This window comes from Paenibacillus sp. J31R122 (genome assembly GCF_056269185.1).
In genome coordinates, this window is the sequence record NZ_JBWDNM010000001.1 from 173,015 (window position 1) to 230,685 (window position 57,671).

Consider the following 57,671-nt stretch of genomic DNA (forward strand, 5'->3'; position numbering starts at 1 on the left):
TTGCTCTTTTTGCTTAGCTTGGTATTAATCGCGACTCGCTTCAAAGATGCCATTCAAATTATTACAGCTTTTACAGTTTCTCATAGCATAACCCTACTTCTTGTAGCCACGGGAAGGCTCCACGTCAACTCGTCTTGGGTCGAAGCCGCGATTGCCCTGACAATTTGTTATATGGCAGTGGAAAATATGTTTGTTCAAAAGGCCAAATGGCGCTGGATATTGACATTTGTATTTGGCCTTATTCACGGCATGGGCTTCGCTGGGGCTTTAGCTGAAACGGGTCTTCCAAAGCACAATTTGCTTAGTGCTCTCCTGACGTTTAATTTAGGTGTGGAAGTGGGACAGCTAATGGTCCTATGTCTGTTGCTGCCTTTCCTCATTTGGCTGAGAAAATTCAAGTTTTATCGTAAAATAATACTCTCAACGTCGTGCTTAATTTTTGTGGTGGCATTTATTTGGTTTATTCAAAGATTGTAATGAGATTTTTTATATTACTGATATGAAACGGATAATGGTCTTCAAAATTCTTTAATATAAGAGCCGTTGAATATACCAGTGACATTATATACCATGAACTGGACTGAAGATATTAGGAGCAAGGGCAGCAGACATCCCTGCTTGCGAATGAAATGACGAGGGGGGGCTCATCAGAACGGAGGCTCGCAGAGACGATCGTCCATTCGTTTCTTGATTCATCATTTGATGGTACAAATTAAACTGGAGGTTATGAGTATGTTTTTTCTTAAATGGTTAAGAAAGTCATTTCTATCGCTAAGTTTAATCGTTGCAATCCTGCTAGGCAGCGTTGGTCTTGGCACTGTGCTTTTTCAAGAACCAAGCTTGGCTGCGGGGTCGGACCCTGAGAGCGGTCCTCTTCTCAGATTCATGTCCATATCTGACATTCATGTCAATACAACAAATCAATCCAAGGCGTTGGATGACGCTGTTGCTAACAATGTCGAAGCAATAGCTGTAGTCGGAGATCTAACCAATCACCAAACAGATGGCGAATATGACGCTGTCATGAATATGATGAACTCGAAACCTCATCCTCCAGTCTATTATACAATGGGCAATCACGAGTATGATTACGAAAATGATTTCGAGATATCCAAGAAGAGATTTTTAGAGAAGACAGGAGCGCCGAGTCTAAACTACGATGAATGGATTAATGGTTATCATTTCATCTTTTTAAGTGCTGAGATTAAACCGGCAGGTTATACGGACGAGACGATTAGCTGGTTGGAAAACACGCTTGCTGAAAATGCCGACCCAAGCAAGCCGATATTTCTGTTCATGCACCAGCCATTAGATTCAACTGTATCACTGACATATCCAACTAATAATTATTGGGGACTTAACCCACAGTCCATGTATAAAGTAAAAGACATTTTGGCGCAATATCCCCAAAGTGTGTTTGTAACAGGACATATTCATGACGATATTAAGATCGAGGGTAATTTATATAGCGAGGAATTCTCGGCCGTAAGAGATGGCGCTATTGTGAGCAATCAGGGTGTAATCTTTGATGTGTATAGCGACAGGGTAGAAATGATGGGAAGAGACATCAATTCTAAAACAACGATTTGGAATGGAACGATACAATTACAACCGAATACAACCGGCGTATACGAAGCCGAAGATGGTTCATTCTCTTATGCAACCAAAGCCGATGATGCAAATGGGTCTGGAGGCAAGGTTGTCAATATGAAGGATGGACGTGCCTATCTGGAGATGCTCAGAGTTGACGGAGGCGCATCAGGCGGCGAAAAAGTATTGAAAGTAAATTATGCTGCTGCTGCTAACGCTTCGATGGGAGTATATGTAAATGGAACCAAGGTACAGACGATTAGCGCTCCGGCTACCGGAGGAACGAGTACCTATAAGGATTTGGATGTAGCTATTGAACTCAAGCCAGGTGCATATAACAAGATCGCCTTAAAAAGAGAAAACAACGCAGTAGAAGTGAACCTGGATAAATTACAAATTCTCGAACCAGTCAATTACAGCACGATGTGGGGATTCAACAACAATGGCGACGACAGTATCCCGAATGGGTTCAATGCAACCTTGCATGGAAGTGCTGCCTTTGACACGGCCAATAAAATGGAAGGCTCAGCTTCACTCAGCCTCGACGGTGCTGACGGTAATTATGCAAGTGCTGACCTTGTATCAACCCAAACTGACGATGTAACCCTCACAGCATGGGTGAAGTGGGATGGCGCAACTTCAGGATCGCAGCAGATCTTGTCCAATGGCGACGGTCTTTCCAACGGCTATTCCATCATACTGGATCATGCCGGGGGCGATAAGGTGTCCATAGCGGTCAACGGCCAGACGATTCTAGGATCGCAGACTGCATTGACGCCGGGACAATGGACCAATATTACGGCGGTAAGACGAAGCGGCACCTGGGAACTTACGATTAATGGCATCAACGCACCGATAACGAATAATACATCAGCGCCTGCTACTCCTACAACGGGGACGTTCATTGGTGCAGACAGCAGCGGCAAGCAGGGCTTTAACGGTCTTATCGATTCGGTTAGGTTCTACAATCAAGCTTTGTCTAACGAACAGATCAAGGCGATTGCCAATGAAACCTCCGCCCCTAAGTTGGAAAGCATCGAAATTACAAAGCTGCCAGACAAGCGGAGATATGTGGTAGATGATCGAATTGATGTCAGCGGTATGACCGTTGTTGGTACCTACAGCGATGGTTCTACAAAGAATGAGGCCATAAATGGAAACAACATCAGCGGTTTTAATTCTAGTAAAGTGGAAACAGGTCAGACGTTAACGGTTAATGTAGGCGGGAAGACGGCTACCTATACTGTAGATATCTATACTTTAAAGGTAGGTACAGTTTCCGTGCCTGGAGTGATTCAAGCTGTAAACTATACAGCGAAGCATGACTTTGTATACATGGGAGCAACTTCTACAGGTATTCTACCTCCAGACACATGGCTTGACTACTCAGTGGATGTAGAGAAAACAGGAACTTACCTAGCAAATTACTTTTACGGTAGATACGACGGTGGTTCCGCGGCAGTTGATTTTATTGTTGATGGTGAATTGCAGAAAACAACAACATTGCCGAGTACCGGTGTGTGGGGAGGTAGTAGGATAGTTTCAGATACCGTAACATTAACCGAAGGCTCCCATACGATAAGGCTGAAAGCTTCAAATAGAATGGTCATTCAATCGCTCGAGTTGCTAGACGCAAGTCAAGGTTACAGAAATATAGCACCTTCCGCAACAGCAACTGCATCCACCGAATATAACGCAAGTTATGCCTCTAAATTTGCAATTGACGGGGTAACTAACGTTAATGGCAGCGGTGAATGGGCATCGTCTGAAGTGAATCCATGGATACAGCTGACATGGGATAACAGTCAAACGATTGATAAAGTAATCTTGTTCGACCGAATGAATGCTAGCGCTAACGTAAATGCCGGTACTTTAACTTTCAGCGATGGCAGCAGTATCGATGTAACGGGAATTGAGGAGCTCGGTTATGGCAAGGAGGTCACGTTCCCGGAAAAAATAGTGACCTGGGTTAAGTTCCAGGCAACTGGAGGCACGGGAGCTAATAACGGGTTGTCCGAAATTCAAGTATACTTCAGCGGGAATGGAACGCCTGTAACATCGATCAATGTAAGTGGCGCAGATGGTGTGAATAAGATCACTAGCCAGAGCGGGACACTTCAAATGCAGGCTGAAGTTCTACCAGTGGATGCAACATTCAGAAGTGTGACATGGGGTGTCTTCGAGGCCGATGGAGTCACGGCCACGAATAAAGCGACGATTAATGCCAGCGGATTGCTGACGGCAAAGAACAATGGAACCGTGAAGGTGATTGCGACATCCATCGCCGACGACAGCATACAAGGTGCCGCTACAATTACAATTCAGGGCCAAAGCATAGCATCTCTTGCAACAGTAGAAGCATCCAGCGAATTTAATGCTGATTATGCCGCAAAATTTGCAATTGATGGGACGATCGGCGCTGCTGGTCGCGAATGGGCTGCAAAGAATGAACGAAATCCATGGATTAAGCTGACATTGGACACCGTTTATACGATTAATAAAGTAGTCCTTTACGACAGACCACATACTGGCGAAAACGTGAATGCCGGCACGTTATCTTTCAGCGATGGCAGCAGTATTAGTGTAACGGATATGAATACGGCCGGTGCTGCCAAGGAGGTCACATTCCCGGATAAAACAGTCGGTTGGGTCAAGTTCACGGCAACTGGAGGCACGGGAGTTAATAATGGGTTGTCTGAAATTCAAATATATGGAGATCCGGCAATACCTGTTACATCGATCACTGTCAATAGTGCAGACGGTGCGAATGCGATCACTGATCCAAATGGCACACTGCAAATGCAGGCTGCTGTTCTGCCCGCGAATGCATCAAACAGCGAAGTAATATGGACCGTCTTCGAAGAAGATGGCGTTACGGCGACGAATAAAGCGGCAATCGATGCGAGCGGATTGCTTACGGCAACGAACAATGGAACCGTGAAGGTGGTAGTGACAGCCAAAGATGGCTCCGGCGTAAAAGGTTCCACAACGATTACAATTAGCGGCCAACCGATCGTGCTCGTTACATCAATCACGGTAAGTGGTGAAGGCGGTGCAAATACGATCAGCGCCTTGAACGAAACCCTGCAAATGCAGGCTGCTGTTCTGCCTGCGAGTGCAACCGACAGCCGTGTAACGTGGACCGTCTTTGAAGCGGATGGCGTGACGGCGACGAGTAAAGCGACCATAGATGCAGATGGTTTACTTGTGACGAAGGAATATGGAACCGTGAAGGTAGTAGCGACAGCTAAAGATGGAAGCGGCGTACAAGGTTCCGCAACGATTGCGATTAACGATCCAACGCAAACGCCAATAGCCTGGTGGAAGTTTGACGAAGGTACCGGTTCAATGGCTGGCGATGCATCGGGTAATAACAACAACGGAACGCTAATCAGCAATCCGACATGGACTACCGGCAAGTATGGCGGAGCCCTTCAATTTTCTGGAAACCGAGTTGAAGTGCCGGGTTCGAATCTTTCAACAAGTCTTTTGTATCAAGCAGGACGAACGACGTCGGGGATGACCGTATCAACTTGGTTTAAGACGAGTTCGAAATCTACGACTACTACTTCTATCTTGCGTTATAGCTCGCACCTGACGGCATTTCAGTATTATGGCGGCGGCAATGCTCGCGTAGCCTATTGGCCAAGTGCGGGGTGCGGTAGTTACTGTGGTTATACGTACGCGATCAATTCATACGCCGATGATAATTGGCACCATTATGCAGCATCTTACGATACAACGACTGGATTAAAAGTCTATATCGATGGTGTATACGTGCCGGGTGCAGCAAATCCGAATAACACAGGAATTTTGGGCATCCCGACAGAGGTCTTCATGATGGGAGCAGCGCCAGGCAATGGTGAACCCTATACAGGAGCGCTGGACGACGTTCGCGTATATGGTGTCTCGCTAAACCAAGACCAAGTAAAGCAAATCATAGGTCTGGTTACATCCATTTCTGTAAGTGGCGCAAACGGTGCGAATGAAATCTCAACCAAGAATGGTACACTGCAAATGCAGGCTGACGTTCTGCCGAAGACCGCAAACAACACCGTAACTTGGAGCATCTTCGATGCCGATGGAATCTCGGCAACGGATAAAGCGACGATTGATGAGAATGGATTACTTACAGCGATAAAAGATGGATCAGTGATTGTAGTAGCGACAGCGACAGACGGCAGCGGCGTAAAAGGTGCTGCGACGATCACGATCAGCGGTCAAATGGAGCAGCAGCCTCAGGCTACTTTGACTGGTTCACAGCAGGTGAACGCTGGTGAAATCTTCAATCTTAAGATGGGATTGACCGGCGTAACAGAAAGTGTATACGAGCGAATGTATGCCCAAGATTTGACGCTGCATTATAATCCAGCGAATTTGCAATTTGATTCGGTTACATCGCTGAAAGATGGCTTCCAAGTCATTGACCAAAGGGAGATAGCGCCGGGTCAAATCCGGATAATTGCTGCCAGCGTGGAAGCAAACCAAGGGGTACCTGCCGAAGGCGACTTGATGACTTTCAAATTTACAGCCAAATCTGCAGCGGAGGCAACGACAATTACTGTCGACAATGTTGAAATTGCCAATGCTGAAGGGAATGAGCTGCAGGTCGGCGGAGCCTCCCATGAAGTACAAATTAGTATACCTGTGGATAAATCACTCTTGAATGCTTTAATCACAAGCGCTCAGACTAAGCACGATGAAGCAGAGGAAGGCAATGGGCACGGCCAGTACGTGAATGGCTCCAAAGCGCAATTGCAGTCGGCAATCACTGAGGCCAAAGCGACAGCAAACGATCCGAATGCCACTCAGGAGCAAGTGGATAGCGCGAAAGCTGCATTGGAAGCGGCAATACAAGTGTTTGACAGCAAGAAAATCAATGCCGATGTCAATGGGGATGGAAAAATTTCTATTGGAGACCTGGCTATTGTTGCAGGAGCATACGGCAAACAACAAGATCAAGCGGGCTGGAATGCGAAAGCGGATGTAAATAAAGACGGCAAGGTGGATATTGTAGACCTTGCAATCACAGCTAAAGCAATCTTGCAGTAAACAAACCCGCAATTATGCTTGCCTTAGCGAAATTTAGGTTGTGCTGGTAATTGAAATGGGAGGGGAGACCTATGTTCTCCCCTCCTCACTTATGACGAGTACAGAAAGGGCGAATTGTCCAATGATAAAAAAACTACTTGCATTTAGTCTGGCGTTGCTTTTGACAGTACTCGTACTTCCCCAAGCCGTTACTCAGGCAAGCTCGGGCCCTAGCTTTTCGCTGTCCATCTCGGATAAGAACATATCCGCAGGCGATGACTTCCAAGTGACGGTGAGCGGAAAGAAATTAAGCGACTTGTACGCATATGAAGTCAATTTAACCTATGATACCAGCCGGTTGGTGTTTGTGAAGGGCGTTACCAAAGGAAGCGGTTTTGCCGTGGCCCCTATTGTGAACGGAAATAAGATTCAAATCGCGCATACACAAATAGGCAATGCTGCAGGCCAGAACGGGGATGTAACATTGGCTACGCTGACATTTCATGCGGCTAGTCAGGGTAAGGTCGATATTGTACTGGACAGCGTGAAAATGGTAAATTCGCAGCTCGCGACTACTGAAGTTTCAAGCAAAAGCAAGGAATCGGTGAATATAAAAGCTACTGCGAAACCTGCGGACGATGTATTCAAGAGCGACATTGTTAATATAACAAAATTGGTTAATACGATCTCGTCCAAAGTAGCAGAAGCTAATAAATCTGGTGTAAAGGTTAAAATGTCTGACATTAAAGGCCATTGGGGCGAAAAAACCATCGGTACGTTCGTGAAACTGAACTTTATCGAAGGGTATGGGGATGGAACGTTCCATCCGATCGGCAGCATTACACGCGCCGAATTTGCAGCGATCATTTCACGTGTATTCGATATCAACGGAGGCGGCAATCAGTCGGCAGTTCTGAAAGATATTAACAGCCACTGGGCTAAAGAAGAGATTAAGAAGCTTGCTAGCGCAGGAGTGATTACCGGATATAATGACGGGACGTTCAAGCCTAACAAAACGATTAACCGTGAAGAAATGGTTATGATTCTATCCCGTATTGTGGACTTAAGTAAAGTGGACAAAGATGCTTCCAAAGGCAACTTTGCTGATATAGCAAGCGCAAGCTCTTATGCAGTGAATCAAATCAAGGATGCGGCAAAAGCGGGCATCATCAGCGGCAAGGGCAATGGCTTATTTGATCCGAAGGGCAACTCCACACGCGCAGAGGCGCTTACGATCGTGCTGAACGCATTGAACCTTAGCCCTGAAGTAAAAACACTCTTGGACAGCTTGAAATAATCCTTTTTTCATCATTAGGCAGATCTGTGAAATTCGCACAGGTCTGCTTTCTATCATAATTTTTTTATTCAGGCGACAACTGGGCGCTGCAAAACCTCTCGGGAATGGCCGGTTCGGTTAAAGGATGAATAGCGGGGCGACCATAAAGAAACAACGTGGAAAAAAAGGAGGACTAATCCTTTGAAATATTGCTTATACGATAGAAATCATGAACGGGTTGTTCTTATAGAAAACAATATACTTTCAGCTTTTAGTTTGAAGACTAAATGTGGACTGTCCAGTGATATTACTGTACTCCCAATCCTGTCAAAAGATGAGTATATCTCTTTTCCCGCTTCGCTTCGAGGAGAAGTTAACGGTACCTTTTATTTACTTTAAGAGGTTCCGGGTGTTTTGAAATCAAGGTTTGATCAAGTTATTGTTCGGGATTAGGTCATTGCCTCCAGTCTCCGGATCGATCCGAATGCAACGCAACAGCAGTTTTATAAGGCGAAGCGTTAAGAATTACCTGATTTATTATTAAGCTTAAGCAAAGATATTGCTTGAGCTTTTTTCTATTTTTCTCAGATTTGGAGCTTAGACCAACTGGAAGCGATGAGGTCAGGGGATCAGTTCGTATGACTCTACCAAATCAATAACTCAACCCACTTTAGAAAGTGTTTAATATGGGGGAAGCCGCGATATGAAGGGCGCCAATGCGCTGGGCATCACGAGTATTTTCCAAAGTTGGACGCCGCGCTACCCGCACACGCCTGCAGATGAGTCGGAGCGCCTAACCTATACCGTTCGCGAACCGCTTGAACTGGTGGAACTGATAGATCGGCTGAACGCCGAGCTTGCATAATACGAGCAACGATATTATCGGTTTTATAATTATATAATGAAGAGAAGCCCTTCAGGCAGCCTGAAGGGCTATTCTAATTTCTGCGGATAGCAAGCCAGTCATTTTTCCGATTTGGCAACGGGAAATCGTGAAGCTTTGTTTATGAGGCATTTGAAATCGAACAAGATGCTGATATAGGCGATAGAAGTAAGTTCAATATGCTGAAATAAATCGAGATACGCATACCGCACTGAAAAATGTGTGAAAGAAGTTCCCGAGCAGCGAGAAGTAGGCTATAATCATTTCACAGCTTGTCATTACGCGGAAGAATTAAAGCTGAAAGGCGTTCACAACGAGCCTCGCAAACGAGGCTTTACACTAACGGCTTATGGGGACGAGGTTTAGCATACTGTGAGAGGATGTTAAGGCAAAGATGGCAAAAATCGATGATGTGGCTCGTCTGGCGGGCGTCTCAAAAGGTACGGTTTCCAATGTGTTCAGCCAAAAAAGACGCACCAGCAAAACCGTAACTGAAAAGGTGCTGCGGGTATCCAGGGAATTAAATTACGTTCCAAACCATATTGCACGCAGTCTGGTCACCAAAAAAACGATGGCGATTGGGCTTACGATACCGTACGGAAATTTCTTCTTCAGCGTATTTCATAACCAATTTATCAATGGCGTAGTACTGGAAGCTTCCATATATGGCTATCGCGTCCTATTGGACATGATTCCAATTGAGGAGGTCAAAACGCCGTCGCTAGCAAGCTATCCGATCGACGGGGCTATCGTACTTGGACCGACGGAGCAGGATGAACGGATCAATCTGCTGCATCAAAATCGGGTGCCGTTCGTCACCGTCGGCAAAATTATTAATGATGGCTTGCATGACGCGACAACCGTAAACAACGATAACGACAAGATTATTATGGATATTTGCAGCTACCTGATCGGGTTTGGACATCGTAATATAATGTTCCTTAACGCCGGGAGGCATATGACGGTATCCATCGAGAGAAAAGAAGCGTTTGCACGAGCGATGCAGGAGCATCAGATTGAGTTACAGCCGCATATGGTACATTATAAGCCTGATATTCACTCCGATGAATATATGACTTATGGCTATGATGAGACCATCCGCGTTCTGGATGAACGCAAAAAAAGGGTAACCGCCATCATCGCCGATGACGATCGTACGGCATTTAGTGTAATGAATGCGATCAATGAGCTTGGCTTGCGCGTACCCGAAGATATTTCGCTATTCGTCATTTGCGGTGATTTATCAATGATGCATCAAGTAACGCCATCCCTTACGGGCATGGACCTGCAGCCTTCGGAGCTTGGGTCACAATCGGTCAAACAGCTCATGCATAAGCTCGGCGTGCTTGAAGGTGATTACCCGGACAACTTTATGGTAAGCAGTAAAATTATTGAACGAAGCTCTTGTTCGCCGGTCTTCAGTGGAAACGAGAGTGTTTCTAAGTAAATGAGGCGGGTTTATGTTGTGGTCTATGCCAGGAATCCATAAATCCTGATTACTTAAAAAAGCATACCACGCTTTTTAAGTAATCAGGATTTTTTTACTCTCAAAGGCGATTGGTCCTTCAAAACTGATTAAGATGTCTTAGCCTGTCTGCGGTATTCAGCTGGCGTAACGCCGGTGATCTCCTTGAAGACTCGTCCAAAGTGACTGGTATTAATATACCCGCTTTGAATAGCTATACTAGAGACACGTTCCTCACTTGTTTGAAGTAAATTCTTAGCGTGGTCTATACGCAGATTGGTCACGTAATCCCAGAAGGTTACATGCATTTGGTCCTTAAACAGATTGCAGAAATGAAATTTGTTTATATCCAAATGGTCAGCAATTTTCTGCAGATTAATGTCTGTCGTATAATAGCGTTTACAAAACTCTACTGCTTTATCAATTAAGACACCTTGGTGATCCGTTGTGTTTTTTGTAATGATAATATCTTGAATAGCAGTAGAATACTGTAGAGCATCCTCATAGGCTTCTGGCAATCGCTGAGGGGGGTATTTGCTTCGGCTGGAACCGACCTTAAAAGGTTTATGGATATAATTCAACAGGATTCGATTACAGTCTTGAATGAGATGAGTATCCGTGTCCTTAGAAGCATGTATCATAATGATTTCGTTAAACTTGCGGAAAAAACTGATTCCGTGATAACCGGAATAAAGCAAATGGTTATTCATTTCCTCTGTAATGCTAATTTTAATGACTTCCTCGATTTCCTCTGCTTTTAAATTTGGTCCGCCAAGCTGAAAGACACTGACCACACATTGTTCCCAACGACCTTCAGTCATTTCTAAAAATTCATTTATTCCATTCGAATCCAGTTTACCTACAAGCAGCTTTTTCAAAGCGTTCTCTTCAAACAGTGGTATGGCTTTGGATAGGATGTTCTTATACCCGTTCTCTGCCTCAATCTCTTTGGTGACGCGAAGTACCTCCTTGATGAGTTCGCTTTGGATATAGGGCTTAAGCAAATAGCCGGATGCACCGAGCTTAAGTGCTTGGCGCGCATATTCAAATTCACCGTAGGCGGTTAGCAGGATAACTTTGATTGGCAGCTCTGCGTCACGTACTTTATCCAAGAGCTCCAGGCCATCCAATTTCGGCATCCTTATGTCAGAGATAATGAAGTCGGGAACCCGATTTTGGAGGATCTCCCAAGCTTTCAGTCCATTTGTCGCTTCTCCCAATATTTCAATGTTGGGAAAATGGTTTTCTATAATTTTGCGAAGCGCTTGTGTCGTCAGTGGCTCGTCATCAATTAATAATGTCGTTAGCATCCTGTACATCTCCCAATGACTTAGTTTTAGGAATAATTAGGGTGATTGTTGTTCCTTGTCCCCATTCACTCTCGATCTTTAATGTGGATTGAGATGAGAACCTCAATGCCATTCGATTTGCAATACTCATTAATCCTATTCTGCTTGTACTAGCTGCTTTAGAGGAAAGTTCCTCATTGATTATGCTTAACCTTTGCTCTGTTATCCCAATTCCGTTATCTTTCACGATAATGCGGATATGATCTGTCTCATTCTGAATAAGGAGGTGGATAATCCATATCCCATCTTTGCTTTCCAAGCCATGATAGATGGAGTTTTCTACAATAGGCTGTAGAATAAATTTGTTAATAGGGAATTCCAGTACATCGTCATCGGCTTGGATAACGGATTGGAGACGTCCGTCATAGCGGATATTCTGTATGCGTAAATAATTTTCAACAGAACGTATTTCATCTTTAATTTGAACCATTTCGTTCATCTGGTATAACGAATAATGGAGCATTTCTCTAAGGGAATGCGTAACCAGCTCGATATCTTGATTCCTGCCAAGTATGGACAAAGACGAGATAGACTGCAGCGTATTGTAAAGGAAATGAGGGTTCATCTTGGCCTGTAAAGCGTTGTATTCGGCTTCCTTCTGGAGAAGCTGTTGTTTAATAGAATCAGCAATGAGCTCCTTCATCCTATCAAGCATATTGTTAACACCTTTATTAAGGACCATAATTTCCTCATATTCGGTATGACGATCAATCCGGATGTCTAACTTACCTATGCCGACTTCCTTCATAAAGGTAACCAATTTTAAGATGGGCTGCGTCGTACGAATGGTGATGACGGAAGCTAGGACAATCGTAATGACAATCATGATAGTCAGAAGAAACAAGGTTGTATTACGAATAACAGATAGTTTCTGGTTGAACTGGGTAAAAGGAAGCATACTTACGGTTTTCCAGCCTGTTACCGAGGAGGTTGAATAAGCGATAAGCATATTTGTTCCGTTCACCATCCGGGTCCAATATCCCGAAGTATCATGAAATAATCGTTCCATATCCGATTCGGTAAGGATTAGAGAAGGGTCTGATTGGTAAACCACCTGTTCTTCGTCATCTACAACAAAAGATTGTATGTCAAGCTGCGTTTGAATCGATTCAAAAATGTTCTTGAGTTTATTAATGTTGTAATCGAATACAGCAACACCATACAGATTAGGATCGGATGGATCATAAGCATTCTTAATGTTGGCCGCTATCGTAATTACGTTATTAAGATCGGACTCACTACTATAGTTATCATAGTAATCAGGTTTGTGTGCCCCGTAGAATTTGAATTGCAAGGCGTATTCGGTGTCTTTAAAATCCTGCCACACTTTCTTTAGAAAAGGGGACTCAAAATTAATAGACTGGGCGATGTTAATATATTCCATGCGATGATCGTAATTGTAAATAAAGTAACCGCGTATATCGGATTTCTCAGAGAAAATATTGTTCAACAAAATGGAAATTCGCGAGCGGTCTTGTTGAGATTCATACACTTCGCCATCTGTAATAGAGTCTTCAAGAATAGATATTAAGTTCTGATCGATGGCGAGAAAGCGGAGAGAGTCCTTGATTTCACCTAAGTATAGGTCTAGACTTGAATTAACTTGACTCGTAATCGATGTGGTGCTTTTTATCATCTCTTTTTTCGTAAAGCTAGAGAAGGTTTGATAGCTGGTGGCACCGAGCACGCTGAGTGAAACACATATTAATAAGGCGAAATAGAGGATGATAGTTGACTTGAATGATTTTAATTTCATGAACTCACCCTCTCGCAATCGATCCCTATGTGACTATTCTAAGCGCTTTAGAGATTTAGCACACTTGAATATGACTATCCCGGGACCAGCTCCGTCATTTTCATTCGGAAGCTGTTTTTTAATGTTTTTGTCTTTTGAGATATATCTCAAAAATTGATATTTTTGCTAGTTGTACTAGGCATAATGCTCATTTTAGCTCTGCTAAAGTTGAGTAGCCAAGCTTTACTTTCAAACAAGTATAGTGCTTAAAACATTGAAAAACAATATATCCAGTACGAATCTCAATATTAGAATACGAACAAAATATTAGAACATCTCATCGTGCAAGCTGGCGAAGTAAGCGTTTCCCAAGATTAGAACAGGATCAAAAGATTTGACTATTTGCAAATAATTGAACATCACTTAACATGTGGTAAGCGGTTACAACAAGAGAAAGGAGGATTGAAAATGAAAATTGGCAACAGTATTGCAAGGGAGCTGTGGACGAACAGAGCCTATTATCTAATGGCTCTCCCAGGTCTCTTGATCTTATTCGCTTTCTCTTACTTGCCTTACCCGGGGATCATTATTGCATTTAAAAACTTTAATCCGGTGAAGGGGATTTTCGGAAGTCCATGGAGCGGGTTTGAAAACTTTAAATTTTTTCTATCCAATGGTGACTTTCTGCGAATAACATTTAATACGTTCTGGATCAATTTCAATCAAATTTTATGGGGAACGATCCTCGCAGTAGTGTTCGCAGTTCTATTGAATGAAATAAAGAGTAATGGAATGAAGAAATGGTTCCAGAGTATTTTGTTTTTGCCTTATTTCTTCTCCTTCGTCATTGTTGGGAAATTAGTTCTTTTAATTTTCAATAGTGAGAATGGTCTTGCGAATGAATTGATTGAAATGTTCAATGGCGTGCCAATTGATTGGTATACCTCACCTCAATATTGGGTGAAAATCATTGCTTCGGCAAGTATTTGGAAAAATGTGGGGTATTCCGTTATTATATATCTCGCTGTTATTACATCCATTGATGAAGAGATGATGGAAGCGGCCTCTCTAGACGGTGCTTCTCGGGTACAAAAGATTCGGTACATTTTGCTGCCAAACTTGGTTCCTACTATTATCATTTTGACACTGCTGTCCATAGGGAGAATATTCTTCGGGGATTTTGCACTCATCTATGCAATTGTAGAGAACAATGGACTGTTATATCCAACGACGGATGTGATCGACACCTATATCTACCGAGCTTTAATCAATGGCGGACAGGAATACGGCATGATTACTGCAATTGGGATATGCCAATCCATCCTTGGCTTCCTTGTTGTCGTAGGCAGCAACTGGGCAGTCAAACGGTATGATAAAGACTATTCCTTATTTTAAACAGCAAGAGAGGTGACTGCATTGAAGAACAAGTTTGGTTGGCTGGATATTTTCATTTATTTGGTATTCATCATCTTTTCCCTGGTAACCCTGGTCCCATTCATCTTGGCGATAATGGTCTCCATTTCGGATGAAAGCTCCATTGTTTTGAATGGGTACAAGTTCATCCCTGATTTATTTTCATTAGATGCGTATAAGATCATCTTCCAAGACAACATTGTGACGAATGCCTATAAAATCACTATCATCGTAACCATTGCAGGTACATTCATTTCGTTAACTTTATCATCGCTACTCGGCTATATGATGTCTGTACAAAAAGTAAAATATCGTAACATCATTGCCCTGCTTATCTTTATACCCATTGTATTCAGTGCAGGACTGGTTCCTTGGTACATTGTAGTCACTAATTACCTCCATTTGAAAAATACGATTTGGGCCCTTATCCTGCCGATTGCGATAAATCCATTTAATATTTTTCTGCTTAGAAATTTTTACAAATCAATTTCACCTGCGCTTTCAGAATCAGCACAAATCGATGGAGCCGGGCCTTGGTTTATTTTCTATAAGATCATTACTCCGTTGTCTAAGCCGATATTAGCCACTATAGGTCTATTCTCTTCTTTAAGCTATTGGAATGACTTCACGATGTCCCTGTGGTTAATTGATGATCGGAAGTTGTTCTCCGTTCAATTCCTATTGTATCGGATTAATTCGATGATTGCTTATATGAGTCAGCATTCTAATGTGGCAACTGGTCAGGTACCATCAGAAACAATTGTTTTCGCGATGTTCTTAATTACGATTGGACCGATTATTCTCGTTTATCCGTATGTGCAGAAATATTTTGTCAAAGGTATTATGGTCGGCTCAATCAAGGGTTGATTCAAGAAGAGCGGACAACATACACAACATTATAAAAAAGGAGCGAATAATATGTTCAAAAGAAAGTTCTTTATGGGAAGCATAATTGCAACTGTTTTAGTATCAACGCTATTAGTAGGCTGCGGCACGTCAAATAATAAGAATGCGCCTTCTAATAAGGCTGAAACGCAGGGTGAAACCGCTACAACTGGTGAAGAAGTTACACTAAATATCTTATTCCCGGGAGATCCGCCTAAGGATCTGGACGCGGTTAATGCGGCTATTGCAGAGAAGCTTAAAGCAGACGGCTTAAATATGAAGTTGAACTATACTTTTGTACCGTGGGATACGTACAAGAACAAACAAAGTCTAGTTGTGGCGGCAGGAGAAAAATATGACTTAACTTGGACTCACATTTCCGATTTATCACAAGGTGTAAGTAAGAATGTGTTAATGCCTCTTGATGACTATCTCCAAAGCGACGGTCCCGAGTTACTAAAAGATATTTCGGACTTTGTATGGAAATCAGTTAAGGTTGACGGAAAAACCTATGCTATTCCACGTGTCGTTCCTGTTGCTCAAAGCAATGATACTTTCCAAATTCGCGGTGATCTGCGTAAAAAATATGGCTTACCGGAAATTAAAAGCTCGGCTGATTTCGAGAAGTATCTGGAAGCCGTTAAAACCAATGATCCGACGATCACTCCACTAGCTGGTGGGGCTGGAGGACTTGTCAGAGAAATAGCGCCAAGTTATTTTGCCAATGGAGATTTTACTGGAAGCTTCTTCTATATTGACGTGAATGAAACACCGCTTAAAGTAAAAAATCTATATGCTTCAGAAGCTTATGAGCAGTATGTAAATAAAACAAGAGAATGGTATAAAAAAGGGTATCTGCCGAGTGATCCAAATATGTTCAAAGACATAAACGGAGATTTTGCCAAAGGCAGAATGGCTGCGATGCCTTCTAATATCATTCGTCCCACTGAAATTATTGATGCCCTAAAAGCGAACATTCCGAACGCTGAGCTTGAATTTGTACAATTTGAATCGGATAAGCCCAAATATATCTTCACTAGTGCAGATAATCTGTTGTCGGTATTATCAACAAGCAAACATCCGAAAGAAGCAGTAGCGTTCGTCAATTGGTTACACAGCAGCCAGGAAAACTATGATTTATTCTCCTTGGGCGTTAAAGATGTAAACTACAAGGCCGAGGGTATTAGTGCTTCCTATGAGGGGATCTCACCCGATAAACAATATTTCCCGATTAGCTGGGCCTGGACAGATTTAAGGTATAACAAATTCAGTAAATACATTACTCCAGAGCAACTTGATGTTATTAAAACCTGGGATGATGGTGCCATACAAACACCGCTTATTGGTTTCTCAATTGACACTGAGCCAGTTAAAGCAGAATTGGCTAAAATCTCAGCAATTGCATCTGAGTATTCAACTCAAGGTCCGCTAATGAATGGGATCATTGATTTTTCATCAGTGAAAGATAAATTCCTAAGCCGCTTAAACGATGCGGGAATCGAAAAGGTTCTTGCAGAATACCAGAAGCAATTAGATACTTTCTTGGCGGAGCAGAAATAACTGTATGGGCAGCTTCAACTCGACTGTAATTAAATAAGCGATTAAGGCCAATCGATTCGAATCGGTTGGCCTTACTTACACCAAGATCAATGAATGTTAGAGGATTCCACCCCCAATGATTTATAAAGTACAGCTAAACGAAAGGTAGTGTGCAACAATGGCTACATATGTTTCAACAACGGCTTCAACAGATATTCCACGTCCTGAATATCCGCGCCCGGATTGGGAACGGAAGGAATGGCTGAATCTCAATGGCATCTGGTCGTTTCGATTTGACCCGAATAATGAGGGCTTGAAGGAATCATGGGAGACTACTGATGAGAATGCTTATAGTTCGAACATCATCGTTCCCTTCTCTTGGACTAGCCCGTTGTCGGGAATCGGCGTTGAAGACAAAGGCATCGCCTGGTACCGCCGTTCGCTGAGTTGGAATCCATCCAGTGACGATTCCGGAGTGTTCATATGCTTCGGCGCGGTCGACTATTCCACCGATGTCTGGATCAACGGAACCTATGTTGGCAACCACAAGGGCGGATATGGCGCATTTGAATTTGATGTGACCGATGTTTGGCAGACCGGTTCCGAAAATACAATCGTTGTGCGCGCAGAGGATTTGGATCAAGATTTCCAGACACGCGGCAAACAAGGCTATGGTGAAATCCGTGGCATCTGGCAGCCCGTATGGCTGGAGGCGAGGCCGCAAACCTATATTCGGAACGCCAAGTTCACAACGGCGATAAGTGGTCGAGTTGATGTGACGGCGATCATCTTCGCCCATCAGGCAGGGAAGGTAGAGCTCAGTTTTCAATTTGCGAAAGGCGCGGTCTCGCATAAGACGGAGATTACACTTAACGAAGGCCAGAACAAGATCGCAACGTCTTTCGAAGTAAACAATCCGATGCTCTGGAGCCCCGAAACGCCGCACCTATATGAAGGCGAGCTTCTTTTGGAAGGCGATTTCGGAGTGGATATGGTAGCCACCTATTTCGGTATCCGCGAAATCGGGACGGCACGCATTGATGACCGGGGTTACCGCTGGATTACGCTGAATGGCAAGCCGATTTACTTAAACGGTACACTGGATCAATCTTATCACCCTACTGGCTATTTCACTTATCCTTCGGACGATGAGATGCGTGACGAAATTTATCTCATGAAGCGTCTGGGCCTTAACTTCGTGCGGATTCATATCAAGCCGGAAGAGCCCCGTAAGCTGTATTGGGCAGACAAGCTTGGACTTTTGGTCATGGAAGATATGCCGTGCTTTTGGGGAAATCCGGATAAACGGGCGAGAGACTCTTATGAGAGTGAAGCGCTGGAGATCCTGGAACGGGACTATAATCATCCGTCCATTTTCTCATGGGTTATGTTTAACGAAACATGGGGTCTGAAAACGGACAGCAAGGCTACGTCTCTCACGAGTGATCAACAACATCCGAATAACTATCTTCCAGAAACTCAGGAATGGGTGCGGGGAATATACAAATGGGCCAAAGGAATTGATCCGACTCGAATAGTTGAAGACAATTCACCTTGCAACTGGGACCATGTGGAGTCAGACATTAATACATGGCATTTCTATATCAACGGATATGAACAGGTGCGCGACCATATTAATGAAGTGGTGGAGAAAACATACCCGGGATCATCGTTCAATTGCATCGGTCCCAATGTGCAGACGGATGCTCCCCTGATGAACAGCGAATGTGGAAATGTTTGGGGCATTACGGGGGGAGCGGGCGACAGCGACCTTGCCTGGCATTACCGGTACATGATTAACGAGTTCAGACTTCACGACAAGATTTGCGGCTTCGTATTCACCGAATTCCGCGATGTAACGAATGAGTTCAACGGCTACTACCGCTTGGATGGATCAGATAAACAATTTGGTTACGAGGCATTCGTGCCGGGCATGACGATTGCTGATCTGCACTCGTCGGACTTTATTGTTATTGTTGCTCCTCCAAGCCAGACGGTTAAAGCGGGCGAGACTGTAGCTGTGCCCCTGCTTCGTTCGAGCTTCTCAGACCGTTATCATGGCCAAAAGCTGCAGGTTGCCTGGGAATTGTGGTACGACAATCTCGGTATACGCAAAGTGTCTGATAATGGCAAAGTTTCCGTTGACTGGGGCTTATACGGCGTATCGCCTCTTGAGCCGTTGTCCGTCCGTATGCCGAATCAAGATGCCGTTGCCGTATTGGCCATCCGTTTGCTGGACGAATCCGGTGAGACGGTAACGCGCAATTTCATTACCTTCGATGTGCGCAGTGGCAAAGTGAACGGCGTATATGAGGAGCCGGGTGCATTTATTTCCGTCCCTGTGAATGAATTCGTTGAACAAACATTTGCCTATGAGTGGGAAGCGATCCAGGCGGCGAAGGTGAACGGTGCCAATGAAGGTGGTTTCCTATACGAAATTAAGCTGCCTGATCAGTCTGAGCAAGCATTTATCGGAGAACTGGAAATTTTGTTCGAGGCAAGCGCCAAGCGTGTACTGGCGCGCAACATCGAGGTAGCCAAGGATCTCGTCGCCGGCCTCAACATGATGCATGGCGACGATGCGATGGTTGAATACAATAGAAACACCTATTATATGACCGACGATGAGCGGCACGAGTCACGCGTAAGTGTGCTGGTGGACGGAGAGAAAATCGGCTCGATCGTTCTGCCGGACGATCCGGCCGATAGCAGAGGCGTATTGTCCTGGCACTATCAGCCGGTTCATGACAAATTGGATGAAGCGGGCTCATACGGTTATCTGTGCCGGATAAATGTGCCGGGCCGTGTTGCAGCCAAATTAAACCGGAGCCGCAGCATGAAGATTGAACTGCAAGCCGACCATGGGGGTCTCGCACTATACGGACGCAACGCAGGACGTTATCCGATCGAACTTATGGTGCGGTTTCGATAGAAAAAGCCCAATAAGGGATTAGTGAATACACATGACGATTTCATATTGAAAGGAATTAAACGATGAGCACAAAGAGAACCGCGCATATCATTTCACATACACACTGGGATCGTGAATGGTACTTGCCCTATGAAAAGCATCATGTTCGTCTCGTAGAGCTGGTGGATACGCTGCTGGATAAACTGGACCAAGATCAGAATTATCGCAGCTTCTTTTTAGATGGACAAACGATTATTCTGGAGGATTATCTTCAAGTCAGACCTGATCAAAAGGATAGATTGGCCAAATTTATTCAAGACGGCCGTATTTTGATCGGTCCTTGGTATATCCTACAGGATGCATTTTTGACCAGCGGCGAGGCCAACGTGAGGAATATGCAGATCGGACACCAAGATGCGAAGAAATATGGCCCTGTGGCGAAGATCGGCTATTTTCCCGATACGTTCGGTCTGGTGGGTCAAACGCCGCAATTAATGAAGCAGTCTGGGATTACGAATGCGTTGTTTGGCCGAGGCGTTAAGCCAACGGGCTTTAACAATACCGTATCTGACTCCGATTACGAATCTTCGTTTTCAGAGCTGATTTGGGAAGGACCTGATGGTTCCCAGGTACTCGGAATCCTTTTTGCGAACTGGTATAATAATGGATCTGAAATTCCTGTTGACCGCGAAGAAGCGAAGGCTTACTGGGAGAAGAAGCTGGCGGATACTGAGAAATATGCATCAATGGGCGAGCTGCTCTTTATGAATGGCTGCGACCATCAGCCGATTCAGTTGGATTTGCCCGAAGCGATTCAAGTCGCGCGCGAGCTTTATACGGATACAACCTTTATTCATTCAAATTTCATAGATTACTTGCAGGCTGTTCAGCACTCTTTGAATCATGAGCTATCTATTGTAAAAGGCGAGCTTCGCAGTCAGCGTACAGACGGCTGGAATACACTCGTGAACACCGCTTCCGCCAGGGTATATTTGAAGCAAATGAATCAGTTAGGACAAGCGATGCTGGAAAAGGTAGCCGAACCTCTGGCCGCTTTAGCATATATCCTTGAAGCACAAGAGAAATACCCGCATCATCTGTTCACGTATGCTTGGAAAACATTGATGCAAAACCATCCGCATGACAGCATTTGCGGCTGTTCTATAGATGATGTGCACCGTGAAATGGTGACGCGCTTCGATAAAAGCCGACATGTGGCTGAAGCGATCGTTGATGAGAGTAAACGAGCTATTGCTGAATTTGTAGATACGTCTAGATTTGCCAGATTGGGAGACAACGCCCTTCCCCTCATCGTTATGAATACATCCGGTTGGGAGCGAACCGGTGTCGTGAGTATCGAGCTAGATGTCTTACGTGTGTATTTGTATGACAAATATACGCATGAGGAAGCCAGTGATATCGTGAAGTCGGCGGATCTTTCAGGCATTATTCTCGTGGATGAGAATGGGAGTGCCATTCCATGTACGTCCCAAGATCTCGGACTTCAATTCGGTTACGATCTGCCGGAGGATAAATTCCGCCAGCCGTATCTGTGCCGCAAGGTGAAGCTTACCTTTGAAGCAGAGAATGTTCCTGCATTGGGGCTGAAGGCGTATGCTTGGGTTAATCGTGAAACGGAGATTCCGGCTTCCAGGGTCTTAGCGGGAGAACGCGTTTTGGAAAATGAATCGCTAAAGATTGAAATCGCCGATAACGGTTCATTCAGCTTAACAGACAAAGTGAACGGCCGTATTTATCGGGATCTAGGCATTTATGAAAATACAGGGGATATCGGTAACGAATATATATATAAACAGCCTGTCGGTGAAACACCGCGTACGACCTATGGGGTAGATGCACAAATTCGGGTGTTAGAGGACCATCCATACCAGGCATCCATTGAAATTGTAATCGATTGGGAAATTCCTGCGTCTGCTGACGAAGTGCTCGAAGAAGAGCAGCGCGCTTTGATTCATTTTCAAGACCGGAAAGCACAGCGTTCGGAGCGCATGGTACCGATCCAGATTCGTACGGTTGTAAGCCTGAGCAGCAAAGGCAAAGGGGTGGAGATCTCTGTTACTTTTAACAACCAAGCCAAAGACCATCGTTTGCGGATGTTGTTCCCAACCGATCTGAACACGAAAGTTCATCGCGTCGATTCCATGTTTGAAATCCCTCAGCGGGACATTTTGCCGGCATCCAAATGGGAAAACCCAAGCAATACACAGCATCAGCAGGCATTCGTTGACATTAGCGAGGCAGATGCAGGTCTTGTTGTGGCCAATTTAGGTTTAAATGAATACGAAGTGCTGCGCGATGGTCGCAATTCAATTGCAGTTACGCTGCTTCGAGCGGTTGGCGAGCTTGGCGACTGGGGCTTATTCCCGACGCCTGAAGCGCAATGTCAGGGTGAACATACCGTCCGTATGGTCATCATTCCACATAACGGTGACGGTGTACAGTCGGGCGCCTATGCGAAAGCCTACCAGTTCCAAATTCCGTGGACTTCATGCCAAACAGACATTCACCAAGGAAGTATTGCACCAACGTTTGCGCCATTCAAGTGGGAAGGCAATAAGATGGCTTTCTCCTCGATGAAAATAAATGAAGGAACGGATGATCTGTTACTTCGTTGGTACAACATGGACTTCCAAGAGGCTGAATTAAAGCTTAGCTCTAACCTTCCATACTATTATTTCTACAAAAGTTCAATCATGGAAGATAAGGGACAACCAATTGAATCTGGCACGGGAGGCCAAATGTCTCTAGCGATTGGTTCTTGTGAAATTGTGACAATCGGGATTAATCGTTAAATCTGCGCAACTTAAATCATACATCCGATTTACTAAAAGGCATACGCAGCGATATTACCGGCCTGTGAAACGTTCTTTGGGTTTTTATCTAAATGCTTATGATTTTACTGGAGTAATTGATTCGGTTAATAAGGCTTCAGATAAAAGGGAAGGCGCAGCTGAGCAAGGTCTGCAATTCTGCAACCAGCTTTTCGCGATGACCGGTAGCAGTAAAGCACAATGGGCGGCCTGACGCCTCGGTATGATGGAAGTACGTAACGGGTCATAGCTCTAAAAATTCCATCATCCAGGAGGACGCTCTACTATAAAGTTTTAAAGGCAAGCGAGACAAAATCAACTCATTGAAAAAAATGTCGCTCAACATCTAGTCGATACCGGGTTATGAGAGCGTTGTAAAGATAAAAAGAGCAAGCGCTGCGACAGCGTTTGCTCTTTTTATTGAGGTAACGGGAAGAAAGCTTAACGTTGAAACACTCCTTACTGATTCTTTTTAACAAGAAGCGACCCGTGAGGAGCCCGATATTCAATTAAAGAATTTCATTAACAGATCGGTTTTTTATGATATCTAATACATAAAAACCTAAATCATCATAACTCATTGTATTTAATTTCTCTTTGAAAGCCTCCGGAATAGTCTCTTTTTCAAAAACTCCTTTGATAATATCAATTACTAATTCAACTCTAGCCTGATGCCGGTCCTTAGTGTCTATGCTCATTCATTTGTTCTCCTATTCTAGAAAAATGTCCTTCTCTCTTGGCTATATCTATAGCGTAAATAGATGATTGCCGATTTTCTTGGTGGCTGTACGCGTCTTGAACCAAGCCGATTTGGAGATAACCGGATTATAGTAGAACAACGCATTGCCGGTAGGATCCGTCCCTTTTACAGCAGCTTTAGCCGCCTTGAATGCTGTTTGATTCGGAATTAGCCAGTACTGTCCGTCTTTTACGGCTGAGAAAGCATTTGGCTCCATAATGACTTCTTTTACTGTATTCGGAAACTTTGAAGACTGGAGGCGATTCATTACGACCGCACCTACCGCCACTTGACCTATATAATCTTCCCCTCTGGCCTCGGCATAGATGACACGCGCAAGCATGGAAAGCTCTTTTTTGTTGACCGACAATTTTTTGAGCTTCGCCCATGTTTTCGGACCTACAACGCCGTCACTCTGGAGCCCGTTATTTTTTTGAAAACGTTGAACTGCGCTGCGGGTGGCCTTACCAAAATTTTTATCTATGGGCAAATTGTAATAACCCATCGTCTGAAGCCGGAACTGCAGATCCGGAATATCTTGTCCTTCGCTGCCGAATTTCAAGACGGGTGAAGCATCTACTTTGTGATTTGCTGCGGTTGCGGTAACGAGTATGAGCAGAGTGAATAGAGCCAGAAGTCTGTACATGATGATTAAATCCCTCCGTATGCGAATAATAGGTAAATGATCGAATGGCTTTGAGCGTTTATTCTAGCACAGCATGAATAGGATAATCTTGTTAAGATTTTCTCATATACATCCCCCCTGAAAGAATGGAAAAGCATCGAATTATTATTATATTAACGATGATTAACTGCTAAAAAATAATTTAAAATCGCAGATCACGGATAGTAGGAGTGTACAATGCAGGGTGATATAGAATTAGCAATGGAAAAAATTGAGCAACTTAATTTTCGTAATCAAAGAGCTATGATGGAACTAGTAAAAAGAAGTCTAAAATTAAATGATGATGAATTTACTAAAGAATTGCTTTTAGCTTACGCTCATCAAAACCCTATACATATTTTAGAGGTAGCAGTTGCTCTACAATATGAAGAAATCCTTAAGGCTCTTCCAGATAAATTTTCTTAGTCAAGGAACAGATTGTCTAGTAAGCTGCTCTTTTAGTTTTGGCTTAATCCACTATAGGGTAACGTTAATTGAACGACACATGGAGTAGTTTGCCGCGGCAGCTGCTCCTTGTTTTTATTAACCTAAAGGGTTGTGGTGCAAAGCTCTAATTCTTGATAACCCAACATGGAAGCATTATGAATCAGCAATCATTTTACTAACAGTGAGATGGTATTTAAAATATAGTTTAAGCTATCGGGACATAGTAGAAATGATGAGCTAGCGAGGATTAGAGATTTCTCATACGTTGAAATCGCAAAGGAGCTGGGCATAAGCCGCAGCTATGTGTCGCGGATAGAAAAGCGGGCGCTGATGAGGCTGTATCATAAGTTTTATAAGGTGAAGCGGTGAGTTTCGTTCCATTCATGGAAATGACCGCTCTTTCGTAAGGATTGCGGTCATTTCTTGATCTCTATCTTATTGATGAGGCAATATGTCTTTTCATACGAACACCTGACAAGCAAACAAGCCGAGGCGTTTAGCCCCGACTTGTTTGCTGTTATTTGATTAAAACGCTGAAGCCGTTACCGTATAGATCTTGCTTTTAGCTGTAACCTTGATAACAACCCGATTAGGTGCTTGGGTGGAGTTGTAGGACGTTGACCACCATTCATTATTGTTTACGGGTTTCGTAGGAGATACCGTACCCGTCAGACCCGCATAATTTTTAATAGTAGAAGCAAAGGCTTCCGTAGCCGTCTTCGTCCCTACCAATTCATTTCCTACGTAGAAGTACGCGGAAGCCGCTGTAATATCGTCTTTCGTTACGCCTTGAATTCCTGTTCCAAAGTTGACGTTAAATTGGTATACCGTGCCGACATCGCCGTCATTTGTATCGGTTTGGTCAGCGGGTAACAGGTAAAGCTGTGCATCGTTCAGAAGTCCAATGCCGTCTAATTCTTCTGCGACAGGGTTAGCCAAAAGGTTAGCGGAAACCACGTAGGTAACACCGTTAGCGATTACGGATACGACTACCCGATCAGGTGCTTGGGTGGAGTTGTAGGACGTTGACCACCATTCATTATTGTTTACGGGTTTCGTAGGAGATACCGTACCCGTCAGACCCGCATTATTTTTAATAGTAGAAGCAAAGGCTTCCGTAGCCGTCTTCGTCCCTACCAATTCATTTCCTACGTAGAAGTACGCGGAAGCCGCTGTAATATCGTCTTTCGTTACGCCTTGAATTCCTGTTCCAAAGTTGACGTTAAATTGGTATACCGTGCCGGCATCGCCGTCATTTGTATCGGTTTGATTATTGTTCAAAAGGTACAATTGAACCTCATTAAGGAATCCCGTACCGTCTAATTCTTCTGCGACAGGGTTAGCCGAAAGGTTAGCGGTTACCACGTAGGTAACACCGTTAGCGATTACGGATACGACTACCCGATCAGGTGCTTGGGTGGAGTTGTAAGACGTTGACCACCATTCATTATTGTTTACGGGTTTCGTAGGAGATACCGTACCCGTCAGACCCGCATAATCTTTAATAGTAGAAGCAAAGTCTTCCGTAGCCGTCTTCGTCCCTACCAATTCATTTCCTACGTAGAAGTATGCGGAAGCCGCTGTAATATCGTCTTTCGTTACGCCTTGAATTCCTGTTCCAAAGTTGACGTTAAATTGGTATACCGTGCCGACATCGCCGTCATTTGTATCGGTTTGGTTATTGTTCAAAAGGTACAATTGAACGTCATTGAGGAATCCCGTACCGTCTACTGTGGCTGACAATGTTCTTGCTGTAAGTGTCGCGCTAGCCGCCGAACGGTTACCCGCCGCGTCTTTCGCCTTGACCGTGAACACGTAATCCGTATCTGGGGTTAGTCCCGAATACGTAAACGACGTTACAGCAGGGCTGCCCATGAGCGTACCGTTTACGAAAACTTCGTAGCCCTTTACACCTACGGAATCGGTCGAAGCCGTCCAAGTTAACGTCAGGGAATTGTGGGTAACGTTGGTTACCGAAAGCCCTGTCGGTACGGTAGGTGCGGTCGTGTCTGCGACAGGTCCGCCACCGATAGGTGCAGTTGGAGGCGTTGGGGTCGGTTCAGGCGTAGCCGTTGGTTCAGGTTCCTTCAGGTCTTCAAGATTTTTAGACGTGTCAATAAAGTTAGAAAACATAACCGCCGCTTGTTCTCGCGTCGCCGTGCCTTGCGGATCGAACGTTCCGTCTGGTTTACCGTGAATCAGCCCGTATTTCAGAGCTAAGGCTACAGCATCTTTCGCCCAATCGGATACGCTGACGCCATCCTTGAACGTCAGTTCCGCTGTTTCATCTTTCGGAATCGCGCCAGTGGAAATCAATGCGTTCACCATTATCACCGCCGATTGTTCGCGGGTTAGCGGTGCGTTCGGGCTGAACGTGTTTTTGCCCGTTCCGCGGATGATTCCTGCATCGGAAGCGGCGTCGATGTAAGGTGCAGCCCAATCAGGTACGTCCGAGAAGTTGGAAGACGTCGTTTTGTTAGGGTCGATTTTCAGGGCCATAGACTTGACCATCATTACCACAAATTGTGCGCGAGTTAATTGCCCTTGAGGATTGAACTTACCGCTTCCGTCACCTTGGATAATGCCTTCATCGAGAAGCCGTTGGATTGCGGATTGGGCGTGAGTGCTTGCCCCATCAAAGAATCCTGTGGGCGTTGCTGCAAAGCTAGTACCAACCGCGTTTAACGATCCGATTACCAATGCGGCAGTCAATGCTGTAGAAAGTACCTTTTTATTCATTTAGTTGTCTCCTCAATAATCACAATTTGTATTATTTATGATGAACATTTACGAGCTGGGACCATAATGTGCTATGTAAATATTGATTCACATATATGAGTCCGAAGAACTATTTAGCGGCACGGTTACTATTAGACTAGTGTAAAGCCCACAACCACTCCCTTATAACGAAAAAATATAGTTCTATAAACCTATTAAATATTATTACCTCTATCAAAAGACATAAAACCTAAAAATATCACAAGGACTATTATCCTATAACATAATTATTGTGTCAATATGTGGAATTGAAGATAAATTTTAAGTTGGGGGATGTTGTTATATTCTACACGATAAGTTGTCGAAAAAAGTCGTGCTTCCAAGCAGTAATCAGTTATATCGATATTAACGACGTACGATTGACATACTTTTCGAATGTCAGGACTGCGGAAGGATTAAATGATATTTTGCTCAAAGTGCATGATCTCATCGACCAGGTGGATTTGGCGATCTACCAAACACTTATTGATACAGAAACATCACTTGGCTTAGCATCCATCTGGAGGTCAGTATGCAGCAAAATGGGCAGAATCCTTGAATGTAGGGGGCATGCCATTATTCATTCCCATTTAGAAGAATCAGTCGAAGACGAAAGAATTCTGAAGGTTGGAAGCGAGTATTTAATTCATTCCTAAGAAAAATTGTGCGGATCAGTGGGATCTAATTAAGCGTAATAGAAAACTGGGAATCCTATCAAAAAGGAGCCAATCTCGTCGTGTAACGAAGCTTCAAACAGAATAGAAGTACAATCAATTAAGTAAGCCACTCCAGGATAGTTGCCTTATTTCAGTTGCCGTTTTTCCCGTATGTTGCTTAACTAGTCTTGCAAAGTGGTGAGATGTTTTAAAGCCGCAGCGATGGGAGATTTCTGAAATAGTCAATCCAGTACTAGTTAGTAGTTCAATGGCTCTATTAACCCGATACTCCCACACATAATGTATAGGCGTCGATTGAACATTTGACTTAAATAGTCGCAGTAGATGCTCAGGTGAGATGCAGGCTTGTACGGCTAGCATCTCAAGCGTGATCTCGTCTGAGTAATGTTCATGGATCCACATTAAAGTGGAATATACGGCAGGGTGCTTTTCCTTCTGGAGAAGTACTCTTTTTGATTCAATTGGATATAGATGAATAGCGGCAAGTCCCAAGCTTAGAATGGCGGAATCGTCATTGGGAGCGTGGCGCTGAACGTCGAGCATAAGATCGGTTAGTTGGTTCATCTCCTTAGTTAGCGTAATACATTCAGGTAGCTGGTATAAGACTTCTTGCGTCTCATCGGCTAGCTCGGTTAAATGGATGGATATCCAACGATGCCACGATTGTTCAGTTTTGGAGAAGATGAAGTTCTCCTCGTGTCCAGGCTTTAGGAGAATCAGCTGACCAGGTAAAACTTTGACATGTCGTCGATCGATCGTGATGTTCATTTCTCCAGTATAAAGCATGACGAACTGAATATCTTGCTGGATCCGGGGACCGAATCTGCCTCCAGGAGGGTAGACAATAGAACCAGCATTGGCATATTGTAAGGCATCGAACGGGATATTTAATTTATCAATAGTCATAAGCAATTCTCCAGTCGACATCGTATACGATAACTTGCATAATGTCAATTTTAGATACAATAATGCAAGTTATAGATATTGTCAAGTGAGATCGATCAAAGTATCCTTTAGATAGAAAATTAATTGTTATCGCCAAAGGAGAATGCATGATGAATGGAATATATACGAAGCCGCTCACACCTTTAACGGAGTCACAGATTGAATTCTTCAGAGAACAAGGATATATCCTATTCAAGAAGGGGATGACCGAAGACCTTATTGATGCCTTTAACGGACACATTTATGATATCCGAAATCAAGATCCAATGCCAGAGTGGGCGTCTTGCGACAATAATAAAAGATATTCTGTTAGACTGTTCAATCCTCACAAGCACGATAGCTTTTCTAGACAGTTGATGAAGAATGCAATCGTTCGCGGGGCGCTTGCTCAATTGATGGGCAAGGAAGCGGTATGCGTACAAAGTATGTACTTCTATAAGGAACCAGGCTCTCCAGGACAAGCAGCCCATCAGGATTACTACTATATTAAGAATGATCCAATGACAATGATTGCAGCCTGGACAGCTATGGAAGAAGTGATAGATGTCGAGAATGGCTGCCTATGGGTAATGCCTGGCACGCATAAACTGGGACTACTACCGCATGGTGCTGTTAAGGATCTAGAGGAGCATGAGTCACACACCGAAGAGACGGAAGGAGTCGATACCTCAAGACAAATTCCAGTTCCAATGGAGAAGGGAGACATTCTGTTCTTCAGTGAATTACTCATCCACTCATCTACTAAGAATCGGAGCATTGATCGCTGGCGACGTTCGTACGTTTGCCACTACATTCGCGAGGATTCGAACGTACTTCACCGCGAGGACCTCCGTCAGAAGTACCAGTTATATTAATCTTGAAACGGACAGACTTTTTATAATCCAAGCTGCCCAAGATATGCGCTCGATGATTGTTGACAGAGGTAGGGTTCTGCTATATTATGGAATCAATCAAGCGATATGGATATTTGTAAATTAAATAAGCCTATTACGTGTTACCCTGAGGGCAAGACAGAAGGGGCATTAGTAAAAAGTTCACACTTTTTGCTAATGCCCCTTTTTTGTTGTGAAATATAGCCAAGCCAGGCACAACTAGTCGGCGGGAGCCCAGTTGAAGTCTCGCGATGATGGGTGAAGACCAATGTCGCTATACCAAAAATAAGGGGGGGATCATTAACTGGAATTTAAGCCCACCATGTTGTGAAAACGGTTTTTGCCTTTGTTTTGAAGGAATGAAATGAGTTCTTCCAACGCAATGCTCACGACCTTGTTCAGGCTCCAGATATTGGATCACTTTGAATTTACTCCATTTCAGTTGTCCGGAGCAACTGAAAAAAGAACAAAATGATCTTACAAGTACGATTATACGAGGAGGATTTACATGGGAATCAGGGCAAGGGGCAAAATAAATATCGCGATACTTTGCATTCTCTTATTAATGGTAAATATGTTTCAGGGAATTAAAGTGTCGGCGGAGGAAAGTGAATGGAATAATCATAATCTAGCTTTGGCTGATGCAGTAGCCTACTCGGATGTCGGGGATGGAATCAGGACGACCGATATCAACCTTGCGTTGGGGAAGCCTGTGTTCGAGAGTGGACATGACGGCAGCTTTGTAAAGGAAAATCTTGTTGACGGGAATGCAGGTACACGCTGGGCATCCAATTCGGGCAATACGTCCGAGGTGTATGCATCGTGGGTTTATATCGATATGGGACAACAATACCGTTTCAACAAGATCGAGGCGATTCTCGAAATGTACCCCACGGAGTACAAGCTGATGGTGTCCGACGACGCCGAGCAGTGGACGGAAATCGCGGTCAAGGTACGTGAGGACAGCGCCAACTATGCGGCAGGAGGAACGGACACCTTTGAGTTAGAAACGCCGGTCACAGCACGTTATGTGAAGTTTCAGGGCGTACGGCCCCGTCTGAACACGGACGGTGCTGCTTGGGTATGGGGGTACTCGCTGTATGAACTGCGCGTGTTTCAAGCACCGCTTGATGACAGCGGTTACATAGCGATCGCTAAGCAAAACATCACGGTGCCCGAGCGGATATTCAACCATTTGACTCTTCCGCTGACCGATCAAAATGGCGTTAGCATCGCATGGACGTCGAACAGCAACGCCATTTCTATCGACGGCGGAAACGCTACAGTTACAAGAGGCGAGCAGGATCAAGCAGTTACGCTTACCGCAATCTTTACGAAGAACAATGCATCGGATACGAAGGTCTACCCGGTTGTAGTAGGGGGCAAGACCAAAGGCAAATATGTCTTTTATCCAGAGGTGCACCGTTATGCTTACGGCGAAGGCGTGATGCAGCTTGCGGGAAAAACGATCAATCTTGTGATGGAAGAAGACGTCAGCGAACATACGGCAGCCAAGGCGCAAAGAATTTTCGAGGAAAGGGGCTTCACTGTTACGAAGGCAGGGCAGACCGCGTCAGTGGATGATATTGATGTTCTGATTGGCATCGATAACGACAAGGGAGCCGATTATGAGTACTTAAACGGAAAATTTGATCCGGAGGTTTCCGTGAAAAAGGATGATGGCTATGTGCTTAAGACCTCCGAATCCGACCAGGTCATCGCCATCATGGGCACTGACAATGGCGGCGCTTTTTTCGGAGTCACCACGCTCGATCAGATCTTGGAGCAGGCAGAAGGATTTTTAACCGACGTGCTGGTCGAAGATTATTCGGATATTAAATTTCGCGGCTTCATCGAAGGCTTTTACGGCACGCCATGGTCACACGAGAACCGCAAGGACCTGATGGCGTTCGGCGGCGACTTCAAGATGAATTCCTATCTGTACGGACCCAAAGACGATCCCTATCATGCAGCGCAATGGAGAGAACCGTATCCGTCCGCAAAGCTCGCTGAACTGAAAGAGCTGGTCGATAAGGGGCTGGAGACCAACGTTGAATTCGTCTGGGCAGCCCATGTCGGGGGCAAGATTAATCTCGGCTCGGAAGACGACATTCAGGCGCTTAAGAACAAGTTCGACCAGATGTATGGCATTGGCGTTCGGCAATTCGCCATTTTCTTTGATGATTCCGCGACGAACAACGATCAGCTCGTGAGCTTCATCACGCGGATCGACAGCGAATACATCAAGCCTAAGGGCGATGTCAAGCCTATTATCTTTTGCCCTCAGTATTATCGCAAGGATAACGGCAGTCAGGCAACGATCAATTATTTGCAAAGTATTAGCAAGTTCCCGAAAGATGTACAAATCATGTGGACGGGTGATGGCGTCATTTCGCCGATCAATCAGAGCGTCGTCGACTGGGTCACGCATTATATCGATAGGCCGGTCTATATCTGGTGGAACTATCCGGTGAACGATCTGGGGATGGCGGGCTATGTTCATATGGGTCCTTCTAACGGGCTTCACTCCGGCGTTAACAATATCTCAGGCCTTGCCTCGAATCCGATGAATCAGGCGCAGGCGTCCAAGGTATCGCTGTTCAGCGTTGCGGATTATACTTGGAACACCAACGAATATAATTATGAGCAAAGCTGGAAGGATTCGTTTGACTACATCATACCGGATAATCCCAAAGTGGCGAATGCACTGCGCATTTTTTCGCAGAACGCCACGGATGGCATTTACTCGTTTGAAGCGGGCGAATCGCTCTTCATGCTGCCAGAGATGAAAGCCTTTAAACAGGCGTTGGCAGGCGGAGGGGAGATTTCGGAATCTGGTGCTTCTCTGGTTCGAGTGTTCGAAGGGATTGTCAGCGCTGTGGATACGCTGAAAGCCTATCCGGGTACAAACGGCATCTCGAAAGAACTTACGCCCTGGTTGGACAAAATGAGGAAGATCGCACAGGCAAGCAGAAATGCCGTACAAGCGCTGATGGAGTTAGGTGAGATCTCTGCAGATGATTCTTCATCTATCCAGGCGGCTATGACATTGATTTCCGAGCGCAGAGCAGAGCTGAGAACAGCGTTGTCCGCATCCAAAATTATTTCGCAAAAGGAGATCGCGCCATTTACCGAGGAGATCTTGAACCTGCTGGAAACACAGCTGATGGAAAAGCTCTCCCTGCCGCCCAAAATGCGCGGTTTCGGCAGCATGACCCTTGACTACACGAAGATGATGGACGGCAATATGACAACGGCCGCGGAGACATCCACAACCTCCTACGGCGACGTTGTGTCGAAGGGTGCGTTCTTCGGCGTGAACCTGGGCAAGAAAACGCATATCGACAATGTATCCATCGTGATGGATAACACAAAATACTATAAACAGGGCGTACTTGAAGCGTCAGTGGACAACAAAAGCTGGACGGGGATTGCGGAATTCAATACGGGCGCGGTCTCTGCACAGGGACTTGACCTTTCTGCCCAATTCCTGCGTTACCGTGCAACAGATGCGTTCACCGACGAGAAAACCGGTTCGCCGAACCGCGGCCTATCGGTCAAGGAGTTTCAAGTAAACGTGGAGCAACCCGCGGCGATCTATACCAACGTGTCCGCTCTGGAGAATCGGGCGTTGACGTTTACAGGCGCTTCCGTAGCGCTGGAGAATGTTGCAGCAATCACTCTAAACCCTGGGGATTATGTCGGATTCCAATTTAACAAGCTAAAAAACACACATTCACTAAAAATTGATGCGGCTCTCAAATCTCTGACTGCTGAGTTCTCGGCGGATGGGATGAACTGGAGCGTGATGCCTTGGTCGGACTCACATATCATTGCGGCCAAATACATCCGATTGAGTAATACGTCTCAGGAGGCAAGGAACTTTGCGCTTACCGAGCTTTCGGTAAAATTCGGAGGCTCGCCATCCCTGAAGGCAATGGCTAACAATGTCGTTGTCTGGGAAGGAAACGCGTCCAATATGGTTGACGGTAATCCGTCCACGTCTTTGTGGCTCCGGCCATCCCCGAACGGAGATCGGAATTTTGTATTCGATCTGGGAAGCGAAATCCCGATTTACGACGTGCTCATTCATTCCGATACGGACATGGTAACCTCCGGTAAGATTGAATTCAGTTCTGACGGAACCACTTGGCGTGACCCGGTCACGTTCAGTAACGCGGGGAACATTAATATTATCGACTGTAAAGGTACATTAGGACGTTATGTGAAGCTCACCGACAGTAAGCAGGGTGAATGGCTTAAGGTTCATGAGGTTGAGATTAACAAAAACATCAAGGAGGATACCCTTGTTCTCTCAGGTAATTTGAGCGGCCTAGAGAAGCTGCTCGATCAGGATATTTTCAGCTATACAGATGTCGGCAAGTCAGCAGGAGAACTTACCTACAACAATATCAATACGCCGAATGCGACTAATCTGATCCTGATGAAAAACGAGGGGTCGGAAATAAAAGTGATGGTCAAAAAAGCCTCGCAGGATGACGCGGAATGGATCGAAGTTGGAAAATTTACAGATGCGTATCAGAACATCGATCTTCGCTCATATGTGCCGTTCAACGAACTCCAACTGAAGTGGGACGCGAATTCCGGCCTGCGTGTAAACGAGCTCTACGTCGGCGTAATTGAACTACCTCATTCACTTGCCAGCATTAAACTTGATCCGAAAATCGGAGCGGATAACAAAACCGTAACGGTTGATGTAGAGGGTAATTCGGGCAATGGTACTTTGCTTGACCTTACGGATGCAGAAATTATGATCACAAGTGAAAATCCGTCAGTTGCAGCTGTTGGCGCAGATGGGGTGATTACAGCGGGGTCAGAGGGCAAGGCGAGGATCTACGTAACCGCGAGGCTTGACGGCTACAGCGCTAGTGATTTCTTCTATGTGGATGTAGATGCTGTCGGAAACGTACATCTGAACCCTTATCTGAGAGAAGTGAAGCTTTCTCTAAGCAGCAACACCATTAGGGAGAATGAGCCGATCGCAGGTGCTCTAAAGGGAACGTTAAGTACAGGCGAGCAGGCTGATTTGTCAAGGGCCGCGGTTGAGTATATATTTAGCGATGACAGGTTGTCCGTTGTGGAAGGCAGCAATACGATTATTGTGAACGGTAGTATTGATAATGGTTTTAAAGCGACAGTTGCAGTAAAGGTTACTTTGGATGGGGTGACCGTTAGAAGTCGACCAGAGATGTTTTCTATTTCTGCATCCAAAGGCAATACGATCCCTCAATCGCAAATGACGGCAACGGCGACAAGCGAAGAATTGGGCAGCGAAAATAACGCAGCGTCTATGGCGATTGACGGCAATCCGCAATCATTCTGGCATACAAAGTGGAACAAAGCGGATGTTCTTCCCCAATCGATTACCTTAACCCTTGGAGAAGCCTACAATATTAATCAAGTCGCGTATTTGCCAAGGCCATCGGGCAGCAACGGAATTATTACAAACTACAATGTATACGTAAGTACGGATGGGGCGGCCTTTACAAAGGTTGCAAGCGGAACTTGGGAAAATAACAATACAGAGAAAAGTGCAACCTTTGCTTCGACAGCTGCATCCTATGTCAAACTCGAAGCAACAGAGGGCGTTGCCGGATGGGCATCGGCTGCGGAGATTAACGTCTTTGAAGTGAAACCATTCGTAAAGACCATCGTCGACTATAAATCGGTCGCCGTGGATACAAAAGTTGGTGTAATCCCCTCACTTCCTGCACAAATTGAGGCTGTATACAACGATGGATCGACAGGACTTGTTAACGTTGTATGGACTTCAATTACAGCAGACATGGTTGCGAAGGCGGGTGTGTATGCCGTTAAAGGAACTGTTGAAGGAACAACATTACAAGCAAGTGCTGTCTATAGAGTGATCGCTGATCAACAACCAAAAACGACAATAGCGGTATTGTCGGGCGCCGACAAAACCAATGCCGGCGGCTCCTTTGACTTGACTTACGGCTTGCAGCATGTGGGCGGAGCTATTTATGCCCAAGATCTGACCCTCCAATATGATCCGGAGAAAGTAGAATTCGTATTTGCGAAATCGTTGAAAGATGGATTGAAAATCGTGGAGCAGCTAGATGACAAGGCAGGTCAAGTTCGTCTGATTGTGGCAAGCATGGGCGCGGATCAGGGCGTGAATACGGATGGGGCGTTGCTGACACTGAAGTGGAACGCTAAAACATTAGAAGTAACAGAGTCGACAAGCATCACGATTGCAGGCGCGACTGTCGCTGACAGTGAGGGTATGGAACTCCAACTGGAAGACGTATTCCACCGTATCCAGATTGTTGCGGTGAAGAAGGAAGAATTAAATGCTTTGATTGACCGTTCACAAAGCGCACACGATAGCGCGGTGGAAGGCACGAAACCGCAGCAATACCCTGAAGGCTCCAAAGCCGTTCTGCAGGCTGCCATCGACAAGGCTAAAGCGGTAGCGGATAAGGCCGAAGCGTCGCAAGAGGAAGTCGATCAAGCGATTGCGGACCTGAATCAGGCGCTTCAGACCTTCATCGATTCGGTCATTCCGCGAGTGAAAGAGGATCTCAACGGGGACGGCATCGTATCCATTGGCGATCTGGCCCTTGTAGCAAGATATTACGGTAAAAACTCCGACGATTCCAACTGGGAAGCAATTAAGATTGCCGATATTAACGGAGATGGTAAAATCGATATCGCCGACCTTTCAATGATTGCAATAAAAATTTTCAATCCATAATAAGCGCAGATGGCTCGAAATGTATCATCTATTGAAGAACTAGCGTCGCATTCATATTCTCAGCGCAGCTACAGCTGATGAAGAAGCAATATCTAGTCAATGATTGTTGACAGGGGTAGGGTTCTGCTATATTATGGAATCAATCAAGCGATATGGATATTTGTAAATTAAATAAGCCTATTACGTGTTACCCTGAGGGCTAGACATAAGGGGCATTAGTAAAAAGTTAACACTTTTTGCTAATGCCCCTTTTTTGTTGTGAAAAATAGCCAAGCCAGGCACAACTAGTCGGCGGGAGCCCAGTTGAAGTCTCGCGATGATGGGTGAAGACCAATGTCGCTATACCAAAAATAAGGGGGGGATCATTAACTGAAATCTAAAATTGGATCACTTTGCATTCATTCCATTTCAGTTGTCCGGAGCAACTGAAAAAAGAACAATATGATCTTACTAGTACGTTTATACGAGGAGGATTTACATGGAAATCAGGACAAGGGGCAAAATGAATTTCGCGATACTTTGTATTCTCTTGTTAATAGTAAATATGTTCCAGGGAATTAAAGTGTCGGCGGAGGAAAATGAATCGAATAATCTTAATTTAGCTTTGGCTGATGCAGTAACCTACTCGGATGCCGGGGATGGAATCGGGACGACCGATATCAACCTTGCGTTGGGGAAGCCTGTGTTCGAGAGTGGACATGACGGCAGCTTTGTAAAGGGGAATCTTGTTGACGGGAATGCAGGTACACGCTGGGCATCCAATTCGGGCAATACTCCCGAGGTTTATGCATCGTGGATTTATATCGATATGGGACAACAATACCGTTTCAACAAGATCGAGGCGGCCCTTGAGAGGTACCCCACAGAGTACAAGCTGATGGCGTCCGACGATGCCGAGAAGTGGACGGAAATCACGACGAGGGTGCATGAGGACAGCGCCAACTATGCGGCAGGAGGAACTGACACCATTGAGTTAGAAACGCCGGTCACAGCACGCTATGTGAAGTTTCAGGGTGTACGTACCCGTCTGAATACGGATGGCACCCCGAACAAATGGGGGTACTCGCTGTATGAACTGCGCGTGTTTCAAGCACCGCTTGATGACAGCGGTTACATAGCGATCGCTAAGCAAAACATCACGGTGCCCGAGCGGATATTCAACCATTTGACTCTTCCGCTGACCGATCAAAATGGCGTTAGCATCGCATGGACGTCGAACAGCAACGCCATTGCTATCGACGGCGGAAACGCTACAGTTACAAGAGGCGAGCAGGATCAAGCCGTTACGCTTACCGCAATCTTTACGAAGAACAATGCATCGGATACGAAGGTCTACCCGGTTGTAGTAGGGGGCAAGACCAAAGGCAAATATGTCTTTTATCCAGAGGTGCACCGTTATGCTTACGGCGAAGGCGTGATGCAGCTTGCGGGAAAAACGATCAATCTGGTGATGGAAGAAGACGTCAGCGAACATACGGCAACCAAGGCGCAAAACATTTTCGAGGAAAGGGGCTTCACTGTTATGAAGGCAGGGCAAACCGCGTCAGAGGATGATATTGATGTTCTGATTGGCATCGACAACGACAAGGGAGCCGATTATGAGTACTTAAACGGAAAATTTGATCCGGAGGTTTCCGTGAAAAAGGATGATGGCTATGTGCTTAAGACCTCCGAATCCGACCAGGTCATCGCCATCATGGGCGCTGACAATGGCGGCGCTTTTTTCGGAGTCACCACGCTCGATCAGATCTTGGAGCAGGCAGAAGGCATTTTAACTGATGTGCTGGTTGAAGATTATTCGGATATTAAATTTCGCAGCTTCATCGAGGGCTTTTACGGCACGCCATGGTCACACGAGAACCGCAAGGACTTGATGGCGTTCGGCGGTGACTTCAAGATGAATTCCTATCTGTACGGACCCAAAGACGATCCCTATCATGCAGCGAAATGGAGGGAACCGTATCCGTCCGCAAAGCTCGCCGAACTGAAAGAGCTGGTCGATAAGGGGCTGGAGACCAACGTTGAATTCGTCTGGGCAGCCCATGTCGGAGGCAAGATCAATCTCGGCTCGGAAGAAGACATTCAGGCGCTCAAGAACAAGTTCGACCAGATGTACGGCATTGGCGTTCGGCAATTCGCCATTTTCTTTGATGATTCCGCGACGAATAATGATCAGCTCGTGAGCTTCATCACGCGGATCGATAGCGAATACATCAAGCCCAAGGGCGATGTCAAGCCTATTATCTTTTGCCCTCAGTATTATCGCAAGGACAGCGGCAGTCAGTCAACGATTAACTATCTGCAAAGCATTAGCAAGTTCCCGAAAGATGTACAAATCATGTGGACGGGTGATAACGTCGTTTCGCCAGTCAAGCAGAGTGTCATCGACTGGGTCACGCAATATATCAATAGACCGGTCTATATCTGGTGGAACTATCCGGTAAACGATCTGGGGCGCGCGGGTTATGTCCATATGGGTTCTTCCAAGGGGCTTTACTCTGGCGTTAATAAGATCTCGGGTTTTGCCTCAAATCCGATGAATCAGGCGCAGGCGTCCAAGGTGTCACTGTTCAGCGTTGCGGATTACACCTGGAACACTGGTGAATACGATTATGAGCAGAGCTGGCAGGATTCGTTTGACTACATCATACCGGACAATCCCAAAGTGGCGAACGCACTGCGTATTTTTTCGCAGAATGCATCGCACGGCTTGAACCCGTTTGACGCAGGCGAATCGCTCTATCTGCTGCCGCAGATAAATGTCTTTAAACAAGCGTTGGCAGGCAACGAGGATATTTCGGAACCTGGCACTTCTCTTGTTCGGGAGTTTGAAGAGATTGTCGGCGCTGTGGACACGCTGAAGGCCTATCCGGGTACAAACGGCATCTCGAAAGAACTTACGCCCTGGTTGGACAAAATGAGGAAGATCGCACAAGCAAGCAGAAACGCCGTACAAGGGCTGATGGAGTTGGGAGAGATCTCTGCGGATGATTCTGCATCCATCCAGGCGGCAATGACGGTGATTTCCGAGCGCAGAGCGGAGCTGAAAACAGCGGTGTCCGCGTCCAAGGTCGTTGCGCAAAAGGAGCTTGTGCCCTTTACCGAGGAGATCTTGAACCTGCTGGAAACACAACTGATGGAAAAGCTCTCCCTGCCGTCCAAAACACGCGGTTTCGGCAGCTCGACCCTTGACTACACGAAGATGTTGGACGGCAATATGACGACAGCTTCGGAAACCGATTCGGGCGCAGTGGTTTCAAAAGGCGCGTACTTCGGCGTGAATCTGGGCAAGAGCACGTATATCGATAATGTAACCATCGTGATGGATAACACGAAATGCTATAAACAGGGCGTACTCGAAGCGTCAGTGGACAACAGAACCTGGACGGGGATTGCAGAATTCGATACGAGCACGGTCTCGGCGCAGGGACTTGACCTTTCTGCCCAATTCCTACGTTACCGTGCAACGGATGAGTTCACCGACGAGAAAACCGGATCGCCGAACCGCGGTTTATCGGTCAAGGAGTTTCAAGTAAACGTGGAGCAACCCGCGGGGATCTATACCAACATATCCACGCTGGAGAATCGGGCGTTGACGTTTACTGGCGCTTCCGCAGCGCTGAAGAATGTAGCGGCGATCACTCTAAAACCTGGGGATTATGTTGGATTCCAATTTAATAAGCTGAAAAACGCACACACGCTGAAAATCGACGAGGGCCTTAAGTCTCTGACTGCCGAGTTCTCGGCAGATGGGGTTAACTGGAGCGTGATGCCTTGGTCGGACTCACATATCACTGCGGCAAAATACATCCGAGTGAGCAATACGTCTCAAGAGGCAAAGACTATTGAGCTTGCCGAGCTTTCGGTAAAATTCGGCGGCTCGCCGACCCTGTTGGCAACGGCTCATAATGTGTCTATATATGAAGGAAACGCGGGCAATATGGTCGACGGAAATCTGTCCACGTATTTGTGGCTCCGTCCATCCCCGAACGGAGATCGGAATTTTATATTCGATCTGGGAAGTGAAATCCCGATTTATGACATGCTCATTCATTCCGATAAGGACGTGGTAACCTCTGGTAAGATTGAATTCAGTTCCGATGGAAAAACTTGGCGTGACCCGATCACTTTCAGTAATGCGGGGAATATCAATACTATTGACTGTAAAGGGACACTGGGGCGTTATTTGAAGCTCACCGACAGCAAGCAGAATCTATGGCTTAAGGTCCATGAGATTGAGATCAATAAAAACGTCAAGGAGGACACCTTCGTTCTCTCAGGTAATCTGAGCGGCCTAGAGAAGCTTCTTGATCAGGATATTTTCAGCTATGTGGATATCGACAAGTCAGCAGGAGAACTTACCTACAACAATATCAATACGCCGAATGCGACTAATCTGATCCTGATGAAAAACGAGGGATCGGAAGTAAAACTGATGGTCAAAAAAGCCGCGCAGGCTTCCGCGGAATGGATCGAAGTTGGAAAGTTTACGGACGCGTATCAGAACATCGATCTTCGCTCATATGCGCCGTTCAGCGAACTCAAACTGAAGTGGGACGCGAATTCCGGCATGCGTTTAAACGAGCTGTACGTCGGCGAAGGAAAAATAACGGAAGAAAATATTAATCTGGCGCTGGAAAAACCCATCACCTATTCGGGCGTGGAAGGTGGAAAAGTAGGGGGGAATTGGAGGTACCCACAATTTGTAGGCGAAATGGCTGTAGACGGAGATGTGGGCACACGCTGGTCTGCCGATAAGATTGACAATCAGTGGCTGATTGTGGACTTGGGAGAAGTACAAGACGTAAGTGAAATCATCATTAACTTCCATGCTGTCTCGCCCGACTATGAAGTATTTACTTCAGTGGACGGCAATGCTTATGAAAGCGTATATAAGGAAATAAGCAACAAACAAGGCGATAAGGAAGTACGGACGATTGTATTCGACCAAAAACCGGTCAGATATATTAAATATCAACAAAATAAACAATGGAAGCATACGAACAATCAATATTACGGCTCCAGTATGTATGAATTGGAAGCTTATCAATATGAACATTTTACAGCGAACCATGTACTGAAAGCAGCCGAAGAGCAGCAGCCTACATTATCGAAGGATGGCAAGAGGCTCGTTTTACCAAAGGTTAGCGGTGATTTTAAGATCAGCTTGTACGGTTCCGACACGCAGGAAGTCATTGCGATGGACGGTACGGTTCATCAACCGCTGGTTGCTATGGATGTCAATCTGCTCTACAAGGTTGAAAATATTAACGATCCTAGCGACTTTGCGACCTCGGAAAAAGACATTAATATTGTCGTTCCCGGCCAGTATACACAAGAAAGCGGAGACAATCCTGTTCCTAAAGTGCTGCCAGGTTTACGGGAATGGAAAGGCGATACAGGCAGCTTCACGTTGACAGATCGTTCAAGGATTGTAACAGCTGACAGCTCCTTGAAGGATACCGCTCAATCGATTCAAATGTACTTCAAAAATATGCTGAACAAGGATATTGCAATTAGTGATGGAGAGGCGCAGCCAGGTGACATTGTGCTGAAATTTGATAACGCTCAGGCTATACTTGGCGAGGAAGGCTACACCCTTGACATCAATGACAAGATTATTATCGCATCTTCGACAGCTAAGGGCGCATTGTATGGCGGAATTTCGATTACCCAGATTCTTTATCAAGATAAGGATCATGCAAGCGTGCCGAAGGGCCTCGCTCGCGATTATCCGAAATACGAAGTAAGATCGGGTATGATCGATGTCGGAAGAATGTATATCCCGCTTGAATATCTTCAAGAAATGACGATTTATATGGCTTGGTTCAAGCTGAATGAAGTACAGGTTCATGTGAATGACTATTGGGGCGCTTCCGGGTATTCCGCGTTCCGTTTGGAAAGTGAAAAGTACCCGCAAATCGTGGCCAAAGATGGGTATTACAGCAAGAAAGATTATAAACAGTATCAGATCGAGATGAAACAGTATGGCATTGATGTCATTACCGAAATTGACACTCCTTATCATTCGGAAGCGTTCAGAGGAGTACCTGGAGTGAAAATGCTCGGCTCGGGATCGCTGGATATTCGGGATGAGAATACTGTCAATTTTGTGTTGGATCTGTTGGATGAGTATTTGGATGGAGAGGACCCAATCATTCAGTCCAATAAGTTCCATATTGGAACGGATGAATACGATAAGGCCTATTCGGAGCAAATGCGCGCCTATACGGACAAATTAATTAAACACGTCAACGGCAAAGGATATGAAACGAGGTTATGGGGCTCGCTCGGCACCAAAGGATTCAATGGAAAGACGCCGGTCACCAATGAAGCGACGATGAACCTGTGGGCTCCATACTGGTCCGATGTCAAGGAAACGTATGCGGCCGGCTACGATATTATTAACACTGTAGGCGGATGGCTGTATATTGTACCTGGTTCGAATGCTGGGTACCCGGACCGCATGAATTTAACGAATTTGTACGATAATTTTGATGTCAACAATTTCTTGCCGGTCAGGGGGGCGGGGAACGGAACGGCGATTATGCCGATTGCCCATCCGCAAACGAAAGGCGCCGAATTTGCTATTTGGAATGATATGACTTCGTTTGGCGGAGGATTCTCCCCGTTTGATATTTTTGATCGGATGAGATCCTCGGTAGCCATTACAGCTGAAAAGACATGGTACGGAGAAAAAACGGAAGGTCAAACCGCCGAACAATTCGTGAAGCTAGCAGAGACGTTGTACAATGCCGCCGGAGGGGCCAATCCGGGACGCTTTGTTCCATCGGACGGCGATGTGATCGCGAATTATAAGTTCGACGAGCTGAAGAATGACTTTGCCGAGGACTCGTCTCCTAACAAGTACAATGCTAAAGTTGTGAACGGCATTCTTGGAGAAGGCAGCACCGGGAATGGAATTAAATTAAATGGCGATGGCTATATTTCACTGCCGTTTGACAGCATTGGATTCCCGAACACAGTTTCATTTGATATCAATATGTCCGAAATTCCGGAGAATACCGAGCTGTTCTCAGGGAAGGATGGAAGCTTGTATGCCAATTTCAAAGGTACCGGCAAGCTTGGTTTCAAACGTGGAGAGCTGGGCATTGCCTACGAATTTTTGTTTGATTACGAGTTGCCTGCCAATGAATGGGTCAACATTGCTTTGGTGCAGGAATTGACTTACAGGACAGGGGCAAGTGACTCCAACAGCAGTAAGACGAAGCTTTATGTGAATAGAGAATACGTTGGAGAAGCAGTTAGCATAGCAGCGCCCAAAAACGGCAAACGCTACTCTTCCAGCTTTGCGCTGCCAACAGAGAAAGTAATGGATAAGGCCAAAGGCAGTATCGATAATCTGGTCATTTACAACCGGACGTTGGCGGGAGGCGAGCTGGATCAAAGAGAAAACTTGGCCCTAAATAAACCGGCAACCACATCAAGCGTTTATCCTGATAGGCCCTGGACAGGGAACAAAGCGGTTGATGGCAATGATGACAATCCGGATAGCCGCTGGGGTTCGAAACGGGCAACTGGAACAGGCTCGAACGAGGACGAAGGCGAGAATGGCACCAAGGAGCAATGGATTTCTGTCGACCTTGGCAATCTCTATTCGCTGTCCGAGGTGTACATCTCTTGGGAAGCCGCGTACGCCAAATCATTCAAACTGCAAGGCTCACTGGATGGCGTAGAGTATTTCGACATGAAAAATATTACGGAATTTACCGGCGGCAAAATTACGATCCGTGATATCGGAGATCAGCCGGTTCGTTACATCCGTGTGTATGCCATTGATCCGTTCAATGCGAACTGGGGATACTCGATCTATGAAATAAAAGCTTACGGCGAGCAGGTCTTTGACACGGTAAGCAGTGTGCTGTCTGGTCCATCTACTATTCAGCCGGGCGGGACGTTCCAACTGACCTATGGCGTCGAGCATGCGGATCGGCCGTTCACGGCCCAAGACATCATCATCCGGTATGATTCTGAATCGCTGCAATATACAGGGGCGCAGGCGCTCGCTCCGAGTATGTATTTGGTCAGTGAGCAGGAAACGGCTCCCGGTATATTGCGATTGATTATGGTGAGCTTGGGAATCGAGCATGCGATTAGTGGTGACCAGCCTAGCCTGTTGCAGCTGACTTTCCGGGCTAAGGACGTTCCGGACCATACCAATGCACGAATTGAAGTGATGCAAGCCGTTATTGGCGGTACGTCAGGCGAGGAGTATGACATCGAACCGTCCTCACACAGCATAGCGGTGCTGCGGGATAACAAGCCGGGTGATGTGAACAACGATGGCAAAATAAGCATCGGAGATTTGGCGATGATTGCGGCTCACTATGGTAAATCAAAAGGAAGCCCTGATTGGGAAATCGTGAAGAAATTTGACGTTGCCCAAGATGAAGTGATTGACATTCTGGATCTATCGTTCATTGCCCGTCTCATTTTCAATCCATAATAAGCTCAAGCAGGAATAAAGGCTCTTCGGCCATTGAAGGGCCTTTATTCAAATAAGGTAGAATAGTATCGATTCAGTAAAATTGAGCCTTTCACGCTATTCTTCCGCTATCTTCGTACGCCTTTCAAGTCCATCGTCTCGGAAGCGATGGAGTCGGACCTTGGTGTTTTTTTAACCTTTAAGTAACTATATAACAATTTTGGTAAAAATTACTTTACACTTATATAGATTTGCGATAAAATCAGTATTGTTAAATGATAGCGGGGTAGAGTGCGTTACTATTTAATTAGGCGTAAACTCTCGGAAACAGGCTTTTGTCTGCTTCCGGAGAGTTTACGCCTAATTTTTTTTTAGGCGTCGAAAAATAAAAAGATACATGTTATCAAGGAGGGATGCTGCGAAAAAGCAGGCAGAAACGGTAAATACCATTATGCGAGATACGAGGGAGGAGAAAAGAAATTGAATGCGATGAATGCTATAAAACGTATGATGGCAATTGCATTGGTATTGGTCATGATACAATCTTTATTCTTGGGGGCGGTGTCGGCGGCCGAGGCACTTCCCGATGAAGAAATCACAAATCTGGCACTGGGCAAGGAGACAAGGGCGTCTGGTGTAAGCGGATTCGCCAAGGAGAATGCGGTGGATGGCAGAACGGAGACCCGCTGGGGGCATGAAGTGCGTTCAGCCTGGATCAGTGTGGATTTGGGCACGCTTAGTGAACTGAATAAGCTGGAAATAGAGTGGGAGAATGATTCCATTGATATGGACTACTCGATCCAGTTTTCAAACGACAACGAGGTGTGGGGCGAGGCGATCACTGGGAAAAAGGTCGGTGCGTCGCACAGCACGATCAAATTGAACAGTGACATGACTGCGAGGTATGTCAAGGTCAGCGCTCAGGTGACAAAAGGTTATCCTGCGGTTTCCATCCGTGAGCTGGAGATCTGGGGCGTTGCCTTCGACACTCCCCTGCCGCTGAAGGAAATCAACCTCGATGCGGCTAACATCGCTCTGGGCAAAGTCGCGACAGCATACAGGAGCCCAATCACTTACTGGGGTCCGGAAAAGCTGACAGACGGAGTTGTAAACCGTAACGCCAACAAGCCGGACCAATCCCGCTGGTCCAGCGAGGCGGGCGCGCCGGGCTGGGTCGTCATCGACCTCAAGCAGCAGCAGGCTTTTGATCGATTGACACTCGAATGGGAGCAGAAGGTCGTCGAGGATTATCATATTGAAGTCTCGGACGACAACAAGACGTGGTCGAAGGTCTACACAGCAGAAAAAAACACGGAGGGCTATCCGTTTACCGATCAGGTCGTGCTGGAGAACGCGGTAACCGCGCGTTATGTCAAGCTGTCAATCGACAAGCTTAAACAGAATGCATACCCAAGCCTTTCCTTGTATGAGATCAAAATTTGGGCGCCCGATGTGTCTAGTAAAAATAAAGCGATCGGCAAAACGGCGAGCGCGTCGAAGGACGACGGCATGCACACGCCAAATTTAGCGGTGGATGGGATTGTAAACCGCGACGCTGACAGGAAGGACCAGTCCCGCTGGGCTAGTGAGCCGCAGGGAAAGGGCGCATGGCTTATGGTAGATCTCGGCATGCCTCTGGACTTCAACCGCGTGGCGCTCGATTGGGAGACTATGGACATCAAGATTGACTTCCGCATTGAGGTCTCCAACGATAGCAATACATGGGTGACCGTGCACACTGCGGGTACGCGTGAATACGCGCTGCATGAGGAATTCATGCTGGCGGATCTATGTAACGCACGGTATGTCAGGCTGGTGGCTGATAAGGTGGAGGGCTATCCGTCAGTCTCGCTTTATGAGTTCGGAATCTACCAGGATCTGGACTTTGTTAGCGCAATCGGTAATATCAAGAAGCAGCTCAAGGACATTACCCTGAAGCCAGAGGACACCGAGCTTCAAATGCCGATCGGACTGCCAAGCGGCGTGCAGGTGACTTACGGCGGCACTGACTACGAACAGGTCATCGACGCAAATCGAAAAATCCACAAGCCGCTGGTTAACACCGAAGTAGCGGTGGAGTTCAAGATCAAGTCTGCGTTCAGTAAGGACACCGAGCTGTATGAGGTCAAGCTGACCGTTCCGGGCAAATACGACAGCACGCAATCTAAGAACGCTAAGCCCAAGGTGCTGCCCGAGTTGCAGCAGTGGTTCGGCCAAGAGGGCGACTTTATTATCGGATCGACAAGCAAAATTGTGGTGAATTCAGCGCTGGGCCAGGCATATCAGGACATGGCACAGGCCTTCGCAGCGGACTATGAGGAGATTACGGGAAATGTGATCAACGTGGTGACCGGCACTACTCCCGCCGCCGGTGACTTCTACTTCAAGGCCAGCACGGAGAAGCTTGACAAGGAAACCTACGACATGGAGATCGGGGAGTTTGTGACCATTTCGTCCAGCGACAGTGTGGGCGCGTTCTGGTCGACCCGTACGATCTTACAGATACTCAAGAGCAAAGGCACAGCCATTCCGAAGGGGCTGGTGCGCGACTATCCGAAGTTTGAGGTGCGCGGCTTGATGCTCGACGTAGGGCGCAAGGCGATCCCGCTGGATTTCCTGAAGATGTGGGTTAAGCAGATGTCATGGTACAAAATGAACGATTTTAACCTCCATCTCTCTGATGAGGCGTTCGACCTTAGCTATTGGGGCTTCCGCTTGGAGTCTAATGTACCGAAACTGACCAGCACCGACATCTTCTATACCAAGGATGAGTTCCGTCAGCTCCAGATCGACAGCAAATCCCAAGGCGTGAACATAGTGCCCGAGTTCGACACACCGGGTCACGCAGCGGCCTATACGCACGCACGGCCAGATCTGGCACGGCCGGGTAAGAGCAACTATCTCGACGTACAAAACCCGGATTCGCTCGTATTCATAAAGGAAGTTTTTGCAGAGTATATGGAGGAGGAGAACCCCGTATTCCTGCCGGATACTGTAGTACACATCGGCACCGACGAGTACAAGGGTGGCAGCCAGGCGGAAAAGGAAGCGTTCCGCGTTTATCAGGATGCGCTGCTCAAGTTTATTCGTGACGACATGCACCGCACGCCGCGTGTATGGGGCTCGCAGACTGAGAACAGCGGCACGACCCCGATCACCGTGGAGGGTGTGCAGATGTATATGTGGTATCCGGGCTATGCGAACCCGAAGGCGATGTACGATCTTGGTTATGAGATGATCAACATCCACGACGGTAACGTATACATCGTACCGGGAGCGGGCTATTATTGGGATTATCTGAGCAAGTCCAATATTCTTAACAACTGGAAGCCCAACAACGTCATGGGCCTAGAGCTCCCGGCGGGCGACCCGCAGGTCTTGGGCGGCTCCTACGCGCTGTGGAACGACAAAACCGGCGATAAGAACGACAACGGAACCACTGACGTGGAGTTGTTTGACCGTATGTTCCACATCCTGCCCACCTTCAGCGAGCGGCTGTGGAGCAGCGCCAAGGATTACACGGTGGCGGACATCGACGCGCTAGCGGAGCAGATCAAGTACGCGCCGGGGACCAACCCGACCTATGAGGTGAAGAGCAAGGATCAAGTCGTACAGTCCTATGCCTTCAACGAGGGCAAGGAAAAGTCTGACGCATCTCCTAACGGCTACAATCTTAAGGACGATGCGGTCAACGCGGCCTTTGTTGAGGGTCGGGATGGCCAAGCGCTCCAGCTTAAGGGCGGCGAAAGTTACGTGGAGACGCCGGTGGACAACATGCGCATCAACTCCACGTTGGACTTCTGGGTGAAGCGCGCGGCAGATGACGATGACACGGAAAAGATTCTGTTAGAGTCCGATATCGGCGCGATCAAGGCTGTGCAGAAGGGAACCGGCAAAGTGGGCTTCTCCCGCGACTTCCGCGACTACTCCTTTAATTACACGCTGCCTAAGGGCGAATGGGTGCGCCTGACAATGGTGACGGAGTACACCAAGACTACTCTCTATGTTAACGGCACGAAGGCTCACACACTGGAGAGGACAGCGCAGGGCGGCAACAAATGGGCGTCGCTGATCATGCCGCTGTCCCGCATCGGCAGCAAAATCAGCGCTTTCAGGGGTGAGATCGATAGCGTCGCGCTCTATAACTTCGCGGCCAAGGCGGAGCAAGTGAATAACCTGCCGACGCCGGACATTATCCACACCATCACCTTTAAGACCAACGGCGGCAGCGCGGTTAGCGCAGCTGCCGTAAAGGACGGCGAGAAGGCGGCGAAGCCCGTCGACCCGACACGTGAAGGGTATATCTTCGCTGACTGGTACACGGATATGGATCTGACGCAGGCCTATGACTTCAACACCAAGGTTACAAAGGATCTCATCCTGTACGCCAAGTGGGCGGGGAAGGAGCCGCAGAAAGCCGTATTAACAGCTCCTCATACGGTGAACCCCGGCCAATCATTCGATGTAACGATGGGATTGAGCGGCATTACGCAAAGTGAATATCAGCACATGTATGCCCAAGATTTGATGCTTCACTATGACCCGATTAAAGTGAGTCTCGAATCCGTTGTATCGGCTAGAGACGGATTCCAAATCATCGATCAAAAGGAGTCCGTGCCGGGGCAAGTCCGGATTGTGGTAGCTAGCACGGGTAATCAAGGTGTGCTTGCCAAAGGTGATTTGTTGACATTCCATTTCAACGTCAAATCTGGAGCTCTGGCAACATCTATGACCGTATCTGTAGAGCAAGTTGTCATTGCTAACGGATTGGGGAATGAACTGCAGGTAGGTGGAACTTCACATGAGATCCAAATAAGTATACCAGTAGATCAGTCGCTCTTGAATGCTTTGATCACAAGCGCTCAGGCGAAGCATAATGCTGCAGAGGAAGGTAATGAGGATGGCCTATATGCAAATGGAGCTAAAGCACAATTGCAGTCGGCAATCGATGCGGCGCATGTAATCGCCAACGATCCGAATGCTGATCAGCAGCAGGTGGATCGTGCGAAAGCTGCATTGGAAGCAGCGATTCAAGTGTTTGAAAGCAAGAAAATATCCGCAGATGTGAATGGAGATGGAAGCATCTCTATTGGAGACTTAGCAATCATTGCAGCGGTTTACGGCAAAGAACAAGGTCAGGCGGGTTGGAATGAGAAAGCAGATGTGAATAAAGACGGCAAGGTGGATATTGTAGACCTTTCAATCGTAGCCAAAGCGATCCTGAAATAATAATAACTTCGTAGGATTTTTGTGAAATACAGAGGCTGTCCCATAAGTAGTTTTTAACTACAATGGGGCAGCCTCTTTTCTAATTCTTTATGTAAAAAGTGCGAGTCTGGGGATTATAGGGTCCCCGCAACTCGCACTTTTTGGTTTATGTTTGCCCATTGAGCAGATAGGCCATACTCACTCGAATCTCCTGGTTGCCATTCGCTTTCGAGCAAACACTCTTGAACGAGCGGCACTACAGCGGCGAAGAGAGCTACTCTTGGAGCTGTAGTGCTGTTGTCGAAGAAATTATTGTAGACAAGTTATATTCTGAAAAAGACAATCTGGCTGAAATGAAAAAGAAGTCAAACACTTGATACGGTCCATGAATGCTTGGACATTGGTTCGGATTTCAGCTGTTGTGTGGTAAAAGACGTTGTTGATTACATCTGCTTTCAGCCATTTTCAGAGGCCTCAATTTCGCCGTTCTCGTAATTTTTTTAACCTTAGGAAGGTGGCTTTGACAAACAATCGTTGCTTTTCTTCGTCAGCCGCCGCCAAGGTGTAGGTTGGTTTCGTGTAGCTTAAACCCATGCGATGCATCAGTTTAGAGACGCCCCGTATAGAGTAGCTCTTCCCAATTTCGAGGTTAATGTAGTCTGCGATGAGTTGGAGTGTCCAATTAAACTTACCTGTAAAGCCAATATCATGTGGAACATTCCAACTGAACTATGACGTTTAGCATGTAGACCGGCCGTTCACGGCGCAAGACATCATTATCGATTATGATTCCGAAGTGCTGCAATATATTGGAGCGTAGGTGCTGGCTCTGGGTATGCAACTGATAAGCGAGCAGGAAGTGGCTCCCGGAATTTTGCGTTTCATTATGGTGAGCCTTGGAAGCGAGCATGCGATTAGCGGCGACCGGCCTGAGCTGCTGGGGCTAACTTTCCGGGCTAAGGACGTACCGGACCATACCAATGCACGAATTGAAATGACACAAGCCGTTATGGGCGAGCCGTCAGGCGAGGAGTATAGCGCCAATCCGTCTTCGCACAGTATAACAGTGCTGCAGAATAAAACACCGGGCGATGTAAACGGTGATGGGAAAATAAGCAACTTAGATTTGGCGCTCATCGCAGTTCACTATGGCAAAACCAAAGACAGCCCCGATTGGGAATTCGTTAAGAAATATGACGTTGTTGGGGACAATGTCATTGATATTCAAGATCTATCGTTGATTGACCGTCTAATACTAAATCTATCATAAGCTTAAGTAGGAATAAAGGCTCTTCATCCATTGAAGGGCTTTATTCTTTGGGAGTATGATTTGATAAAAAAGGTAAAAAATAGTATTAATTCAGTCAAATTTAACTGGATGAAATGCAAGGGGATATCCGCGTGGTCGATTGACCGCAGGATATCCCCTGTTGAGTATGCATTTTCACTCAACTCAGAATTTATAGAAATCAAAAAATGCGGAGGAAGAACACCCCATTTTGGATGTTCCTCCTCCGCGGAGGGGCTTGTCTTTAGTAACATACTCTTCTTTTATTTCACTGCGCCAGCTGTTACACCTTCGGCGATTTGTCTTTGGAATACGATATAGACGACGATAACCGGGATGATGGAAAGCAGCAGACCGGCAAATAGCGGACCCCACTCCGTCCGATACTGCATCTCCGTCTGCATGACGGCAATGCCTACCGGAAGCGTATAAAGCTTTGGATCATTGACGAATACCGTTCCCATAATATATTCGTTCCATATATTCAATCCGTTCATGATTCCCACTGAAATCAAGCCGGAGCGGGCAAGCGGCAGCATGACGGAGAAGAATGTTCGCGAGTAGCTGGCACCGTCAATGAACGCTGCTTCTTCTAATTCTTTAGGCAGCATTTTAAAAAAACTGACGAGTACAAATATACCGAAGGGCAGGGCGCTGGCGGTATAGACGATGATTAGGCCGGCCAACGTGTTGATTAAGCCCATATCGTTCAATAGGAAAAACAGCGGAATGAGGCCCAGGATCATGGGGGTCATCATGGCAGACAGATAAAAGTAATACAATGTACGTCCCATTTTGAAAGTGAATCTAGCCAGCACATATGAAGATGTCGCTGCGAGAAAAACGGATAGTATAATGCTGGAGATGGTCACGATCGTCGAATTGATAAAAAAGCCGCTAAAGCCGTATTTGCTCCATACATAGGTGAAATTAGACCAAAGCAATGGAAATTCCGGCAGCGCCCATGGCTTCTTGAGCAAAAATTGCGGGTTATCCTTTAAGGCGCCCAACATGGTCCATAGTAGGGGATATAGAACCGCAGCAGTCCATAAGAGCAGGATTCCGTTCGTAATGATGCGGATCAAAGGATTTTGTTTGTTTAAGATCATTTCGACATTTTCACTCCTCAAGCCAATTCGGTTGTATTTCGACTAAGCAAGCGCTGAAGAATCAGGGTAGTGAACAGAGAAAGTGCAAGAATTAACACGCCAATCGCAGCCGCATATCCCATGTGATATTGCCGGAAGCCCATTTGATACAAATAGGATCCCATAACTTGAGTGGAGTTGTCCGGGCCGCCTTCGGTCATAATCCAGACGATAATAAAAGAACCGTTCAAAGTAGTCATGACGATATGCAGGATGCTGACTTTCATCTGCTCCCAGATTAGAGGCAGGGTGACAGACCAGAACTGTCTGGCTTGAGAAGCGCCGTCTAGATTGGCGGCCTCGTATAGATCCGCTGGGACGCTTAATATCGCGGCAATTAACAGGATCATATAAAAGCCGATACCAGCCCAGATGGAAGGCCATAGCAACGACCATATGGCCAAGTTTTCGGTTCCCAGCCAAGTGATCTGAACCGGCTCGGAACTGAACAACGACAAGAAGGAATTGAGAAATCCCAAGTTTGGATTGTAAACGTATCTCCACAGCACACCGATGACGACAACCGATATAACATTCGGAATAAAAAAGAGCACCCGATAAAATCCGCTACCGGCGACTTTCAGGCGGGTTACAGCGATTGCGAAGAAGGTTGCGAGTAGCATGATGCCGATAACCTTGCCGATAACAAGGAAATAGTCGTTCTTGATTGCCGTCCAAATAATCGGATCATTGAACAACTCGCGGAAATTATCCAGGCCGATGAAATCCATGTTCTTCGAGCTGCCAGACCAATCGAATAAGGAGATATGAATACCTTTAACGATCGGATACAGGGTGAATAGACAGAAGAACAAAAAAGTGGGAAGCAAGAAAAGAGTAATAAATGCGTTGCGTCTAGTCTGTTGTGACATCGCGTTCACCTTCCTTTATCCTGTCGATGAATCAGACAGCCAATAAGGGAAAGAGCCACACTTATTGCGGCATTTCCCCTATTGGCTGCTTGTTTTTTGCTATCCAATCTTGAATCTAATCATTCGTGAAAGTTACTTACGTGATTTTGCCGCTGCTTCTTCCAGACGTTTCATCCATTCTTCCGACGTGATTTTACCAACGGTTAAAGCAACAATCGCGTCTTGCTTCACTTTTTCTACGTCCGCATTCAACACGGCGACAGGAGCGACGGTTGTTTTGTCGGAGTTGAAGAAGCCCATCGCATCTTTGACGACATCACTAGCCGAGGAGGTGCTTAGATCTGCCTTAATGTTCATAAGCGCTCCAGTCAGTTCTGCCCAGCGTACTGCGTTTGCTTTTGTGAACGCGAATTCTAGGAATGCTTTGGCTGCTTCAGGATTTTTTGCATCCTTGGCAATGGCGATCGTACTCGTGTAAGGAATGACAATGCTGTTTTGTCCTGCATCTTGGGCAACCGAAGGAAGGAAGCCGAATTCAAAGCCTTCAGGAATATCCTTCTTCATTTCGTTCTCTAACCACAGACCATTAGGAATGAATGCGGCTTTGTGCTGCAGCCATTGTGCTTGCGAATCTGTATGATTTAAGGACACGGAGCCTTTATCAATCAATTGCTTGTCGACAAGCTCCACGATTTGATTCAGCGCTTTCTTCACTGGCTCTCCGGAGAAGCTGCCTTCTTCCAGGTTAGCCTGCCGCGTGAGTATAGAGCCGTCGCCGCCGTTGGCAGCCACGATTGCGGAATCAAGCAGTCCGCCGTTGATGTAGTATGGATAAACGCCGGTATGAATCAAGGATGGAATGCCGGACGCTTTTATTTTTTCGCTAGTTTCGATGAATTCACTCCAGTTGCTAGGGGCGGACCAGCCGTTTTCACGAAATAACGCTTTGTCATAGAAAAGGCCCCATGAGCCGAATACGAGCGGAAGTGTAAAGTTTTTGCCGCCTTCGTAATCAGTTGGCTGTGCAATGAGAATATCCGTTAATTTCTCGCCATCTACGTTAGTTGCATTACTTAGGAATTCGGTAATATCAAGCAACTGCTCGTCGTCAATCATTTGACGCTCGTTGGAACCCGCACCATCGATATAGATGACATCAGGCGGAGTGCCTTGAATCCAGCGGGGCTTCATTTGTTCATTGATTTTAGGTCCTGCGGATTGTTTGATCTTAAGCTCAGGATTGGCTTTTTGGAATCCTTCGATAACTTCCAGCCACCAAGCATCGCCGTAACCGCCTACGAAGTATTGAATTTCGAACTCACCGGTTAAGCCAGCTTTCTCGGCGTTCGGATCGCTAGGCTCGGCAGATGGGGTGTTGCTTGAGGTCGGAGGGGTTGATGATTGTCCAGATTGGTTGTCATTTTTGTTGCCGCAGGCAATCAGTGACAGCAATAATATTAAGACCATCCCATACACAAACATTTTTTTCTTTACCATGTTTTAAGACACTCCTTTTAATTTCTATTTCCGTTTTTAGGTAAGGGCTGTTATCGAGTGGAACGCAAAAAAAGGCACAAGTTGTGTAAGCATAATCATTGCTTACATAACTCATGCCCTTGCGGTTACACGTCATGTTGCCTTACATATTCGGTTTGAATCAGCATATATCGTGCAAGTAAAGTTGTCAACTAAAAAAATATTGAACCTATGTAGAAAGGTGAAGCGATGACATAAAAGATTAACGTTTCTATTGACCAAAATGTGTAATTAATTATATTATATACTAATATTAGGCATGTTACTAGTTAGCTACTAGGCATGAGCCGAAGATATTCGACATACGATTTGTTGTCGTTATCTTCGGCTTTTTCTTTTTTCATACCATTGAAGCACGACGTTCAATAAAAAGCTCTGTAGAATTTATATTCCGCAGGAGGGATGGATTTGTCCAAAAAAGGGATGCTGCAAATTGATCGCGTCGTAGGCAATAACGTCATTTTGACTCTAGATCCCGGCACGGTCAAGGAATACGTTTTATTCGGCAAAGGCATCGGGTTCGACTTCAAAGGGTGTAAATGGGTCAATATCGAAGATCCTCGTATTGAGAAGCGCTACCGATTGGACGAAGAGCAGCCGGCCAGACAGTTTCAAGAGTTGGTTGAGAATATTGACCAGGAAATTATACAAATTTCTGAGCAAATTATCGAAAGTGTGAAGGAGCGAATGGGCACCCCAGTGCAGCCCAAAGTATATTTTGCGCTTCCCAATCATATTCAGTTTGCCGTGTACAGATTGCAAAATGGGATGGAAATCAATAATCCATTTCTTCATGAGACCAAGATGAGTTTTTCGTTAGAATATGAGATTGCCACCCAAGCCGCCGTTATGATTAGTGAGCGATTCGGTATTCATGTCCCGGAAGACGAAGTTGGTTTTCTGGCGCTTCATGTCCATTCCTGTGCAGGAAATGTGACGGTAGGACAATTGGTGAGAATAACCGGACTTTTGAATCGAATCGTGGAGCATATTGAACAAAAAAAGGGAGAAAAGCTGCAAAGGATGGGAAGCGATTACATTAGGCTAATTGCTCATATCCGGGGGACGCTGGAGCGTCTGCTCATTGGTCGTCATGTCCATAATCCGTTGGCAGCTGAAATAAAAGCCCATTACCCTCAGTTATTTGCCCTCGCCGAAGAAATAGCCGAGTTAATCAAAGAAGAGCTGGACGTTGCGGTCTCTGAGGACGAAATCGGTTATTTGGCTGCCCATTTGCATCGTCTATTTCAGCTCCAGCCTTCAACCGGAAGGAAGTGAGTGATGCCTGATGTCACTAAGGTGGATTGATCGCAAACCCCAAGAACGATGTTATGTTGCAGTGGCGGCGCCAGTTGCCGGCAGGTTGTTTCCGCTTCACGAGGTGCAGGATGAAGCATTTTCCCGCGGTTTCATGGGGAAAGGAGTAGCTATAGATCCTTTGAATGGTTATGTAGTTGCACCCATCAGCGGCAGGGTGAGCCATGTCATCGATACGAAGCATGCCATACTGATCGAACATTCATCCGGCCTGCAGTTTCTTTTACATATTGGAATTGATACTGTCGATCTGAAAGGTGAGGGATTCCGTGTGCCAGTTAAGGCTGATGACAGTATTACAAAAGGACAAATCCTCATGGAATTCGATCTTCACAACATCCGTAAGGCGGGATATTCAGCGCATGTTCTTGTTATCGCCATTGGGGAGCGGCTTATCGATTATATTGAATGCGAGTACCGCGAAGTTCAAGCAGCGGAGCCAAATGTATTCCGTATCGCACTGAAATAAATCAGTTGAGCTGAGGAGAGATTCAAGTATGTTTGCTTTCCTGCAAAAAATCGGAAAATCCCTTATGTTGCCTGTTGCGGTTTTACCTGCGGCCTCGATCCTGTTTCGATTCGGCAACATTGATTACGAGAAAGATTTCCATTTCGGCGATTTCGGCAGATGGCTAAATACTTACATCGCCCCGTTCCTAGACGCAGGAGGCTCTGCTATCTTTGACAATCTTCCGCTCATCTTCGCGATCAGTATCGGGATAGGTGTCGGAGGGGATGCGGTTGCGGCATTGGCCGCTGTTATTGCTCATTTGATATTGAATTTTGTATTTGTTGAAGTTGCAGTCGTATTTTCGGACTGGTCCGTTTTGGATGCGGAATTGAATATGGGCGTAATGGGAGGCATATTAGCGGGTCTTGTAGCTTCTTTCTTCTATAAGAAATATTATCAAATCACACTTCCGGACTGGCTTGGCTTTTTCTCAGGCAAGAGGTTCGTTCCGATTATTACTTCATTTTCCATGGTTTTCATCGCTGTTGGCTTAGGCTTAATTTGGGGTCCTATCCAAGTCGTCCTGAATGATTTCGGACAATGGATTACTGGACTTGGGGGGATTGGCGCTTTAATTTATACGATTGCTAATAGGCTGCT

General features: G+C 46.0%; 31 protein-coding genes (2 of these 31 running past the window's edge). 21 read left to right on the forward strand and 10 right to left on the reverse strand.

Annotated features, from left to right (window positions below; all coding sequences use genetic code 11):
* From AC0YN7_RS00670 to AC0YN7_RS00690, 5 genes are all read left to right on the forward strand, one after another.
* Positions 1-477, forward strand: partial view of a HupE/UreJ family protein gene (locus AC0YN7_RS00670; protein WP_475808020.1) — the end only. It extends 585 nt beyond the left edge of the window; the window shows 477 of its 1,062 coding nt (coding positions 586-1,062); its start codon lies beyond the left edge, outside the window; its stop codon occupies positions 475-477.
* Between the two features lie 255 nt (positions 478-732).
* Positions 733-6,642 carry a DUF7402 domain-containing protein gene (locus AC0YN7_RS00675; RefSeq protein WP_475808021.1) on the forward strand — a complete coding sequence of 1,970 codons (5,910 nt, stop codon included), beginning with the start codon at positions 733-735 and terminating at the stop codon, positions 6,640-6,642.
* Positions 6,643-6,763: 121 nt separating this feature from the next.
* Complete coding sequence (locus AC0YN7_RS00680; protein ID WP_475808022.1) at positions 6,764-7,918, forward strand: S-layer homology domain-containing protein; 1,155 nt, start codon at positions 6,764-6,766, stop codon at positions 7,916-7,918.
* 682 nt (positions 7,919-8,600) lie between these two features.
* Positions 8,601-8,762 carry a hypothetical protein gene (locus AC0YN7_RS00685; protein ID WP_475808023.1) on the forward strand — a complete coding sequence of 54 codons (162 nt, stop codon included), beginning with the start codon at positions 8,601-8,603 and terminating at the stop codon, positions 8,760-8,762.
* A 412-nt stretch (positions 8,763-9,174) separates the two neighbouring features.
* Positions 9,175-10,227, forward strand: coding sequence for a LacI family DNA-binding transcriptional regulator (locus AC0YN7_RS00690; protein WP_475808024.1), 1,053 nt, complete (start codon positions 9,175-9,177; stop codon positions 10,225-10,227).
* 128 nt (positions 10,228-10,355) lie between these two features.
* Here the strand turns inward: AC0YN7_RS00690 and AC0YN7_RS00695 are convergent, their stop codons facing one another.
* Together AC0YN7_RS00695 and AC0YN7_RS00700 are read right to left on the reverse strand one after the other, a co-directional pair.
* A complete protein-coding gene (locus tag AC0YN7_RS00695; protein WP_475808025.1) occupies positions 10,356-11,555 on the reverse strand; it encodes a response regulator transcription factor in 1,200 nt (399 codons plus the stop codon).
* A complete protein-coding gene (locus tag AC0YN7_RS00700; protein ID WP_475808026.1) occupies positions 11,533-13,350 on the reverse strand; it encodes a cache domain-containing sensor histidine kinase in 1,818 nt (605 codons plus the stop codon). The genes AC0YN7_RS00695 and AC0YN7_RS00700 overlap by 23 nt, the downstream gene beginning before the upstream one ends.
* A gap of 447 nt (positions 13,351-13,797) precedes the next feature.
* Here AC0YN7_RS00700 and AC0YN7_RS00705 point away from each other — a divergent pair, with 447 nt between their 5' ends.
* The 5 genes from AC0YN7_RS00705 (at position 13,798) to AC0YN7_RS00725 (ending at position 22,890) form a co-directional block, all read left to right on the forward strand.
* Positions 13,798-14,724 (forward strand): ABC transporter permease, encoded by a 927-nt coding sequence (locus tag AC0YN7_RS00705; RefSeq protein ID WP_475808027.1) that lies wholly within the window; start codon positions 13,798-13,800, stop codon positions 14,722-14,724.
* Between the two features lie 21 nt (positions 14,725-14,745).
* Positions 14,746-15,609: a carbohydrate ABC transporter permease gene (locus tag AC0YN7_RS00710; protein ID WP_475808028.1), complete on the forward strand. Its 864-nt coding sequence runs from the start codon at positions 14,746-14,748 to the stop codon at positions 15,607-15,609.
* Positions 15,610-15,660: 51 nt separating this feature from the next.
* Complete coding sequence (locus AC0YN7_RS00715; protein WP_475808029.1) at positions 15,661-17,187, forward strand: extracellular solute-binding protein; 1,527 nt, start codon at positions 15,661-15,663, stop codon at positions 17,185-17,187.
* A 157-nt stretch (positions 17,188-17,344) separates the two neighbouring features.
* Complete coding sequence (locus tag AC0YN7_RS00720; protein ID WP_475808030.1) at positions 17,345-20,098, forward strand: glycoside hydrolase family 2 protein; 2,754 nt, start codon at positions 17,345-17,347, stop codon at positions 20,096-20,098.
* 62 nt (positions 20,099-20,160) lie between these two features.
* A complete protein-coding gene (locus AC0YN7_RS00725) occupies positions 20,161-22,890 on the forward strand; it encodes an alpha-mannosidase (RefSeq protein WP_475808031.1) in 2,730 nt (909 codons plus the stop codon).
* 527 nt (positions 22,891-23,417) lie between these two features.
* Here AC0YN7_RS00725 and AC0YN7_RS00730 read toward each other — a convergent pair.
* Together AC0YN7_RS00730 and AC0YN7_RS00735 are read right to left on the reverse strand one after the other, a co-directional pair.
* Positions 23,418-23,606, reverse strand: coding sequence for a hypothetical protein (locus AC0YN7_RS00730; RefSeq protein ID WP_475808032.1), 189 nt, complete (start codon positions 23,604-23,606; stop codon positions 23,418-23,420).
* A 48-nt stretch (positions 23,607-23,654) separates the two neighbouring features.
* On the reverse strand, positions 23,655-24,293 hold the full coding sequence (locus AC0YN7_RS00735; RefSeq protein ID WP_475808033.1) for a cell wall hydrolase: 639 nt from the start codon (positions 24,291-24,293) through the stop codon (positions 23,655-23,657).
* Positions 24,294-24,509: 216 nt separating this feature from the next.
* Here AC0YN7_RS00735 and AC0YN7_RS00740 point away from each other — a divergent pair, with 216 nt between their 5' ends.
* The gene (locus tag AC0YN7_RS00740) at positions 24,510-24,737 is read left to right on the forward strand and encodes a hypothetical protein (protein WP_475808034.1); all 228 of its coding nucleotides are present in this window, start codon (positions 24,510-24,512) and stop codon (positions 24,735-24,737) included.
* Positions 24,738-25,004: 267 nt separating this feature from the next.
* Positions 25,005-25,127 carry a sigma factor-like helix-turn-helix DNA-binding protein gene (locus AC0YN7_RS00745; protein ID WP_475808471.1) on the forward strand — a complete coding sequence of 41 codons (123 nt, stop codon included), beginning with the start codon at positions 25,005-25,007 and terminating at the stop codon, positions 25,125-25,127.
* Between the two features lie 156 nt (positions 25,128-25,283).
* Here AC0YN7_RS00745 and AC0YN7_RS00750 read toward each other — a convergent pair whose 3' ends face one another.
* Positions 25,284-27,497: an S-layer homology domain-containing protein gene (locus AC0YN7_RS00750; protein WP_475808035.1), complete on the reverse strand. Its 2,214-nt coding sequence runs from the start codon at positions 27,495-27,497 to the stop codon at positions 25,284-25,286.
* Between the two features lie 446 nt (positions 27,498-27,943).
* Here AC0YN7_RS00750 and AC0YN7_RS00755 point away from each other — a divergent pair, with 446 nt between their 5' ends.
* Positions 27,944-28,171 (forward strand): hypothetical protein, encoded by a 228-nt coding sequence (locus AC0YN7_RS00755; RefSeq protein ID WP_475808036.1) that lies wholly within the window; start codon positions 27,944-27,946, stop codon positions 28,169-28,171.
* 114 nt (positions 28,172-28,285) lie between these two features.
* Here AC0YN7_RS00755 and AC0YN7_RS00760 read toward each other — a convergent pair whose 3' ends face one another.
* On the reverse strand, positions 28,286-29,098 hold the full coding sequence (locus AC0YN7_RS00760) for a helix-turn-helix domain-containing protein (protein WP_475808037.1): 813 nt from the start codon (positions 29,096-29,098) through the stop codon (positions 28,286-28,288).
* A 146-nt stretch (positions 29,099-29,244) separates the two neighbouring features.
* Between AC0YN7_RS00760 and AC0YN7_RS00765 the strand changes: the two genes are divergently transcribed.
* From AC0YN7_RS00765 to AC0YN7_RS00780, 4 genes are all read left to right on the forward strand, one after another.
* Entirely contained in the window at positions 29,245-29,991 is a 747-nt protein-coding gene (locus AC0YN7_RS00765) for a phytanoyl-CoA dioxygenase family protein (protein WP_475808038.1), read from the forward strand.
* A gap of 526 nt (positions 29,992-30,517) precedes the next feature.
* Complete coding sequence (locus tag AC0YN7_RS00770) at positions 30,518-36,745, forward strand: beta-N-acetylglucosaminidase domain-containing protein (RefSeq protein WP_475808039.1); 6,228 nt, start codon at positions 30,518-30,520, stop codon at positions 36,743-36,745.
* A gap of 478 nt (positions 36,746-37,223) precedes the next feature.
* Positions 37,224-45,212 carry a beta-N-acetylglucosaminidase domain-containing protein gene (locus AC0YN7_RS00775; protein ID WP_475808040.1) on the forward strand — a complete coding sequence of 2,663 codons (7,989 nt, stop codon included), beginning with the start codon at positions 37,224-37,226 and terminating at the stop codon, positions 45,210-45,212.
* A gap of 468 nt (positions 45,213-45,680) precedes the next feature.
* Complete coding sequence (locus AC0YN7_RS00780) at positions 45,681-50,420, forward strand: discoidin domain-containing protein (protein ID WP_475808472.1); 4,740 nt, start codon at positions 45,681-45,683, stop codon at positions 50,418-50,420.
* A gap of 453 nt (positions 50,421-50,873) precedes the next feature.
* Here AC0YN7_RS00780 and AC0YN7_RS00785 read toward each other — a convergent pair whose 3' ends face one another.
* The gene (locus AC0YN7_RS00785; protein ID WP_475808473.1) at positions 50,874-51,104 is read right to left on the reverse strand and encodes a helix-turn-helix domain-containing protein; all 231 of its coding nucleotides are present in this window, start codon (positions 51,102-51,104) and stop codon (positions 50,874-50,876) included.
* Between the two features lie 130 nt (positions 51,105-51,234).
* On the opposite strand from AC0YN7_RS00785, the gene AC0YN7_RS00790 reads away from it, so the two are divergent.
* The gene (locus AC0YN7_RS00790) at positions 51,235-51,669 is read left to right on the forward strand and encodes a dockerin type I domain-containing protein (RefSeq protein ID WP_475808041.1); all 435 of its coding nucleotides are present in this window, start codon (positions 51,235-51,237) and stop codon (positions 51,667-51,669) included.
* 281 nt (positions 51,670-51,950) lie between these two features.
* On the opposite strand, the gene AC0YN7_RS00795 is transcribed toward AC0YN7_RS00790, so the two are convergent.
* The 3 genes from AC0YN7_RS00795 to AC0YN7_RS00805 form a co-directional block, all read right to left on the reverse strand.
* Complete coding sequence (locus tag AC0YN7_RS00795) at positions 51,951-52,796, reverse strand: carbohydrate ABC transporter permease (RefSeq protein ID WP_475808042.1); 846 nt, start codon at positions 52,794-52,796, stop codon at positions 51,951-51,953.
* A 17-nt stretch (positions 52,797-52,813) separates the two neighbouring features.
* Positions 52,814-53,707 carry a carbohydrate ABC transporter permease gene (locus AC0YN7_RS00800; RefSeq protein ID WP_475808043.1) on the reverse strand — a complete coding sequence of 298 codons (894 nt, stop codon included), beginning with the start codon at positions 53,705-53,707 and terminating at the stop codon, positions 52,814-52,816.
* A 132-nt stretch (positions 53,708-53,839) separates the two neighbouring features.
* Positions 53,840-55,204, reverse strand: coding sequence for an extracellular solute-binding protein (locus AC0YN7_RS00805; RefSeq protein ID WP_475808044.1), 1,365 nt, complete (start codon positions 55,202-55,204; stop codon positions 53,840-53,842).
* 447 nt (positions 55,205-55,651) lie between these two features.
* Between AC0YN7_RS00805 and AC0YN7_RS00810 the strand changes: the two genes are divergently transcribed.
* The 3 genes in view from AC0YN7_RS00810 to AC0YN7_RS00820 are tightly spaced (at most 28 nt apart) and all read left to right on the forward strand, a layout consistent with a single transcriptional unit that may run on beyond the window.
* The gene (locus AC0YN7_RS00810) at positions 55,652-56,521 is read left to right on the forward strand and encodes a PRD domain-containing protein (protein ID WP_475808045.1); all 870 of its coding nucleotides are present in this window, start codon (positions 55,652-55,654) and stop codon (positions 56,519-56,521) included.
* A 10-nt stretch (positions 56,522-56,531) separates the two neighbouring features.
* Positions 56,532-57,029: a PTS sugar transporter subunit IIA gene (locus AC0YN7_RS00815; RefSeq protein ID WP_475808046.1), complete on the forward strand. Its 498-nt coding sequence runs from the start codon at positions 56,532-56,534 to the stop codon at positions 57,027-57,029.
* A gap of 28 nt (positions 57,030-57,057) precedes the next feature.
* On the forward strand, positions 57,058-57,671 hold the 5' portion of the coding sequence (locus AC0YN7_RS00820) for a PTS transporter subunit EIIC (RefSeq protein WP_475808047.1). Its footprint extends 835 nt past the window's final position; 614 of the gene's 1,449 nt are visible here — the first part of the coding sequence; it begins with the start codon at positions 57,058-57,060; the stop codon falls past the right edge of the window.

Bases quoted from the DNA above. Each gene is read 5' to 3' on its own strand.
- AC0YN7_RS00675 (WP_475808021.1), top strand. From the start codon at position 733: ATGTTTTTTCTTAAATGGTTAAGAAAGTCATTTCTATCGCTAAGTTTA.
- AC0YN7_RS00680 (WP_475808022.1), top strand. From the start codon at position 6,764: ATGATAAAAAAACTACTTGCATTTAGTCTGGCGTTGCTTTTGACAGTA.
- AC0YN7_RS00685 (WP_475808023.1), top strand. From the start codon at position 8,601: ATGAAGGGCGCCAATGCGCTGGGCATCACGAGTATTTTCCAAAGTTGG.
- AC0YN7_RS00690 (WP_475808024.1), top strand. From the start codon at position 9,175: ATGGCAAAAATCGATGATGTGGCTCGTCTGGCGGGCGTCTCAAAAGGT.
- AC0YN7_RS00695 (WP_475808025.1), bottom strand. From the start codon at position 11,555: ATGCTAACGACATTATTAATTGATGACGAGCCACTGACGACACAAGCG.
- AC0YN7_RS00700 (WP_475808026.1), bottom strand. From the start codon at position 13,350: ATGAAATTAAAATCATTCAAGTCAACTATCATCCTCTATTTCGCCTTA.
- AC0YN7_RS00705 (WP_475808027.1), top strand. From the start codon at position 13,798: ATGAAAATTGGCAACAGTATTGCAAGGGAGCTGTGGACGAACAGAGCC.
- AC0YN7_RS00715 (WP_475808029.1), top strand. From the start codon at position 15,661: ATGTTCAAAAGAAAGTTCTTTATGGGAAGCATAATTGCAACTGTTTTA.
- AC0YN7_RS00720 (WP_475808030.1), top strand. From the start codon at position 17,345: ATGGCTACATATGTTTCAACAACGGCTTCAACAGATATTCCACGTCCT.
- AC0YN7_RS00725 (WP_475808031.1), top strand. From the start codon at position 20,161: ATGAGCACAAAGAGAACCGCGCATATCATTTCACATACACACTGGGAT.
- AC0YN7_RS00730 (WP_475808032.1), bottom strand. From the start codon at position 23,606: ATGAGCATAGACACTAAGGACCGGCATCAGGCTAGAGTTGAATTAGTA.
- AC0YN7_RS00735 (WP_475808033.1), bottom strand. From the start codon at position 24,293: ATGTACAGACTTCTGGCTCTATTCACTCTGCTCATACTCGTTACCGCA.
- AC0YN7_RS00740 (WP_475808034.1), top strand. From the start codon at position 24,510: ATGCAGGGTGATATAGAATTAGCAATGGAAAAAATTGAGCAACTTAAT.
- AC0YN7_RS00750 (WP_475808035.1), bottom strand. From the start codon at position 27,497: ATGAATAAAAAGGTACTTTCTACAGCATTGACTGCCGCATTGGTAATC.
- AC0YN7_RS00760 (WP_475808037.1), bottom strand. From the start codon at position 29,098: ATGACTATTGATAAATTAAATATCCCGTTCGATGCCTTACAATATGCC.
- AC0YN7_RS00765 (WP_475808038.1), top strand. From the start codon at position 29,245: ATGATGAATGGAATATATACGAAGCCGCTCACACCTTTAACGGAGTCA.
- AC0YN7_RS00770 (WP_475808039.1), top strand. From the start codon at position 30,518: ATGGGAATCAGGGCAAGGGGCAAAATAAATATCGCGATACTTTGCATT.
- AC0YN7_RS00775 (WP_475808040.1), top strand. From the start codon at position 37,224: ATGGAAATCAGGACAAGGGGCAAAATGAATTTCGCGATACTTTGTATT.
- AC0YN7_RS00780 (WP_475808472.1), top strand. From the start codon at position 45,681: ATGAATGCTATAAAACGTATGATGGCAATTGCATTGGTATTGGTCATG.
- AC0YN7_RS00790 (WP_475808041.1), top strand. From the start codon at position 51,235: ATGCAACTGATAAGCGAGCAGGAAGTGGCTCCCGGAATTTTGCGTTTC.
- AC0YN7_RS00795 (WP_475808042.1), bottom strand. From the start codon at position 52,796: ATGATCTTAAACAAACAAAATCCTTTGATCCGCATCATTACGAACGGA.
- AC0YN7_RS00800 (WP_475808043.1), bottom strand. From the start codon at position 53,707: ATGTCACAACAGACTAGACGCAACGCATTTATTACTCTTTTCTTGCTT.
- AC0YN7_RS00805 (WP_475808044.1), bottom strand. From the start codon at position 55,204: ATGGTAAAGAAAAAAATGTTTGTGTATGGGATGGTCTTAATATTATTG.
- AC0YN7_RS00815 (WP_475808046.1), top strand. From the start codon at position 56,532: ATGTCACTAAGGTGGATTGATCGCAAACCCCAAGAACGATGTTATGTT.